The organism is Streptomyces sp. NPDC057137, from assembly GCF_042670825.1.
Taxonomy (GTDB): Bacteria; Actinomycetota; Actinomycetes; order Streptomycetales; family Streptomycetaceae; genus Streptomyces.
The window spans coordinates 1-57,146 of the sequence record NZ_JBHUUW010000042.1; the positions used below are offsets into that span (position 1 = coordinate 1).

Annotated in this window: 52 protein-coding genes and 2 pseudogenes (1 of these 54 running past the window's edge); 35 read left to right on the forward strand and 19 right to left on the reverse strand. The window is 71.7% G+C overall.

Annotation, left to right across the window (positions count from 1 at the left end):
• Positions 1–359: 359 nt before the first annotated feature.
• A complete protein-coding gene (gene ileS, locus ACFT9I_RS27390; protein ID WP_382568490.1) occupies positions 360–3,518 on the reverse strand; it encodes an isoleucine--tRNA ligase in 3,159 nt (1,052 codons plus the stop codon).
• Positions 3,519–4,158: 640 nt separating this feature from the next.
• On the opposite strand from ileS, the gene ACFT9I_RS27395 reads away from it, so the two are divergent.
• The 6 genes from ACFT9I_RS27395 to ACFT9I_RS27420 all read left to right on the forward strand — a co-directional run bounded on the left by ACFT9I_RS27395 (position 4,159) and on the right by ACFT9I_RS27420 (position 10,103).
• Entirely contained in the window at positions 4,159–4,956 is a 798-nt protein-coding gene (locus ACFT9I_RS27395) for a TraR/DksA family transcriptional regulator (protein ID WP_382568492.1), read from the forward strand.
• 58 nt (positions 4,957–5,014) lie between these two features.
• Positions 5,015–5,575 carry a signal peptidase II gene (gene lspA / locus ACFT9I_RS27400; RefSeq protein ID WP_382568494.1) on the forward strand — a complete coding sequence of 187 codons (561 nt, stop codon included), beginning with the start codon at positions 5,015–5,017 and terminating at the stop codon, positions 5,573–5,575.
• A 69-nt stretch (positions 5,576–5,644) separates the two neighbouring features.
• The gene (locus ACFT9I_RS27405) at positions 5,645–6,589 is read left to right on the forward strand and encodes an RluA family pseudouridine synthase (RefSeq protein WP_382568496.1); all 945 of its coding nucleotides are present in this window, start codon (positions 5,645–5,647) and stop codon (positions 6,587–6,589) included.
• Positions 6,586–7,104: a GNAT family N-acetyltransferase gene (locus ACFT9I_RS27410; protein ID WP_382568498.1), complete on the forward strand. Its 519-nt coding sequence runs from the start codon at positions 6,586–6,588 to the stop codon at positions 7,102–7,104. The genes ACFT9I_RS27405 and ACFT9I_RS27410 overlap by 4 nt, the downstream gene beginning before the upstream one ends.
• 200 nt (positions 7,105–7,304) lie before the next feature.
• On the forward strand, positions 7,305–8,375 hold the full coding sequence (locus tag ACFT9I_RS27415) for a glycoside hydrolase family 5 protein (RefSeq protein ID WP_382568500.1): 1,071 nt from the start codon (positions 7,305–7,307) through the stop codon (positions 8,373–8,375).
• Positions 8,376–8,516: 141 nt separating this feature from the next.
• Positions 8,517–10,103, forward strand: a complete 1,587-nt coding sequence (locus ACFT9I_RS27420; protein WP_382568502.1) for a Na+/H+ antiporter — start codon at positions 8,517–8,519, stop codon at positions 10,101–10,103.
• A gap of 78 nt (positions 10,104–10,181) precedes the next feature.
• On the opposite strand, the gene ACFT9I_RS27425 is transcribed toward ACFT9I_RS27420, so the two are convergent.
• Positions 10,182–11,327 carry a mechanosensitive ion channel family protein gene (locus ACFT9I_RS27425; RefSeq protein ID WP_382568504.1) on the reverse strand — a complete coding sequence of 382 codons (1,146 nt, stop codon included), beginning with the start codon at positions 11,325–11,327 and terminating at the stop codon, positions 10,182–10,184.
• A gap of 44 nt (positions 11,328–11,371) precedes the next feature.
• Here ACFT9I_RS27425 and ACFT9I_RS27430 point away from each other — a divergent pair, with 44 nt between their 5' ends.
• Positions 11,372–11,953: a dienelactone hydrolase family protein gene (locus ACFT9I_RS27430; protein ID WP_382568506.1), complete on the forward strand. Its 582-nt coding sequence runs from the start codon at positions 11,372–11,374 to the stop codon at positions 11,951–11,953.
• Positions 11,954–11,971: 18 nt separating this feature from the next.
• Here the strand turns inward: ACFT9I_RS27430 and ACFT9I_RS27435 are convergent, their stop codons facing one another.
• The 4 genes from ACFT9I_RS27435 to ACFT9I_RS27450 form a co-directional block, all read right to left on the reverse strand.
• Positions 11,972–13,546, reverse strand: coding sequence for a protein kinase (locus tag ACFT9I_RS27435; protein ID WP_382568508.1), 1,575 nt, complete (start codon positions 13,544–13,546; stop codon positions 11,972–11,974).
• Positions 13,547–13,623: 77 nt separating this feature from the next.
• Positions 13,624–14,439 (reverse strand): DsbA family protein, encoded by an 816-nt coding sequence (locus tag ACFT9I_RS27440; protein ID WP_382568510.1) that lies wholly within the window; start codon positions 14,437–14,439, stop codon positions 13,624–13,626.
• 103 nt (positions 14,440–14,542) lie between these two features.
• A complete protein-coding gene (locus ACFT9I_RS27445; RefSeq protein ID WP_382568512.1) occupies positions 14,543–15,235 on the reverse strand; it encodes a hypothetical protein in 693 nt (230 codons plus the stop codon).
• Positions 15,236–15,327: 92 nt separating this feature from the next.
• Positions 15,328–16,662, reverse strand: a complete 1,335-nt coding sequence (locus tag ACFT9I_RS27450) for a DUF2252 domain-containing protein (protein ID WP_382568514.1) — start codon at positions 16,660–16,662, stop codon at positions 15,328–15,330.
• 273 nt (positions 16,663–16,935) lie between these two features.
• On the opposite strand from ACFT9I_RS27450, the gene dnaE reads away from it, so the two are divergent.
• A complete protein-coding gene (gene dnaE / locus ACFT9I_RS27455; protein WP_382568516.1) occupies positions 16,936–20,481 on the forward strand; it encodes a DNA polymerase III subunit alpha in 3,546 nt (1,181 codons plus the stop codon).
• Positions 20,482–20,603: 122 nt separating this feature from the next.
• Here dnaE and ACFT9I_RS27460 read toward each other — a convergent pair whose 3' ends face one another.
• Positions 20,604–20,780: a hypothetical protein gene (locus tag ACFT9I_RS27460; protein WP_382568518.1), complete on the reverse strand. Its 177-nt coding sequence runs from the start codon at positions 20,778–20,780 to the stop codon at positions 20,604–20,606.
• Positions 20,781–21,016: 236 nt separating this feature from the next.
• Here ACFT9I_RS27460 and ACFT9I_RS27465 point away from each other — a divergent pair, with 236 nt between their 5' ends.
• From ACFT9I_RS27465 to ACFT9I_RS27480, 4 genes are all read left to right on the forward strand, one after another.
• Positions 21,017–22,339: an NYN domain-containing protein gene (locus ACFT9I_RS27465; RefSeq protein ID WP_382568520.1), complete on the forward strand. Its 1,323-nt coding sequence runs from the start codon at positions 21,017–21,019 to the stop codon at positions 22,337–22,339.
• A gap of 103 nt (positions 22,340–22,442) precedes the next feature.
• Complete coding sequence (locus ACFT9I_RS27470) at positions 22,443–23,414, forward strand: ABC transporter ATP-binding protein (protein ID WP_382568602.1); 972 nt, start codon at positions 22,443–22,445, stop codon at positions 23,412–23,414.
• Between the two features lie 301 nt (positions 23,415–23,715).
• Positions 23,716–24,558 (forward strand): ABC transporter permease, encoded by an 843-nt coding sequence (locus ACFT9I_RS27475; protein ID WP_382568522.1) that lies wholly within the window; start codon positions 23,716–23,718, stop codon positions 24,556–24,558.
• Positions 24,559–24,592: 34 nt separating this feature from the next.
• A complete protein-coding gene (locus ACFT9I_RS27480; RefSeq protein WP_382568524.1) occupies positions 24,593–25,258 on the forward strand; it encodes an ABC transporter permease in 666 nt (221 codons plus the stop codon).
• A 22-nt stretch (positions 25,259–25,280) separates the two neighbouring features.
• On the opposite strand, the gene ybaK is transcribed toward ACFT9I_RS27480, so the two are convergent.
• The 4 genes from ybaK to ACFT9I_RS27500 all read right to left on the reverse strand — a co-directional run bounded on the left by ybaK (position 25,281) and on the right by ACFT9I_RS27500 (position 29,341).
• Positions 25,281–25,781 (reverse strand): Cys-tRNA(Pro) deacylase, encoded by a 501-nt coding sequence (gene ybaK, locus ACFT9I_RS27485; RefSeq protein WP_382568526.1) that lies wholly within the window; start codon positions 25,779–25,781, stop codon positions 25,281–25,283.
• Positions 25,782–25,824: 43 nt separating this feature from the next.
• Positions 25,825–26,565, reverse strand: coding sequence for an LON peptidase substrate-binding domain-containing protein (locus ACFT9I_RS27490; protein ID WP_382568528.1), 741 nt, complete (start codon positions 26,563–26,565; stop codon positions 25,825–25,827).
• A 5-nt stretch (positions 26,566–26,570) separates the two neighbouring features.
• A complete protein-coding gene (locus ACFT9I_RS27495) occupies positions 26,571–27,599 on the reverse strand; it encodes a hypothetical protein (protein WP_382568530.1) in 1,029 nt (342 codons plus the stop codon).
• Between the two features lie 113 nt (positions 27,600–27,712).
• A complete protein-coding gene (locus ACFT9I_RS27500) occupies positions 27,713–29,341 on the reverse strand; it encodes an oxidoreductase (RefSeq protein WP_382568532.1) in 1,629 nt (542 codons plus the stop codon).
• Positions 29,342–29,592: 251 nt separating this feature from the next.
• Between ACFT9I_RS27500 and hisD the strand changes: the two genes are divergently transcribed.
• The 12 genes from hisD to ACFT9I_RS27560 all read left to right on the forward strand — a co-directional run bounded on the left by hisD (position 29,593) and on the right by ACFT9I_RS27560 (position 38,866).
• Positions 29,593–30,948: a histidinol dehydrogenase gene (gene hisD, locus ACFT9I_RS27505; protein ID WP_382568534.1), complete on the forward strand. Its 1,356-nt coding sequence runs from the start codon at positions 29,593–29,595 to the stop codon at positions 30,946–30,948.
• Entirely contained in the window at positions 30,945–32,054 is a 1,110-nt protein-coding gene (locus tag ACFT9I_RS27510; protein ID WP_382568536.1) for a histidinol-phosphate transaminase, read from the forward strand. Before hisD ends, ACFT9I_RS27510 begins: the two co-directional genes overlap by 4 nt.
• Positions 32,051–32,644 (forward strand): imidazoleglycerol-phosphate dehydratase HisB, encoded by a 594-nt coding sequence (gene hisB, locus ACFT9I_RS27515; protein ID WP_382568538.1) that lies wholly within the window; start codon positions 32,051–32,053, stop codon positions 32,642–32,644. The genes ACFT9I_RS27510 and hisB overlap by 4 nt, the downstream gene beginning before the upstream one ends.
• A gap of 4 nt (positions 32,645–32,648) precedes the next feature.
• A complete protein-coding gene (locus ACFT9I_RS27520) occupies positions 32,649–32,816 on the forward strand; it encodes a hypothetical protein (RefSeq protein ID WP_023542407.1) in 168 nt (55 codons plus the stop codon).
• On the forward strand, positions 32,813–33,448 hold the full coding sequence (gene hisH, locus ACFT9I_RS27525; protein ID WP_356585778.1) for an imidazole glycerol phosphate synthase subunit HisH: 636 nt from the start codon (positions 32,813–32,815) through the stop codon (positions 33,446–33,448). Before ACFT9I_RS27520 ends, hisH begins: the two co-directional genes overlap by 4 nt.
• Entirely contained in the window at positions 33,448–34,200 is a 753-nt protein-coding gene (priA, locus tag ACFT9I_RS27530) for a bifunctional 1-(5-phosphoribosyl)-5-((5-phosphoribosylamino)methylideneamino)imidazole-4-carboxamide isomerase/phosphoribosylanthranilate isomerase PriA (protein ID WP_382568541.1), read from the forward strand. Before hisH ends, priA begins: the two co-directional genes overlap by 1 nt.
• Positions 34,197–34,631, forward strand: a complete 435-nt coding sequence (locus ACFT9I_RS27535) for a RidA family protein (protein WP_382568543.1) — start codon at positions 34,197–34,199, stop codon at positions 34,629–34,631. Before priA ends, ACFT9I_RS27535 begins: the two co-directional genes overlap by 4 nt.
• On the forward strand, positions 34,628–35,383 hold the full coding sequence (hisF, locus tag ACFT9I_RS27540) for an imidazole glycerol phosphate synthase subunit HisF (RefSeq protein ID WP_382568545.1): 756 nt from the start codon (positions 34,628–34,630) through the stop codon (positions 35,381–35,383). The genes ACFT9I_RS27535 and hisF overlap by 4 nt, the downstream gene beginning before the upstream one ends.
• Before the next feature lie 297 nt (positions 35,384–35,680).
• Positions 35,681–36,550, forward strand: coding sequence for an alpha/beta hydrolase (locus ACFT9I_RS27545; RefSeq protein WP_382568604.1), 870 nt, complete (start codon positions 35,681–35,683; stop codon positions 36,548–36,550).
• 178 nt (positions 36,551–36,728) lie between these two features.
• The gene (locus ACFT9I_RS27550) at positions 36,729–37,316 is read left to right on the forward strand and encodes an ArsR/SmtB family transcription factor (protein WP_382568547.1); all 588 of its coding nucleotides are present in this window, start codon (positions 36,729–36,731) and stop codon (positions 37,314–37,316) included.
• A gap of 34 nt (positions 37,317–37,350) precedes the next feature.
• Entirely contained in the window at positions 37,351–37,545 is a 195-nt protein-coding gene (locus ACFT9I_RS27555) for a hypothetical protein (RefSeq protein ID WP_382568549.1), read from the forward strand.
• Between the two features lie 19 nt (positions 37,546–37,564).
• A complete protein-coding gene (locus ACFT9I_RS27560; RefSeq protein ID WP_382568551.1) occupies positions 37,565–38,866 on the forward strand; it encodes an MFS transporter in 1,302 nt (433 codons plus the stop codon).
• A 38-nt stretch (positions 38,867–38,904) separates the two neighbouring features.
• On the opposite strand, the gene ACFT9I_RS27565 is transcribed toward ACFT9I_RS27560, so the two are convergent.
• Complete coding sequence (locus tag ACFT9I_RS27565) at positions 38,905–39,537, reverse strand: TIGR03085 family metal-binding protein (protein ID WP_382568553.1); 633 nt, start codon at positions 39,535–39,537, stop codon at positions 38,905–38,907.
• Between the two features lie 84 nt (positions 39,538–39,621).
• On the opposite strand from ACFT9I_RS27565, the gene hisI reads away from it, so the two are divergent.
• The 11 genes and pseudogenes from hisI to lgt all read left to right on the forward strand — a co-directional run bounded on the left by hisI (position 39,622) and on the right by lgt (position 48,761).
• Positions 39,622–40,023 carry a phosphoribosyl-AMP cyclohydrolase gene (hisI, locus tag ACFT9I_RS27570; RefSeq protein ID WP_382568555.1) on the forward strand — a complete coding sequence of 134 codons (402 nt, stop codon included), beginning with the start codon at positions 39,622–39,624 and terminating at the stop codon, positions 40,021–40,023.
• Positions 40,024–40,034: 11 nt separating this feature from the next.
• The gene (locus tag ACFT9I_RS27575) at positions 40,035–41,525 is read left to right on the forward strand and encodes an anthranilate synthase component I (protein WP_382568557.1); all 1,491 of its coding nucleotides are present in this window, start codon (positions 40,035–40,037) and stop codon (positions 41,523–41,525) included.
• A gap of 68 nt (positions 41,526–41,593) precedes the next feature.
• Complete coding sequence (locus ACFT9I_RS27580) at positions 41,594–42,259, forward strand: TIGR02234 family membrane protein (RefSeq protein ID WP_382568559.1); 666 nt, start codon at positions 41,594–41,596, stop codon at positions 42,257–42,259.
• A 151-nt stretch (positions 42,260–42,410) separates the two neighbouring features.
• Positions 42,411–42,650, forward strand: a pseudogene (locus ACFT9I_RS27585) (HGxxPAAW family protein); the annotation flags it as partial.
• Positions 42,651–42,934: 284 nt separating this feature from the next.
• Entirely contained in the window at positions 42,935–43,372 is a 438-nt protein-coding gene (locus ACFT9I_RS27590; RefSeq protein WP_382568606.1) for a DUF2752 domain-containing protein, read from the forward strand.
• A 125-nt stretch (positions 43,373–43,497) separates the two neighbouring features.
• Positions 43,498–44,307 (forward strand): indole-3-glycerol phosphate synthase TrpC, encoded by an 810-nt coding sequence (gene trpC, locus ACFT9I_RS27595; protein WP_382568561.1) that lies wholly within the window; start codon positions 43,498–43,500, stop codon positions 44,305–44,307.
• An 8-nt stretch (positions 44,308–44,315) separates the two neighbouring features.
• Positions 44,316–44,543 carry a tryptophan biosynthesis modulator TrpM gene (gene trpM / locus ACFT9I_RS27600; RefSeq protein WP_382568563.1) on the forward strand — a complete coding sequence of 76 codons (228 nt, stop codon included), beginning with the start codon at positions 44,316–44,318 and terminating at the stop codon, positions 44,541–44,543.
• Between the two features lie 136 nt (positions 44,544–44,679).
• Positions 44,680–45,936 (forward strand): tryptophan synthase subunit beta, encoded by a 1,257-nt coding sequence (gene trpB, locus ACFT9I_RS27605; RefSeq protein ID WP_382568565.1) that lies wholly within the window; start codon positions 44,680–44,682, stop codon positions 45,934–45,936.
• A complete protein-coding gene (trpA, locus tag ACFT9I_RS27610; RefSeq protein WP_382568567.1) occupies positions 45,933–46,745 on the forward strand; it encodes a tryptophan synthase subunit alpha in 813 nt (270 codons plus the stop codon). Before trpB ends, trpA begins: the two co-directional genes overlap by 4 nt.
• Before the next feature lie 75 nt (positions 46,746–46,820).
• On the forward strand, positions 46,821–47,666 hold the full coding sequence (locus ACFT9I_RS27615) for a DsbA family protein (protein WP_382568569.1): 846 nt from the start codon (positions 46,821–46,823) through the stop codon (positions 47,664–47,666).
• A gap of 102 nt (positions 47,667–47,768) precedes the next feature.
• Positions 47,769–48,761, forward strand: a complete 993-nt coding sequence (gene lgt, locus ACFT9I_RS27620; protein ID WP_382568571.1) for a prolipoprotein diacylglyceryl transferase — start codon at positions 47,769–47,771, stop codon at positions 48,759–48,761.
• An 81-nt stretch (positions 48,762–48,842) separates the two neighbouring features.
• Here lgt and ACFT9I_RS27625 read toward each other — a convergent pair whose 3' ends face one another.
• The 7 genes and pseudogenes from ACFT9I_RS27625 to ACFT9I_RS27655 form a co-directional block, all read right to left on the reverse strand.
• The gene (locus ACFT9I_RS27625; protein ID WP_382568573.1) at positions 48,843–49,670 is read right to left on the reverse strand and encodes an HpcH/HpaI aldolase/citrate lyase family protein; all 828 of its coding nucleotides are present in this window, start codon (positions 49,668–49,670) and stop codon (positions 48,843–48,845) included.
• Positions 49,667–50,887, reverse strand: a complete 1,221-nt coding sequence (locus ACFT9I_RS27630; protein ID WP_382568575.1) for a CaiB/BaiF CoA transferase family protein — start codon at positions 50,885–50,887, stop codon at positions 49,667–49,669. The genes ACFT9I_RS27625 and ACFT9I_RS27630 overlap by 4 nt, the downstream gene beginning before the upstream one ends.
• A pseudogene (rbsK, locus tag ACFT9I_RS27635) lies at positions 50,884–51,772 on the reverse strand (ribokinase). Before rbsK ends, ACFT9I_RS27630 begins: the two are co-directional and overlap by 4 nt.
• Positions 51,769–53,187 (reverse strand): ADP-ribosylglycohydrolase family protein, encoded by a 1,419-nt coding sequence (locus ACFT9I_RS27640; protein ID WP_382568577.1) that lies wholly within the window; start codon positions 53,185–53,187, stop codon positions 51,769–51,771. Before ACFT9I_RS27640 ends, rbsK begins: the two are co-directional and overlap by 4 nt.
• Positions 53,184–54,374, reverse strand: a complete 1,191-nt coding sequence (locus ACFT9I_RS27645; protein ID WP_382568579.1) for an ADP-ribosylglycohydrolase family protein — start codon at positions 54,372–54,374, stop codon at positions 53,184–53,186. Before ACFT9I_RS27645 ends, ACFT9I_RS27640 begins: the two co-directional genes overlap by 4 nt.
• Before the next feature lie 56 nt (positions 54,375–54,430).
• A complete protein-coding gene (locus tag ACFT9I_RS27650; protein ID WP_382568581.1) occupies positions 54,431–55,708 on the reverse strand; it encodes an ADP-ribosylglycohydrolase family protein in 1,278 nt (425 codons plus the stop codon).
• 473 nt (positions 55,709–56,181) lie between these two features.
• A protein-coding gene (locus ACFT9I_RS27655; RefSeq protein WP_382568608.1) for an ADP-ribosylglycohydrolase family protein crosses the window boundary here: on the reverse strand, positions 56,182–57,146 show its 3' portion. Its footprint extends 67 nt past the window's final position; only the last 965 of its 1,032 coding nucleotides appear in the window; the start codon falls outside the window, past its right edge — the gene reads right to left on this strand; it ends in the stop codon at positions 56,182–56,184.

Consider the following 57,146-nt stretch of genomic DNA (forward strand, 5'->3'; position numbering starts at 1 on the left):
GGCCCGGGGTACCACACCCCGGGCCCGGCCCTTTTTCCGCTTGCGCGGGCCGTTTCCCCCTCCCCGCCCCTTCCCGAAACCGGGGGCGGGGCCCCCGGGCCCCCTGAGGCCCATGGCCCTGGCGGGCCGGGCCTTGACTCTTTGCCACTGCGCGGCACACGCCGGTACGGGTCTGACCGCCGCATCGCGGCGGGCAGCCGAGGTCACACAGGCCCCGCACCCAACCGGCGTGCGGCGTCGAACAATTGCGCCCCCGGCCCGTCAGGGCCGAGGTCGTCGGGGGTCCGGGGGCTCCGCCCCCGGTTTCGGGAAGGGGCGGGGTTGGGGAGCAGGCACGCGCAGCGGCCCGCCCCCCGCCGTCAGACCTTGCGCAGGTGGAACGTCAGCGACAGGCCCTCGTCCGTGAACGGCGGGCCGAACGTCGCGTCCGGGGGCGACGGGGTGAAGTCCACCGCCAGGACCTCGTCCGAGATCAGTGACGCGTGGGTCGACAGGGCCGAGTGCGTCTCGGGCGTGGAAGAGGACCAGCGCACCGCGATACGGTCCGCGACGTCCAGGCCGCTGTTCTTGCGGGCCTCCTGGATCAGGCGGATCGCGTCGCGGGCCAGGCCCGCGAGGCGCAGTTCCGGGGTGATCTCCAGGTCCAGCGCCACCGTCGCGCCCGAGTCGGACGCGACCGACCAGCCCTCGCGGGGCGTCTCCGTGATGATCACCTCGTCCGGGGCGAGGGAGACCGGTTCGCCGTCGACCGTGACCGACGCCGTTCCGTCCCGCAGCGCCGCGGACAGCGCCGCCGCGTCCGCGTCGGCGACCGCCTTCGCCACCGCCTGGACCCCCTTGCCGAACCGCTTGCCCAGCGCCCGGAAGTTCGCCTTCGCCGTCGTGTCGACCAGCGAGCCGCCACCCGCCGGGGCGACATCTGCGAGCGACGCCAGCGACGAGACGTTCAGCTCCTCGGTGATCTGCGCGCGCAGTTCCGGCGACAGCGTCTCGAAGCCCGTCGCCGCGACCAGCGCGCGGGACAGCGGCTGGCGCGTCTTCACGCCCGACTCGGCCCGCGTCGCGCGGCCCAGCTCCACCAGCCGCCGTACCAGCGCCATTTGGCGGGACAGCGCGGGGTCGATCGCCGACAGGTCCGCCTCGGGCCAGGACGAGAGGTGTACCGACTCCGGCGCGTCGGGCGTGACCGGGACGACCACGTCCTGCCAGACCCGCTCGGTGATGAACGGGGTGAGGGGCGCCATCAGCCGGGTGACCGTCTCGACGACCTCGTGCAGCGTGCGCAGCGCCGCCTTGTCGCCCTGCCAGAAGCGGCGGCGGGAGCGGCGTACGTACCAGTTGGACAGGTCGTCGACGAACGCCGACAGCAGCTTGCCGATCCGCTGGGTGTCGTACGCGTCCATCGCCTTCGTGCTCTGGTCGACCAGCGCGTGCAGCTCGCTCAGCAGCCAGCGGTCGAGCACGGGCCGCTCGGCCGGCGCCGGGTCGGCCGCGGACGGCGCCCAGCCGGACGTGCGCGCGTACAGCGCCTGGAAGGCGACCGTGTTCCAGTACGTCAGCAGCGTCTTGCGGACGACCTCCTGGATCGTCGTGTCACCGACCCGCCGCGCCGCCCACGGCGAGCCGCCCGCCGCCATGAACCACCGCACCGCGTCCGCTCCGTGCTGGTCCATCAGCGGGATCGGCTGGAGGATGTTGCCCAGGTGCTTGGACATCTTCCGGCCGTCCTCGGCGAGGATGTGCCCGAGGCAGACCACGTTCTCGTAAGAGGACTTGTCGAAGACGAGCGTGCCGATGGCCATCAGCGTGTAGAACCAGCCGCGTGTCTGGTCGATGGCCTCCGAGATGAACTGCGCGGGGTAGCGCTTCTCGAAGAGGTCCTTGTTCTTGTACGGATACCCCCACTGCGCGAACGGCATCGAACCGGAGTCGTACCAGGCGTCGATGACCTCGGGGACGCGCGTCGCGGTCTCCCCGCAGGTCGGGCAGGGGAACGTCACCGCGTCGATGAACGGGCGGTGCGGGTCGAGCGACGACTGGTCCTCGCCGCTCAGCTCGGTGAGTTCGGCGCGCGAGCCCACGCATGTGAGGTGCCCGTCCTCGCAGTGCCAGATGGGCAGCGGGGTGCCCCAGTAGCGGTTGCGGGACAGGGACCAGTCGACGTTGTTGTTCAGCCAGTCGCCGTACCGGCCGTGCTTGACCGAGTCCGGGAACCAGTTGGTCTTCTCGTTCTCCTCAAGGAGGCGGTCCTTGACGGCGGTTGTCCGGATGTACCAGGACGGCTGCGCGTAGTAGAGCAGGGCCGTGTGGCAGCGCCAGCAGTGCGGATAGCTGTGCTCGTACGGGACATGACGGAACAGCAGCCCGCGCGCGGCCAGGTCGGCGGTGAGCGCCTCGTCGGCCTTCTTGAAGAAGACGCCGCCGACCAGCGGCACGTCCGCCTCGAACGTGCCGTCGGGGCGGACCGGGTTGACCACCGGGAGGCCGTACGCCTTGCAGACCACCAGGTCGTCCGCGCCGAACGCGGGGGACTGGTGGACCAGACCCGTACCGTCCTCCGTCGTCACGTACTCCGCGTTGACGACGTAGTGCGCCTCCGAGCCCTCGGGGAACTCGATGAGCGAGAACGGGCGCTCGTACGTCCAGCGCTCCATCTCGCGGCCCGTGAACCGCTCGCCGGTCAGCTCCCAGCCGTCCTCGCCGAGTGCCTTCTCCAGCAGCGGCTCGGCGACGACGAGCTTCTCGGTGCCGTTCGTCGCGACGACGTACGTGACGTCGGGGTGCGCGGCCACCGCCGTGTTGGACACCAGGGTCCAGGGCGTGGTCGTCCAGACCAGGAGGGCCGCGTCGCCCGCCAGCGGTCCGGAGGTCAGCGGGAAGCGGACGAAGACGGACGGGTCGACGATCGTCTCGTAGCCCTGCGCCAGTTCGTGGTCGGAGAGGCTCGTCTGGTCACGCGGGCACCAGGGGGCGACGCGGTGGTCCTGGACGAGCAGGCCCTTGTTGAAGATCTCCTTCAGCGACCACCAGACGGACTCGATGTACTCCGGGTTCATCGTCTGGTACGCGTCGTCCAGATCGACCCAGTAGCCCATGCGGGTCGTCAGCTCGGTGAAGGCGTCGGTGTGCCGGGTCACCGACTCGCGGCACTTCTCGTTGAACTCCGCGATGCCGTACTTCTCGATGTCCTGCTTGCCGGCGAAGCCGAGTTCCTTCTCGACGGCGATCTCCACGGGCAGGCCGTGACAGTCCCAGCCGGCCTTGCGCGCGACGTGGTAGCCGCGCATCGTACGGAAGCGCGGGAAGACGTCCTTGAAGACGCGGGCCTCGATGTGATGCGCGCCGGGCATGCCGTTTGCGGTCGGCGGGCCTTCGTAGAAGACCCACTCGGGGCGGCCCTCGGACTGCGCCAGGCTCTTGTCGAAGACCTTGTTCTCGCGCCAGAACCTGAGCACGGCGTGTTCGAGCGCGGGCAGGTCGACCTGGGCGGGCACCTGGCTGTACTGCGGTGGCGTCATGGGCTGAAACTCCTCCAACGGAACTGCGGCATCTCCGTCGGAGGGACGAGAGCCTGCGGCTCCCGCGGTACCACCCTCCTTGGCCCCGGGCGTCGCCGCCCTCGGCCCCCTCATTGGGGTCGCGCTGCCGGGTCTACGGCCCCGCGTACTGCCAGGGCTTTCTTCCGGCGGCTCCGGGGTGATGCTTCGCTCCGCGCCGTGCCCCCGGGCTCGCACCGTCCCCGGGTCGCTCATGGCCGCTCTCGGAGCTACTCGTCCCCATCCACGCCTCTCGCTGGGGCCAGTGTACGGCGCGACGACAGGCGTGGCCGACCGTTTTTCCGGGCCGCGGCGGGGCCGGCGCGGGTCCGGCGCGGGGCCCGCGCGCGCCGCCGGGGCCGTCCGCGGGGCGGGAGCGCGGCCTGTGCGGCGTACGGCCCCGCCGCTGACCCGAATGGTCCGGCGGGCCCCGCGGACTTCCCCGAGCGGCCCCCGCGGCGGATTACCCGGCGGGGAGCTGGGCACAACCGATGGAGGCTCGCCTTGTCACCGGCGGAGGCGGGTCCCACCGGCGGCGTGCCCCGTTGCCGCGTGGCTGGTGTCGATTTATCGTCCCAGCACGACTCGCGTGCAAGATCACAAAATGTGAAGGGGCCGCGGCATGGTGGCGAAGAAGACCGCCGCGAAGAAGACAGCGGCCAAGAAAGCGGCTGTGAAGAAGTCAGCGACCAAGAAGGCCGCTGCCAAGAAGACGTCGGCGACGAACGCACCGGAGCGAGAGACACCGGCGACGCACGCACCGGCCGCGGAGGAGACCGCCGCGGCCGAGCCGGAGCACCAGGCACCTGCGAAGAAGACCGCGGCCAGGAAGACGGCGCCTCCTAAGAAGGCAGCCGCCAAGAAGGCCGCGAAAAAGGCCGCGTCCGCGGCCGTGGGGGCGGCCGAGGCCGCGGAACAGACGGGAGCCAAGACGGTGGCAGCGAAGAAGACAGCGGGTAAGAGGGCGGCGGCCACGGGCGGCACGGCGACCGCGGTGCCCCCGGCGCGCGGCGTCACACAGGCCGGGGAACTGGCCGTACGGCCCGGCGAGGATCCGTGGACGGAGGCGGAGGTCGCCGAGGCGCGGGCCGGCCTGGAGAGTGAGGCGGCCCGGCTGAACGCCGAGATCGCCTCCTCCGAGCAGGCGCTCGTCGGACTGATGCGGGACTCCGGCGACGGCGCGGGCGACGACGACGCCGACACCGGCACCAAGAACATCACCCGCGAACACGAGATGTCCCTCGCCGCGAACGCCCGCGAGATGGTCGAGCAGACGGAGCGGGCGCTGTTGCGCCTCGACGCCGGTACGTACGGCCTCTGCGAGGTCTGCGGCAAGCCGATCGGCAAGGCCAGGATGCAGGCGTTCCCGCGGGCCACGCTGTGTGTCGAGGACAAGCAGAAGCAGGAAAGGCGCGGCTGAGACCGTACGTGTGTGCCGTACCCTCGTCCCTAGTCGGGATCTAACTTGAGGGACTCACGTGGCAGAGGCGGAGCGCGTCATCGGTACGCCAGATGTTGACGACGAGGGCGCGGCTCCCGCCGAGCCGGTCCGGGGAAAGCGCAAGATCGTCGCGCTCTTCTCCGTGGCGCTGGTCGCCTATCTGCTCGACCTCGGCACCAAGATGCTCGTGGTGGCGAAACTGGAGCACCACGAGCCCATCGAGGTCATCGGTGATCTGCTGAAGTTCGAGGCGGTGCGCAACGCGGGCGCGGCCTTCGGTATCGGCGAGGCGTACACCGTCTTCTTCACGTTCGTCGCGGCGGCCGTGATCGTGGTGATCGCGCGACTGGCCCGCAAGCTCTACAGCGGGCCGTGGGCCGTCGCGCTCGGTCTGCTGCTCGGCGGGGCGCTCGGCAATCTCACCGACCGGATCTTCCGTGAGCCGGGCGTGTTCAAGGGCGCCGTCGTGGACTTCATCGCGCCGGCGAACTTCGCGGTGTTCAACCTCGCCGACTCCGCGATCGTCTGCGGCGGCTTCCTGATCGTGATCCTGTCCTTCCGCGGGCTCGACCCCGACGGGACCGTCCACCGCGACTGACGCCCTCCCCAGGGGCCGTGCCCGCTGTCCGTGGGCGGTCAAGCGGTGCGGGCAAGGCATACTCGACGGGTGAGCACCGTTCCCGATATCCGCACCCTGCCCGTTCCCGATGGCCTTGAGGGCGAGCGTGTCGACGCCGCCATCGCCCGCATGTTCGGGTTTTCCCGTACGAAGGCGGCCGAGCTGGCCGCCGCCGGGAAGGTGCAGGTCGACGGCGCTGTGGTCGCCAAGTCCGAACGGGTGCGTGGCGGCGCCTGGCTGGAAGTGGAGATGCCCGAGCCCGCCGCCCCCGTGCGCGTCGTGGCCGAGCCGGTCGAGGGCATGGAGATCGTGTACGACGACGACGACATCGTCGTGGTCGTCAAGCCCGTCGGCGTGGCAGCGCACCCGAGCCCCGGCTGGACGGGCACGACCGTCATCGGCGGTCTCGCCGCCGCCGGCTACCGCGTCTCGACGTCCGGCGCCGCCGAGCGGCAGGGCGTCGTGCACCGGCTGGACGTCGGCACGTCCGGGCTGATGGCCGTGGCCAAGTCGGAGCGCGCGTACACCTCGCTCAAGGCGCAGTTCAAGGAGCGGATCGTCGACAAGCGCTACCACGCGCTGGTGCAGGGCCATCCGGACCCGATGAGCGGCACCATCGACGCCCCGATCGGGCGGCACCCGAATCACGACTACAAGTTCGCCGTGACCGCCGAGGGCAAGCCGTCGGTCACGCACTACGACCTGATCGAGGCCTTCCGCTCCGCCTCGCTGCTGGACATCAAGCTGGAGACGGGTCGCACCCACCAGATCCGGGTGCACATGGCGGCCCACCGCCACCCGTGCGTGGGCGACCTGACGTACGGCGCCGACCCGACGCTGGCCAAGCGGCTGGGGCTGACCCGGCAGTGGCTGCACGCGATGAAGCTGGGGTTCGAGCACCCGTCGGACGGCCGCTGGGTGGAGTTCGAGAGCACCTACCCGGACGATCTGCAGAACGCGCTGGACAAGGTGCGCGCCGAGAGCAACGTATGACCGCCGGCGCGGGGGAGACCCGGGCCGGCGCGGGGCTCGACGGTGTGGCGTACGAGATCCGGTCCGCCACGGGCGCGGCCGACCGTGAGGCCTGCTTCGTGGTCCGCAGGCGGGTGTTCGTCGTGGAGCAACAGGTGCCCGCCGACCTGGAGTTCGACGCCCACGACGCCCTGGACGCGGCCGCCGCGCATGTGCTCGCGGTGCGCGACGACGGGCTGCCGCTCGGTACGTCGAGACTGCTCCACGGGCCGGAGGCGGCGGACCGGACCGACGGCGATCCGACGGTGGGCGCGCTCGGCCGGCTCGCGGTGGTCGAGGAGGCGCGCGGTCTTCGGATCGGTGTCGCGCTGGTGAGGGCCGTCGAGGAGCTGGCGCGGGAGCGCGGGCTGCTCGTGGTGGATCTGCACGCGCAGACGCGGGCGCTGGGGTTCTACGAGCGGCTGGGCTACGAGGCGTACGGCGCGGAGTACGACTCGGTGGGGATCCCGCACCGGGGGATGCGGCGCGTGCTGTAGCGGGGCCGGGGGGAGGCCGGGGATGTGAGGTGGCGGGGGCGGGCGGATGGACATGGGTAGCCTCTGCGGGCGAATCGTTAGGAAACTTTCCCAACACTCTTGACGGTGATTGGAAAGAACCTTAACTTTCACTCACTTGCTGTCATGCCTCTGACAGTCGCTCTCCCGTACCGGACCCCACCCGAAGGGAGCACCACCCCATGTCCAAGTCCCCCGCCTCCCCCGCCCGAGGACGCCGCGGTCGTAAGGCACTCCTCGCCCTTTCCGCGCTCGGCGTCGTCACCGCCATGCTGTCCCCCGTACAAGCGGGCGCGGCCACCGCACCGACAGGCACCGCCGGACCCACCGGCGTCGCCTCCCCGATCAGCGACAACGGCCAGCTCAAGGTCTGCGGCACCAAGCTCTGTAACAGCCAGGGCCAGGCCGTCCAGTTGCGCGGCATGAGCACGCACGGCACCCAGTGGTACTCCCAGTGCGTCACCGACGGCTCGCTCGACGTCCTCGCGAACGAGTGGCAGGCCGACGTGCTGCGCGTCTCCACGTACGTGCAGGAGGGCGGCTACCAGACCGACCCGGCGCGCTTCACCTCGCTCGCCCAGAAGTTCGTGGACGGCGCGAACAAGCGCGGGATGTACGCGGTGATCGACTGGCACATGCTCAGCCCCGGTGACCCCAACTTCAACCTCGAACGGGCGAAGACCTTCTTCACCGCCATGGCGAAGAAGTACAAGGACAGCCCCGGCGTCCTCTACGAGATCGCCAACGAGCCGTCCGACGTGAGCTGGTCGACCGTCAAGTCGTACGCCGAGAAGATCATTCCGGTCATCCGAGCCCAGGACCCCGACGCGGTCGTCCTCGTCGGCACCCGCGCCTGGTCCTCGTTCGGCGTCTCCGACGGCGCCGACGAGAAGGAGGTCGTGAACAACCCCGTCAAGGCCTCCAACATCATGTACACCTTCCACTTCTACGCGGCGTCGCACCGGGACGAATACCTGTCGGCGCTCGACCGGGCGTCGGACAAACTGCCCGTCTTCGTCACGGAGTTCGGCACCCAGAACTACGCGGGCGAGGGCGCCAACGACTTCACCCAGTCGAAGCGCTTCCTCGACCTGATGAAGCGGAAGAACATCTCCTGGACCAACTGGAACTACTCCGACGACAACCGCTCCGGAGCCGTCTTCAAGGAAGGCTCCTGCAACTCCGGGAAGTTCTCGGGCACCGGCGTGCTCAAGGAGGCCGGGGTCTGGATCCGGGACCGGATCCGCGAGTAGTCGCCGGCGCGCACCGGCGAAACGTCTCCTCGCGGTCCGGAAGCGGGCCGCGAGGAGCAGCGCCTCGGGTGGATTCGCCGGTGGCCGTGGCAGGGTTGAGGGGCCTTGATCGTCAGGGCTCACGACTCCGGAGGGCGCCCCGTGGCCCAGTTGGCGCTGCTGCTCGTGCTGTTGCTGGGCGCCGTGGTGACGGTGCCGCTCGGGGAGCGGCTCAACCTGCCGTCGCCCGTGCTGATGACCATCCTCGGGATCGTCCTGGCGCTGCTGCCCTTCGTACCGAACATCGACGTGCCGCCGGACCTGATCCTTCCGCTGCTGCTGCCGCCCCTGCTGTACGCGGCCGTACAGCGCACCTCCTGGCGGCAGTTCACCGCCAATCTGCGGCCGATCTTCCTGCTCGCCGTGGCGCTGGTCTTCGTCACCATGGCGGCGGTGGCGAGCGTGGCCAACTCCGTCGTCCCCGGACTCCCGCTCGCCGCCGCGTTCGTCCTCGGCGCGCTCGTCGCACCGCCCGACCCGGTCGCCGCGACCGCCGTCGCCGGGTCCCTGGGACTGCCCCGCCGGCTCGTCTCCATCCTGGAGGGCGAGGGGCTGTTCAACGACGTCACGGCGATCGTGCTCTACCACGTGGCCATCGCCGCGGTGGTCAGCGGCACCTTCTCCTGGCCGAGCGCGGCCGGGACGCTGGTGCTCTCCGCCGTGGTCGCCGTCATCGTGGGAGTCGCGCTCGCCTGGCTCTCCAACAAGCTCATGGCACTGCTCGGCGACGCGCCCCTCCAGGTCGGCCTGAGCCTGCTGGTGCCGTTCGTCAGCTACGTACTCGCGGAGGAACTGCACGGCTCCGGCGTCCTCGCCGTCCTGACCACCGCGCTCTTCCTCGCCGAACACACCGCCGACGCCGACGACGTGATGGGACGGCTCGCCGGGAACACCTTCTGGGAGATCGTCGACATCCTCATCACCGGCATCGCCTTTGGCCTCATCGGGCTCGAACTGCACAACGCCTTCGGCCGGGCGGAGGGCCACCTGGGGTCCACACTCGGCTGGTCGGCCGCGGTCGTCGGGGTCGTCGTCGGCGTACGGCTGCTCTGGCTGCTCCCCGCCGTGTGGGTCACCAAACGGCTGCACAAAATCCGGGACTACGACGAGGAGATCCCGGTCAGCTGGCGCGAGACCGTCGTCATGTGGTGGGCCGGGATGCGCGGGGTGGCCTCGGTCGCGCTGGCACTGGCCATCCCCCTGGAGACCGACGACGGGACGCCCTTCCCCGGCCGTGACGTGATCATCTTCATCGCCTTCGCCGTCATCATGACGACGCTCGTCTTCCAGGGGCTCACCCTGCCGTGGCTGGTGAAGCGCCTCGGCGTACGCGCCGACACCGAGGCCGAACGCGGCTTCGAGCACGAGCTGGCGGTGCGCGCCGCGAGAGCGGCCAAGCGCCGCCTCAAGGAGATCGAGGAGGTCGAGGACCTGCCCGAGGAGCTGAGCGAGCGGCTGGCGCGCGGTGCGTTCGACATCGGGGCGAGGATCAGCCCGGACGTGGTGGACGACGAGCGGCGCGACTGGTTCGCCAAGCGCAGCCAACGGGTCAAGACCATGCAGCGGATCCAGCGCGAGATGATGTCGGCGGCCCGGCACGAGGTGCTCGCGGCGCGCAGCGAACCGAACGCGAACCCGGAAGTGGTGGACCGGGTGCTCAGATATCTGGACGTACGCAGCATGCGGTGACGTCGGCCGCTTCGGTGCTTCGGTGCTTCGGCGTTTCGGCCTTGCGTCTCTTCGGCCCGGCGTCTCTTCGGCCGCCGGTCAGCCGCGGCCGGTGCGCGGGTCGCCGTCGGCGTTCTCGGTGATCGCCGGATCGGGCGTGTGGTTCGGTGCGACGTACCCCACGGCGCCGTTCGGCCCGCCGGCCGGGAGCACCGCGGCCTGGGTGGTCGCGATGCGCGGCAGCGCGTACGGATGCTCCTCGGCCAGCCACGCGATCAGCTGCTCCCGCACGGCACAGCGCGCCGTCCAGATGTCGTCCGCGTCCTTCGCCGTGACGACGGCCCGCACCTCGATGGTGCTCGGGGTGGTGTCCGTGACGGCCAGACTCCAGTCCCGGCCGTCCCAGGCCGCGCAGTCCCGCAGGATCTCGTGCAGCTTCTCGCGCATCAGCCCCACCGGCGCCGAGTGGTCGAGCTGGAGGAAGACCGTGCCGGTCATCTGGACCCCGCCGCGCGACCAGTTCTCGAACGGCTTGCTCGTGAAGTACGACACCGGCATCGTTATCCGGCGCTCGTCCCACGTGCGTACGGCGAGGAAGGTGAGCGTGACCTCCTCGACCACACCCCATTCGCCGTCCACCACGACCGTGTCGCCGATCCGCACCATGTCGCCGAAGGCGATCTGGAAGCCGGCGAAGAGATTGCCGAGCGTGGACTGCGCGGCGACACCGGCGACGATGCCGATGATGCCCGCGGAGGCGAGCATCGACGTACCGATCGTCTTCATGCTGGGGAAGGTGAGCAGGATCGCGGCGACCGCCACCACGATGACCACCGCCGTCACGATCCGCATGATCAGCGTCACCTGCGTACGGACCCGGCGGACCTTCGCCCGGTCGCGGGCCGATGTCGCGTAGCGGGCGTACGTCGACTCCACGGTGGCCGACACGATGCGTACGACCAGCCAGGCGCCGGCCCCGATCAGGATCAGCGTCAGCGCGCGGCCGATACCGGACCGGTGGTTCTCGACGACCCACCAACCGGTCTCGCGGTAGGTGGCGCGCAGCAGGGCGGTGAGGACGACGACCTGGAGCGGCAGCCGGCAGCGCCGCAGCAGTCCCCACAGCGGGGTTTCCGGGTGCCGGGCGTCCGCGCGGCGCAGCAGCAGGTCGACGACCCAGCCGAGCAGCAGCGTCAGGACGACTGCGCCACCCAGCACGGTCAACGGTCGCAGTACGTTCTCCATGGCTCCGGATTCGGACGAGGGGGCCCACCTGGCAGGATGGGCGGATGGACGTCGTTCTCTTTCATTCCTTCTACGGGCTGCGCCCGGCGGTGCACGCGGGGGCCGAACGGCTGCGCGCTGCCGGACACCACGTGCACGTGCCCGACCTCTTCGAGGGCCAAACCGTCGAAACCTCGGAGGAGGGCAGGGACCTCAAGGACAAGATCGGCTCCGACGAGCTGCTGAGGCGCGCCGTCCTCGCCGTGGCGCCCTACTCGGAGCGCGGTCTGGTGTACGCGGGATTCTCCTTCGGAGGGTCCGTCGCGCAGACGCTGGCGCTGGGGGACTCGAAGGCCCGCGGGCTGCTGCTGATGCACGGCACGTCGGACATCGCCGAGAACGCGTCGGTGGACGACCTGCCCGTACAACTGCATGTCGCCGACCCGGACGTGTCCGAGCCGCACGACTGGCTGAACGCCTGGTATCTGCGGATGCGGGAGGTCGGGGCGGACGTGGAGATCTACCGGTACCGGGGTGTGGGGCACCTGTACACCGACCCGGGCCTGCCGGACTACGACGAGACGGCCGCCGAGCAGACCTGGCGCACGGGGCTGGCCTTCATCGAGTCGCTGGGCGATCAGTCGTAGATCTCTGTCGGCCGTCGTTCAGTCGCGGGTGCAGCGTCCCGTGGTGCCGCCGTCCGGCGTCGGGCTGCAGAGATACTGCCGGTCGTTCGCGTCGTCGCTGATGTAGCGGCCCACACAGGTGTTGTTCGAGTCGAGGCCGCGGGTGCGGCACCAGGCGACGGCGTGCGAGCCGCTGCCGAAGCCGGAGACGTAGAACATCCAGTAGCCCGCTTTCAGCGAGGCGTGGTCGTCGCTGTCCAGGTACCGGGCGTTGGTGATGCCCTTGCCGCGCAGGGCCGCCGCCTGCTTGTCGCGGGCGCCGGCGCCCGCGGACTTCTCCGTGGAGGCCAGCTGCGCGACCCAGTTGCCGGTCAGGTCGTCGCTCGACGGTTCGTCGTCGCCGGTGTCGCCGCCGCTGCCGCTGCCGCTGTTGCCGCTGTCGATATCGGTGTCGTCCGTCTTCGGGGTCGCCGAAGGTGTTGTCGCGTCAGAGCTGGGCGCCTCTGTCGAAGTCCGGGCGGAGGGGTTGCTCGTCCCGCCCTTCCCTTCGGCGGACGGCGAGCCCCCGTCGTCCCGGAGGGCGTAGACCAGCGCGGTCGCCGCCACCAGCGCCACGGCCACGGAGACAGCGGCGACGGCCATCGGCGTACGGCCGCTCCGCGCGGGGGCGGCCGGCTCCCGCCGCGTGGTGGCGGCCCCGTCGTCCGTCACCGGGCGTGCGTCGGCGGGCGGGCCCGGCGGCACGGCGGCGGTGAGGGTCGGCAGCGCCCAGTGCGGTGTGGTGCCCGACTCGACCTGGGCCAGCATCAGGTCCAGCAGGGCGGCGTCGGGCCGCGCGGCCGGGTCGCGTACCAGCAGCGCGTTCAGTACGGGAGCGAGCGGCCCGGACCGTACGGGCGGCGGCACCGGCTCGTCCAGTACGGCGGCGAGCGTCGCCAGGGTCGTCGCGCGGCGCAGCGGACTGACGCCCTCCACGCAGACGTACAGCATCACCCCCAGCGACCACAGGTCGGACACGGGGTCGTCGTCGTGGCCGCGGATGCGCTCCGGGGCGAAGTACTCGGGTGAGCCGACCAGTTCGCCGGTCGCCGTGAGTGACGTCGAGCCCTGGAGGGCCGCGATGCCGAAGTCCGTGAGCACCGCGCCGCCGTCCTCGCGCAGCATGACGTTGGCCGGCTTCACGTCGCGGTGCTGGATGCCGACCGCGTGGGCGGCCCGCAGCCCGGACAGCACCTGACGGCCGATCCTGGCCGCGTCCACGGGACGCAACGCGCCCCGCGCGAGCCGGTCCTGGAGCGTGTCGCCGGGCAGCAGTTCCATGACGATCCACGGATGCGGGTCCACGTCCACGATGTGATGGATCGTCACCACGTGCGGGTGGCTGATGCGCGCCAACGCCCGTGCCTCGCGCAGCACCCGCTCGCGCATCACGTGTGCGGTGTGGGGCGTGGCGGCCGTCAACGCGGGGTCGGGGGACCGTACTTCCTTCAGTGCCACCTCGCGGTGGAGCACGGCGTCGCGTGCCCGCCACACCGTGCCCATGCCGCCGCTGCCGAGCCGCTCCAGCAGCTCGAACCGCCCGTCGATGATCCTGTTCGCGTCGCCCCCGGTCATGCGGGTCAGCGTACGGGCCGAGGTGGGGCGGCCCGCACGCTGTTACCTCTTGGTTGCCCCGCGGTGACGCCGCGCCGTCACCCCGCGAGCGCCTTGGTGATCGCGGCGGTGTACTCCGGGACGGTCTGCGGGGCGTTCTCGCTGCCCGCCGCGGTGACGGTCTTGCCGTCCATCCGGAGCGTCGGGGTGCCCTCCACGCTGCTGTTGTCGAACGTCGCCGACATCTTCATCGCCCAGGCGTCGAACGTGCCGCTCTTGACGTTCTTCTGGAAGGCCGCGTTGCCCTTGAGCTCGTTCACCGAGTCGGCGATCTTGATCAGGGCGCTGTCGTCGGCGAACTTGTCGTCGCTCTCGGAGGGGTGGTTCGCCGCCGAGTAGAGCGCGGTCTTGTACGCCGAGAACGCCTCGGGGCTCACGTCGAGCGCGGCACCCAGCGCGGAGAGCGCGTTCTTCGAGCCCTCGCCGTTGTCCGAGTTGTCGATGAACGTGGCGCCGATGTACTTGATCTTGTACTTGCCCGCGTCGACGTCCTTCTGGATCGTGGCGCCGACCTTCTGCTCGAACGTCGCGCAGATCGGGCAGCGGGAGTCCTCGTACAGCTCCAGGGTCTTCTTCGCCTCGGGCTTGCCGATGACGACGGTCGTGCCGTTCGTGCCGGAGGTGTTCTTCGGGGCGGTGACGCTCTTCGTGTCCTTGGCCGCCTCCCAGTGCGAGGGCTTGTTCGCCTGGACGACGGCGAAGCCGACACCCCCGGCGATCGCCAGGATCGCGACGGTGGATCCGGCGACGACGAGCTGGCGGCGGGCCCGGTCCTTCTTCGCCTGCCGCTCGCGCTCCTCGCGCAGCCGCTCGCGGGCGGCTGCCTTGTTGGCGTTGCTGTTGCGTGCGCTCATGGTGGGTCACTCCGTGTGGGGTCGAACGAGACGCGCGGGCGCGGAGGGGTGTGCGCTTACGCGGGGGACCGACGGCGGCCGGAAGTGGCTGCCGGCGTGGTGCTCAGGCCGGGAGAAGGGCCGAGCGAGGTGGTCCCCGTCGTCCGACGGAGTGCGCGAACAGGCGTGCGCGGGAGGCGCGCGGGTGGGTGGCGGGGCGCGGGAAGCGCCGTACCGTACGGCGGACCGTGCCGGCCACGGCGACCGCGACCAGCAGCGGCCGGAAGGCGAAGCCGGCGATCGCCCGCACCAGGCCCGCCAGGGCGGCCTCGCCCCGGCGCAGCCAGAGCGCGGCGAGCAGACCGATCGCGACGTGCGTGGCGAGCAGCAGCCACGGGAGCGCGGGATCGGGGGAGCCGAGCAGGGTGGCCGCCGCGTTCTCGGGCGAGGCGACCGACGAGACGCCGGGCAGCGGGGAGCCGAAGCTGCCGCCGCACAGGACGTCGAAGCCGACGGAGCGCAGCGATCCGGCGACGGGTCCGCCCGCGGGGCCGTAACAGACGTTCTGGCCGGTGGTGAAGATGGTGTCCGCGGCCAGCTCCAGCGGGACGAGCAGGGCCGCGATGCGCCAGAAGCCCCGCTCGCGGCCCGCGAGGGCGTACGAGACGGGGAACACGACGGCGCACAGGACGGCGACGACGGACAGCGGGAGCGGGGCCTGCGACAGCAGCACGTGCGAACCGGCGGACAGCGTCACGGCCAGTGCCGTGAACAATGCCGCCCGCAGCGCTCTGAGCCGTGCCGCCGATATGTCCATCGTCGCCGAGTGTGCCACGAGAGCCTGTAAGGGGTCCTTAAGGTCCCCGGGGCACGGGTCCGATCAGGCCGGAGCGGGGCCGCTGGTCCGGCTCAGCTGCCGCCGAGCTGTCCGTTGCGGAAGAGGTCCACGAAGATCTGGTGGTCCGCGCGGGCCCGCGCTCCGTAGCCGTGGGCGAACTCCACCAGCAGCTCGGAGAAGCCCTCCTCGTCGGCGGCGATCGCCGCGTCGATGGCCCGCTCCGTGGAGAAGGGCACCAGCGAGTGGCCGCTCTCGTCGTCCGCCGCTCCGTGCATCGTGGCCGTCGCCCGGCCGAGGTCGGCGACGACGACGGCGATCTCGGCGGGGTCGTCCAGGTCCGACCAGTCCAGATCGACCGCGTACGGGGAGACCTCGGCGACCAGCTGGCCCGCGCCGTCCAGCTCGGTCCAGCCGAGCCACGGGTCGGCGTGCGCCTGGAGCGCGCGCTGCGAGATCACCGTGCGGTGGCCCTCGTGCTGGAAGTAGCCGCGCACCTGCTCGTCGGTGATGTGCCGGGAGACGGCGGGGGTCTGCGCCTGCTTGAGGTAGATCACGACGTCGTTCTCCAGGGCGTCGCTGTTGCCCTCCAGAAGGATGTTGTACGAGGGCAGGCCCGCCGAACCGATACCGATGCCGCGCCGCCCCACCACGTCCTTCACCCGGTACGAGTCGGGGCGGGTCAGGCTGGACTCCGGCAGGGTCTCCAGATAGCCGTCGAAGGCCGCCAGGACCTTGTAGCGGGTGGCGGCGTCCAGCTCGATGGAGCCGCCGCCCGGCGCGAAGCGGCGCTCGAAGTCACGGATCTCGGTCATCGAGTCGAGCAGCGCGAAGCGGGTCAGCGAACGGGCGTCCCGCAGGGCGTCCAGCAGCGGGCCGGTCGCCGTGTCCAGCGTGAAGGGCGGCACCTCGTCGTTCTTCGCGCCCGTGGCCAGCGCGTGGATCCGCTCGCGGTAGGCGGCGGCGTAGATCCGGACCAGCTCGCTGATCTGGTCGTCGCTGAGGGCCTTCGTGTAGCCGATCAGCGCCAGGGAGGCGGCCAGCCGCTTGAGGTCCCAGGTGAACGGTCCTACATAGGCCTCGTCGAAGTCGTTGACGTTGAAGATCAGCCGGCCGTTCGCGTCCATGTACGTGCCGAAGTTCTCGGCGTGCAGATCGCCGTGGATCCAGACCCGGCCGGTGCGCTCGTCCACGTAAGGACCGGCGTGCTGCTCCCGCGCCAGGTCGTTGTAGAACAGGCACGCCGTGCCTCGGTAGAAGGCGAAGGCGGAGGCGGCCATCTTGCGGAACTTGACCTGGAAGGCCGCCGGATCCGCGGCGAGCAGGGCACCGAAGGCGGTGCCGAACACGTCGAGGATCTCCTCCCCTCGCTGCTGGTCAACGGCTTCGACCGGGCGCGGGACCGACATCGGTGGTGCCTCCTGGAACATGACGAACTGGGCGGATGAACTGACACGCCACCCGCCTCGGGCGACGGCGCCGTCAGTGACTTGCAACGCACGAAGGTACCGGTGCGTGCCCGTCCGGCGCTCGCCGACCGGGAGGTTCGTGGCCCCGGTTCGATGTCGCCCCGGGACGGACGTGGACGTCGCTCGGATTGTCAGTGGGCGGTCGTAGACTTCGACGCTGTCCCCCCCAGGGCAGCCCTCGCTCGTCCGCTCGTTTCGCTGGAGGCCTCAGCCGTGACCAAGCCGCCGTTCACGCATCTGCATGTCCACACTCAGTACTCGCTGCTGGACGGTGCGGCGCGGTTGGGGGACATGTTCAAGGCGTGCAATGAGATGGGGATGTCTCATATCGCGATGACGGACCATGGGAATCTTCATGGTGCGTACGACTTCTTCCATCAGGCGAAGAAGGCGGATGTGACGCCGATCATCGGTATCGAGGCGTATGTGGCTCCTGAGTCGCGGCGGAACAAGCGGAAGGTGCAGTGGGGGCAGCCGCATCAGAAGCGTGACGATGTTTCCGGTTCGGGTGGTTACACCCACAAGACCATCTGGGCGGCCGACAAGACGGGGTTGCACAATCTGTTCCGGTTGTCGTCGGACGCGTATGCGGAGGGGTGGCTGACGAAGTGGCCGCGGATGGACCGGGAGACGATCGCGAAGTGGTCGGAGGGTCTGATCGCGTCGACGGGGTGTCCGTCGGGTGAGTTGCAGACGCGGCTCAGGCTCGGGCAGTTCGACGAGGCGGTGCAGGCGGCTTCGGATTACCAGGACATCTTCGGCAAGGACCGGTATTTCCTGGAGTTGATGGATCACGGCATCGAGATCGAGCGCCGGGTGCGGGACGGTTTGCTGGAGGTGGGGAAGAAGCTGGGGATTCCGCCGCTGGTGACGAACGACTCGCATTACACGTATGCGAACGAGGCGACGGCGCATGATGCGTTGCTGTGTATTCAGACGGGTAAGAATCTGTCGGATCCGGACCGGTTCCGGTTCGACGGGACGGGTTATTACCTGAAGTCGACGGATGAGATGTATGCGGTCGATTCGTCGGACGCGTGGCAGGAGGGGTGTGCGAACACGCTTCTGGTGGCGCAGCAGATCGACACGGAGGGCTGGTTCCAGGAGCGGAACCTGATGCCGAAGTTCGACATCCCCGACGGCTTCACCGAGGTCACCTGGTTCCGCGAGGAGACCATGCGGGGGATGGCCAGGCGCTTCCCGGGCGGCATCCCGGAGGACCGCCAGAAGCAGGTCGAGTACGAGATGGGCATCATCATCGAGATGGGGTTCCCGGGGTACTTCCTGGTCGTCGCGGACTTCATCATGTGGGCCAAGAACAACGGCATCGCGGTCGGCCCCGGCCGAGGCTCCGCGGCCGGCTCGATCGTCTCGTACGCGATGGGCATCACCGACCTCGACCCGATCGAACACGGCCTGATCTTCGAGCGGTTCCTCAATCCCGAGCGCATCTCCATGCCGGATGTCGACATCGACTTCGACGAGCGTCGGCGCGGTGAGGTCATCCGGTACGTGACCGAGAAGTACGGCGCCGACAAGGTCGCCATGATCGGGACGTACGGCAAGATCAAGGCGAAGAACGCCATCAAGGACTCGGCGCGTGTGCTGGGTTACCCGTACGCGATGGGTGACCGGCTCACGAAGGCGATGCCGGCGGACGTTCTCGGCAAGGGCATCGACCTCAACGGCATCACCGACCCCAAGCACCCGCGCTACAGCGAGGCGGGCGAGATCCGGGGGATGTACGAGAACGAGCCGGACGTCAAGAAGGTGATCGACACCGCGAAGGGTGTCGAGGGTCTGGTGCGGCAGATGGGTGTGCACGCGGCGGGCGTGATCATGTCCAGCGAGACGATCACCGACCATGTGCCGGTCTGGGTCAGGCACAGCGACGGTGTCACGATCACGCAGTGGGACTATCCGCAGTGCGAGTCGCTCGGCCTGCTGAAGATGGACTTCCTGGGTCTGCGAAATCTGACCATCATGGACGACGCCGTCAAGATGGTGAAGGCCAACAAGGACATCGATCTCGACCTGCTGTCACTGCCGTTGGACGACCCCAAGACGTACGAACTGCTGTGCCGGGGTGACACGCTCGGTGTCTTCCAGTTCGACGGCGGCCCGATGCGCTCGCTGCTGCGGCTGATGAAGCCCGACAACTTCGAGGACATTTCCGCCGTCTCGGCCCTGTACCGACCGGGCCCGATGGGCATGAACTCGCACACGAACTACGCGCTGCGCAAGAACGGGCAGCAGGAGATCACCCCGATCCACCCGGAGTTGGAGGAGCCTCTCAAGGAGGTCCTCGGCCTGACCCACGGCCTGATCGTGTATCAGGAGCAGGTGCAGAAGGCCGCGCAGATCATCGCCGGTTACTCACTCGGCGAGGCGGACATCCTCCGCCGAGTGATGGGCAAGAAGAAGGCCGACGAACTGGCGAAGAATTTCGTTCTGTTCCAGGCCGGTGCCAAGAAGAACAACTTCTCGGACGAGGCCATCAAGGCGCTCTGGGACGTGCTGGTCCCGTTCGCGGGATACGCGTTCAACAAGGCGCACTCCTCCGCGTACGGGCTCGTCACCTACTGGACCGCGTATCTCAAGGCGAATTACCCCGCCGAATACATGGCAGCGCTGCTGACCTCGGTGAAGGACGACAAGGACAAGTCGGCGGTCTATCTCAACGAGTGCCGCCGGATGGGCATCAAGGTGCTGCCGCCGAATGTGAACGAGTCGGTCGCGAACTTCGCCGCGCAGGGCGACGACGTGATTCTCTTCGGACTGACGGCGGTCCGGAACGTCGGCACGAACGTGGTCGATTCGATCATCCGCTCGCGCAAGGCGAAGGGGAAGTACGCCACGTTCCCCGACTTCCTCGACAAGGTCGAGGCGGTCGTCTGCAACAAGCGCACCGTCGAATCCCTCATCAAGGCGGGCGCCTTCGACGAGATGGGCCACACCCGCAAGGGGCTGGTCGCGCACCACGAGCCGATGATCGACAACGTCGTACAGGTCAAGCGCAAGGAGGCGGAGGGGCAGTTCGACCTCTTCGGCGGCATGGGCGACAGCGACGACGACTCCTCCGAGCCGGGCTTCGGCCTGGACGTCGAATTCTCCGACATCGAGTGGGACAAGTCGTATCTGCTCGCGCAGGAGCGGGAGATGCTCGGCCTGTACGTCTCCGACCACCCGCTCTTCGGTATCGAGCATGTGCTGTCCGACAAGTCCGACGCGGCGATCTCGCAGCTCACCGGCGGCGAGCACTCCGACGGCGCGGTGGTCACGATCGGCGGCATCATCTCCGGCCTCCAGCGGAAGATGACCAAGCAGGGCAACGCGTGGGCGATCGCCACCGTCGAGGACCTGGCGGGCTCGATCGAGTGCATGTTCTTCCCCGCGACGTATCAGCTCGTCTCCACCCAACTGGTCGAGGACACCGTCGTCTTCGTCAAGGGCCGCCTCGACAAGCGCGAGGACATCCCGCGCCTCGTCGCGATGGAGCTCCAGGTCCCCGACCTGTCGTCCGCCGGAACCAACGCGCCGGTCACCATCACCATCCCCACCGTGAAGCTCACCCCGCCCATGGTCAGCAGGCTCGGCGAGATCCTCAGCCACCACCGGGGCAACTCCGAGGTGCGGATCAAACTTCAGGGCGCGCGCAAGACCACCGTCCTGCGGCTCGACCGGCACCGGGTGCAGCCCGACCCGGCGCTGTTCGGCGACTTGAAGGTGCTGCTCGGACCGGCCTGCCTGGCGGGATAGCCGCCGGCGTACGCATCGCAGGCGTACCTGTCGAAGGCGTACGCGCCGCAGGCGTACACATACGCAGAGGGGCACGCCCGGGAATCCGGGCGTGCCCCTCTCGTCATGTGCGGCCGGCCGCGTCAGTTGTGGCCGAAACGCTTCTCACGGCCCTTGTGGGGGACGTCGGACGGCGTGACGCGCTCCTGTATCTGCTCGGCCCTGGCCTCCGTCGAGGAGGACGAGGACTGCTCGTTGCCACGCTCGGCGGCCGAACGGTCCTGGTGCTTGCCGCGGTCACGATTCTTGTTCTTGGCCATGGTGCTGCCTCCTGAAGGATGTTGGGGCCAGGGCCGCGACCAGATTCACATATGCCGTGAACCACCGCATTTTGGATCATTGCTGAGCGTAACGGGCGGAAGTTCCGGTGCCCGTAGGGGTAGCCGAAAGGGATACGCCACGCCGATGATCCAGTTCCGGCCGTTAAGCCAGTTGCGGTCGGGCAGACTCGAAGGAAACCCGTAGTAACTTCCGATCCCGACGTTCCCGAAAGAGGGTGGAACACGTGGACCGCTGCGTCGTCCTGGTGGACGCCGGTTACCTGCTGGGCGCCGCCGCGAGCCTCCTCGCCGGAGAACCGGCCCGCTCCCGCATCACCGTCGACCACGCCGCCCTCATCCAGGGTCTGCGCGAGCGCGCCGAGGCCGATACGGAGCAGCCGCTGCTCCGTATCTACTGGTTCGACGGCGCCCCCGACCGCGTACCGCAGCCCGAACACCGGCGACTGCGCGTCATGTCACGTGTCACCGTCCGGCTGGGCGCCCTGACCCGCAGCGACGGCCGCTGGGCGCAGAAGGGCGTCGACGCGGCGATGCACGCCGAGCTGACGGAGTTGGCCAGAAATCGCGCCTGCTCGGACGTGGTCCTGGTGACCGGCGACGGTGATCTGCTGCCCGGCCTGATGTCCGCCAAGGAACACGGTGTCGCCGTGCACCTCTGGGCGGTACAGGCGGCGGACGGCGACTACAACCAGTCCGAGGACCTGGTGGCCGAGGCGGACGAACGCCGGGTGCTCGACCGGGCCTGGATCACCAAGGCCGTACGCGCCAAGGACTTCGGCGGCATCTGCGCCCCGCCGCCGGTGCCCCGCCCCGAGATCGCCGCCATCCTCTCCGCGCCGCTGCCCGAGTCGGCGCTCGCCGCGTCCGCCGAACGGGCGGCCGAGGCGCGGGCCACGTCCCCGCGCAACGGCACGGCGCCGCCCCCGACGGAGCACGCGCCGGGCCACGCGCCGGGGCACGACCCCGAGACCGCGCATCCGGCGCCCCCGGGCGGCAAGGGCGTCCCCACCCCCAAGGACCTGGCCGCGCTGCGTACGCCCGGACCGCATCCCGCGCCGCCCCCGCCGGCCAACGCGACGCTGCGCTGGTCGTCCGACCGCGGCTGGGTCGAGCGCCCGGGGGCCGGAGGCCAGCTCGGGGAGTCGCCCGAGACCGCGTCGCTGCCCACGCTCGCGCAGCTCACCAGCGCCGAGCAGCGCTGGGCCGACCGCGAGGAGGACATCACGACGGTCGGCGGCGACCCGTTCGAGGTGGGACAGGTGTTCGCCCGCCGGTGGATGGAGCGGCTGCCGGAGGCCGGCCATGTGCAGAAGCTGTCCACGATGTACCCGCGGATCCCGCACCGTATCGACGGCGAAGTACTGAGATACGCGGCGCGCTTCGGGCTGCTGGCGCACAAGGACGACCAGATCGACGAGCACGACCGGTATGCGATCAGGGCCGGTTTCTGGCGCGAGATCGACGTACGGGCGGCGGCGGAGCACCCGCCCACGAAGACGGAGCAGCCGCCCACGAAGACCGACGGAGCGGCGGAGTAGCGCCTGTCCGCGGGCACCTGAGGGACAGGCCCCAAGGGCCACCGGGCGCCCCCGGACGTCTTCGGGGCGGCCGGACCCCGTAGGCTCGACCCTTGTGAGTACGGTGTGCGCGGTACGGGAGCTGGTCAAGACGTACCCCGCCGCGCGCGGCAGACGTGGGGCCCCGGCGACACCCGAGGTGCGCGCCACCGACGGCATCTCGCTGGACGTGCGGCGCGGTGAGATCTTCGGACTGCTCGGCCCCAACGGTGCGGGTAAGTCCACCCTCGTACGCCAGCTCACCGGACTCATGCGGCCCGACTCCGGCAGCGTCGACGTCCTCGGACACGATCTGGTCCGCCACCCCGAACGCGCCTCCCGCCTCATCGGCTATCTCGGCCAGGAGTCCACCGCACTCGACGAGTTGACCGTCGGGCTCGCCGCCGAGACCACGGGACGGCTGCGCGGGCTCAGCCTGAGTGAGGCGCGTGCCGAACGCGACGCCGTGCTCGCCGAACTCGGGCTCACCGAACTCGCCGGCCGCCCCCTGAAGAAGCTCTCCGGCGGCCAGCGGCGGATGGCCTGCTTCGCCGCCACGCTGGTGGGGGAGCGGCCCGTGCTCGTCCTGGACGAGCCCACCACCGGCATGGACCCGGTCGCCAGGCGCGCCGTCTGGGCGGCGGTCGACCGCCGCCGGTCCGAGCGCGGCGCGACCGTACTGCTCGTCACCCACAACGTCATCGAGGCCGAGACGGTCCTCGACCGGGTCGCCGTGCTCGACCGGGGCAAGGTCATCGCCTGCGACACCCCGTCCGGACTCAAGGAGCAGGTCGCAGGCGAGGTACGGCTCGAACTCGTCTGGCGCGAGCGCGCCCCGCTCGACGTTCCCGAGGTCGCCGCGCTGCGCGGATCCGCGCAGGAGTCGGGCCGCCGCTGGGTGCTGCGGCTCGCCCCCGACGAGGCGCGCGCGGCCGTCGCGGCGGTGACCGGCGGCGCCGCCTTCGCGGCGCTGGACGACTTCACGCTGGCGACGCCGAGCCTGGAGGACGTGTATCTGGCGCTCGGCGGCCAGGTGCCGGGGCTGGTGAAGGCGTGAGGGACGGCTACGGCGTGAGCGGCGGCGTGCGGGCCGAGGGCTTTGGATTTACGGCTCCGAGGCCCGGCCCGGTCGCCACCGGGGGCCGCGCCGCCGTCCTCGCGCGGGCGGTGGCTCCGTCGCGCCCGGCCCCCGCCGCCGGGGCCGTTGTGCCGGCTCGCGCCGCCGCCACCCGCACGAGGCCCGCCCGTACGGGGCGTTCGGCCCCTTCCGGCCGTATGACACGCTGGTCCCTGTCGGCGCCGTACCCGACGTGCCGTGCCCGCACCCGTCCGTCCGCACCGAACAGGAGCAGCGCCAGGTGAGCATCGTGCCCGCGGAGGCCGTCGCCGGGAAGAGCCGGACAGCCCCGGACACCCGTGCCGCAACCGACGGAGCCGACGGGGCGCCGGCGCCACTGGCTCCCCGCGCGCGGCTGCTGCCCTCGATGGCCGCCGTGTACCGCGCGCAGCTCTCGCGGGCCCGCGTCGCCCGTATCCCGCTTCTCTTCGTCGCGACCTTCCAGTCCGTCGGGATCATGATCCTGATGCGAGGTGTCGTCGACGGCGGCGCCGAGGCGCGCGCCGTGGTGGCCGGGTCGAGCGTGCTCGTCGTGGCCTTCGTGGCGCTCAATCTGCTCGCCCAGTACTTCGGGCAGCTGCGGGCGACCGGCGGCCTCGACCACTACGCGACGCTGCCCGTGCCGCCCGCCGCCGTGGTGCTGGGCGCGGCCGGCGCGTATGCCTCGTTCACCGTGCCGGGCACCGCCGTGACGGCCGTGACGGGCAGTCTGCTCTTCGATCTGCCGCTCACCCATCTCTGGGTGCTGGTCGCCGTCATCCCGCTCTCCGGCGCCGCGCTCGCCGGTCTCGGCGCGGCGCTGGGCCTCCTCGCGCCCCGCCAGGAGCTGGCCACACTGCTCGGGCAGCTCGGTATGTCCGCCGCGCTGCTGCTCGGTGTGCTGCCCGCCGACCGGCTGCCGGGGCCGATCACGTACGCCCGCGATCTGCTGCCGTCCACGTACGGCGTGGAGGCCCTGGCCCGCAGCTTCGACCGGCATCCCGACTGGCCCACCGTCGCGCTCGATCTGGCGGTCTGCGCGGCCGTCGGCGTCGTGTCGCTGGCCGTGGCGACCTGGGCGTACAGGCGTGCGGCGGTCCGATGAGGCACGGCCGGGCCATGCCTGGCACGATGGCGGGGTGACAGCACCCCTGACGCCGCCCCACCAGCCCCCGAACGACGATCCCTGGCAGAAGCCGCAGGGCGCGGGCGCCCACGCCTATGTCGCCGAGGCGGCGGACGAGCCGGACACGAGGACCGAGCTGAAGCAGGCCGCCGTCGTGACGCTCGCCGTGGCTGTCTCGGGTGTCCTGTTCGGATTTCTCTGGCTCTGGCTGTCGCCCCGGGTGCCGCTGATCGCCGGTGACTCGGCCGTCTTCCTGAAGGACACGGAGGGCGAGGAGGCGATCGGCGCGGACGGCACGTTCGTGCTGCTGGCCCTGGGATTCGGCGTGGTCAGTGCCGCCCTGGTCTTCTGGTTCCGCCGGCGCGGCGGCATCCCGCTGGTCGTGGGACTGGCGCTGGGCGGGCTGCTCGCGTCGGGACTGGCCTGGCTGATCGGCTGGGGGCTGGGCCCGGACGACGTGGTGACGCAGGCGCGCGCGGCGGGGCAGGGCGCGACGTTCGACGCCCCGCTGGAGCTGAACGCGCGCGGCGCGCTGCTCGCCTGGCCGGTGGCGGCGATGGTCGTACACCTGGCGCTGACGGCCCTGTTCGGGCCGCGCGACCCGGATCCGGAGTGGGTGCCGTTCGGGGCGCCGTACCTCCCCGGAGGCCCCGAGGACGAGCCGGGCGCGGGGCGCTAGAGCGAACTCGTCGCGCGGGCCGTCAGGCCCTGGCGATCGGCGCCAGCGTCGCCGACGTCAGGGAGGTCAGGTCCGACGGGGACAGCTCCACCTCCAGGCCGCGGCGGCCCGCCGAGACGCAGACCGTCGGGTGGTCCTCCGCCGAGGAGTCGACCACCGTACGGAGCCGCTTGCGCTGGCCCAGCGGCGAGATGCCGCCGCGTACATAGCCCGTGGTGCGCTCCGCCGCCGAGGGGTCCGCCATCGTCGCCCGCTTGCCGCCCACGGCGGCGGCCAGTGCCTTCAGGTCCAGCGAGCCGGAGACCGGGACCACCGCGACGGTCAGTTCGCCGTCGACGTCGGCGACCAGCGTCTTGAACACCCGGTCCGCCGACACCCCCAGCGCCTCCGCGGCCTCCTCGCCGTACGAGGGCGCCGCCGGGTCGTGCTCGTACGCGTGCAGGGTGAACTCGGCCTTCGCCGCCGTCAGCGCGACCGTCGCCGGGGTGCCGCCCGCGGCCTTCTTCGCCTGCTTCTTCGCCAAGGGGCTTGTTCCTCGCGTGGGTCGAACAGCCGGAAAAAGGGGGTCAGTTGGGGCTGGTCGGGCCCCGGGTGAGGTCCACGGCCGGCAGCGACGGCAGATGCCGGATCACCGCCGTCTCGGCCCGCAGGAGCTTCAGCTCCTCCCGCAGCCGCGTCACGGTGTCCGGCGCCTGGAGCAGCCGCTGCTTCGCCGGGGTGTCCAGGACGGCCGCCGCGGCCACCAGATACGAGACCACGGACGGTTCGTCGGGCAGTTCGTTGCCGGTCGACAGCGACCGTTCACGCGCGCCGGCCAGCCGTTTCTGGTAGCTGCGGAACGCCCGCAGCACGCCTTCGGCGAGCGCTCCCGCGCCCTCGCCCGAGTCCTCCGCGATGTCCTCGACCTCGGCGCTCAGATAGGGCCCGCCGGTGTCGACGGAGAGGAGCCGGACCCGGCTGGTGCCGGTGGCCAGGACCTCGAAACTGCCGTCCGGGCGTTCGCGGATGGTGGTCGCGTCGGCGACGCAGCCCACCTGGTGGAAGGAGTTCAGCGGCTCGGCGCCGAAGCCGGCCGCGGGCCCGCGTTCCGGTACGGAGGTGGGGTCGGGCAGGCCGGAGGCCGTCGGCGCGACCTCGTGCCCATCGCGGATGGCGACCACGACGAAGCGTCGCGGTTCGGACTCGTCGGTCTTGAGCAGCTCGCGCATCATGGCGCGATACCGCTCCTCGAAGATGTTCAGGGGCATGACGAGGCCCGGGAACAACACCGCGTTCAGCGGGAAGAGAGGGAGATGTGCGGTGGTCACAACGCTCAAGCGTAATGGCCCCGGGGACGCCCTCTGTCTGTCCGGTTCCACAAGGGCATCCCGGAGGCCACCTGGAGGCGTACGCCGTCGCGTGTCTCCAGGAACTGGCCCAGCGGATCGTCGGTCAGCGACGTCCACGGAAACGACGTCGCGTACGGGCCGATCAGCCGGAACTGCTCCAGCGCCTCGTCCCACCGATGCCGTCCGACCAGCACGTACGCCAGCAGATTGCGTACCTCCGCCGGCCAGGGGTCGCCCACCGCGTACAGGGAGGAGAGCAGGATCGCCTCGTCGCAGGCCGCGTCGATCCGGTCCGTCGTCACGGAGGTGAGATCGCCGCTCACCAGCCGACTGAAGGCGGCCCGCATCGGAAGCGCCTTCACGAGCGAGCCCGGCAGCGCGTCCTCGGCGGCCTGTTCGGCGAAGTCGAAGCACTCCTCGTGCGAGCCGTGCCACCGGGCGGAGAGGTACTGCAGCGCCGCGACATGGCACCCGTAGTGGTGCGAGGAGCGGCGCACCGCCTCGCCCCACAGCGACTCGAAGGCATCGTGGCCCGCGTGCGTGCCGCGCGCGTGGTCCAGGGCGATCCGCCACGGCACCGGGTCGCGCGGGTCGCCCTCGGCCGCCGAGCCGATCAGCGGGCTCAGCTCGCGCAGCAGCTCGGCGCGGGCCGGGGACTCCCAGGCCCTGCGCACGCCCAGCTCGGCCTTGACGACCAGCGCGTCCGGGTCGTTCGAAGAGGCGGCGAGCCAGTGGCCCAGCCATTCGTCACGGTTGTGGGCGAAGGCGGCGAGCCGCATCACATAGCGGTCGCGGTTCTCCCACTCGGCTGATTCGCGCGTGGTCGCCAGCAGCTTCGCCGCCTGCTCGTACTCGCCGAGTGCGGCCGAGACGAGCGCCGGGGCGAGCCGGTGGTCGGGGGCGTCGAGCAGTACCGCATCGTCCGGCGGAAGCCCGTCGGCGAGCCGCGGGGTGTGCCGGAGCATGCGCGCGGTACTGATCAGTGCGCGAATCAATGACATGGTGCGGACCATTGAAAACCGCAGGTCGCAGGGGCGCCAGAGGGCATATGTGAAGTTTTGGTGGTGGGTGAAAGGTTGTCTTCCGGGGGGTCAAGGGACGGCAAAGAAAGAGGCCGGACGCTGGGTCAGCCGCGGCGCAGGAGACGTGAGGCACCCGCTGCGACAGTTGTGGCGAGGATCCAGCCGAGCAGGACCATCGCCGCCGACAGCCACTGCCAGCCGCCCTCCGTCCGCCAGTGCCCGTCCTGGCCGAGATTGATCACCGGCACCAGCAGATCCAGCACATACAGGGCCGGATTCCACGCCGGGTGCTCCTCGCCCTTCAACGGCTCCGGCGCGTTCCGCGCGAAGGCGAACGTGCCCGCCGCCCACAGCATCGCCATCCACAGCGCGGCCCGGCCCGGCCGGTAGCCGTACGCCACCGTCCAGTCCTGGATGTACCCCCAGGTCTTCGCCGCCAGCGGCAGCGTCTCGCGCCGTCTGCGCTGCTTGGCCAGCAGCACCTCGCGGGCGTCGGCGTCCTCGCCGCTGTTGCGCATCACCTGCGCCAGGCGTTCGTACGGCTCCGGCGAGTACTCCGGGGTCGCCGAGTCCAGCCACTCCAGCCGCCGGTTCAGCGGGAAATGGCCGGACGGCACCACGTTCTCGTAGGCGAAACCGCCCATCGCCAGACCGCCGGGGCCCGGCCAGCTCGTGGACAGGTCCATCAGCGTCGTGATCTTCGCGCCGTTCAGCACGACCCGGCCCTCCAGCGGGCGCTCGCACTGGAAGCGCAGCTCGGTGGCGGTGATCCGGCGCAGCGACAGCTCCTCACCGGCCGCCATCAGGAAACGCGCCTGGTGGAAGTCGATCGAGTCGCCGACCCGCCCGTCGTCCAGACGGACTCCGCCGTAGCACTCGAAGCGCCGGATCTCGGTGCCCGGCGGCAGCGTCGCGGTGTTGCCCGTGCCACCGGTGCTGCCCGTGTAGACCGTGCCGTACGGCGGTGTGGAGTTGGCGTGGCCCGTCGCGCTGCTCACCACGGCGCCCGTCATGTAGAGCGAGCGCTCCACGGTCAGCTGCGGCGCGTTGAGCGCGCGCCGCTGGCCCGCCGCGCGCAGTCGGCTGCCGCGCAGCATCAGCGAGCCCCCGACCGTCGAACCGCGCAGACTGAACTCGCCGTGCGTCTCCATCTGTTCGGCCTGGAGATCCTGCCCCACCGACATCCCGTCGGCGGCTATCGACCGGCTGTTGCTGTCGGGACGCACGGATATCTGGCTGATCAGCAGGTCCGTGCCGATGTGCGCGTCGGTCAGCCGGATACCGCGCGCGACCTGGCAGCGCGGCAGATGCAGATCGCCCTCCGTGCGCAGCCGGGCGGCCTCCAGGCGCGGGATCACGCAGCCCACCAGCCGCAGGGTGGTGAAGTGGCACTCCGGCAGCACCACTTCCCGCTCGAAGCGGCAGAAGGTCAGCTCCACATACGGCTCGACATTGCCGCCCGCGAGATCCAGCGACCCGCTGATGTACGCCCCGCGCAGCTTGAGGGCGGCGACCCGGCCCGGGCGCGCCGAGGGGCCGCTGAGCAGCAGCAGCGCGACCACCCGGGCGCGCACACTGCGGTGCTCGCCCCAGGGGCCGGCCGCGGCCGGGTCGTTGAGCAATGGACTCGGCACGCTCAGGTCGTAGGTGCTGCCGTTCCGGAAGGCCTGCCACATGCCGAGTTCTGTGGCGGAGAGCCATTCCGGAGCTTCGTCGTCCTGCGGCTCGGACACTGCCGCGCCTCGCTTCCCCGTTCGCCGTGCCTGTCGCTGTGCGTTGTCGTCGTGTGCCTGTCGTCGTGTGACGCCCGGGCAGTCGTCGCCGGGCGGGGCTGCTGTTGTGAAGTCGTACGAATGTTCTTCCCTCTGAGTGACCGAATGAACGCCGATCGTCAACATTAGTAGCCGTGAGTGACATTCAGGGCTCATATCAGCCAGTGATACGGGCGACCGGCGGCGATATCCGGTCTGCGAGAATTGACCGTGTGATCTCACGAATCGATCTGCGCGGCGACGCCCTCCCCGAGGGCGGCGCACTGCGCGGCCTGCTGCCCCGTGCCGACTTCGACGTGTCGGCCGCCCTGGAGAAGGTGCGGCCCATCTGCGAGGACGTACGCCATCGCGGCACGGCGGCGCTGATCGAGTACGCGCGGAAGTTCGACGGTGTGACGCTCGACCGGGTACGGGTCCCCGCCGAAGCCCTCACCCGGGCCCTTCAGGCCCTGGATCCCGCCCTGCGGGCCGCGCTGGAGGAGTCGGTACGGCGGGCCCGCACCGTCCACCGCGCCCAGCGACGCGCGGAACACACCACACAGGTCGTGCCCGGCGGCACGGTGACCGAGAAGTGGGTGCCGGTCGGCCGCGTCGGGCTGTACGCGCCCGGCGGACGCTCCGTGTACCCGTCCTCCGTGCTCATGAACGTGGTCCCGGCGCAGGAGGCGGGCGTCGGCTCGATCGCGCTCGCCTCACCTCCCCAGAAGGAGTTCGGCGGCCTGCCGCACCCGACGATCCTCGCCGCCTGCGCGCTGCTCGGTGTCGACGAGGTGTACGCGGTCGGCGGCGCCCAGGCCGTCGCGATGTTCGCGTACGGCACGACCGGCCCCGACGGCTGCCCGCCCGCCGACATGGTCACCGGCCCCGGCAACATCTGGGTCACCGCCGCCAAGCGCTACTTCGCGGGCCGTATCGGCATCGACACCGAGGCCGGTCCGACCGAGATCGCCGTCCTCGCCGACGCGACCGCCGACCCGGCGCACGTCGCCGCCGACCTGATCAGCCAGGCCGAGCACGACCCGCTCGCCGCCGCCGTCCTCGTCACCGACTCCGTCGAACTGGCCGACGCGGTCGAGAAGGAACTGGTGCCGCAGACCGCCGCCACCAAGCACGTCGAGGACCGCATCGCGCCCGCCCTGGCGGGCAAGCAGTCCGCGATCGTCCTGGTCGACGGAGTCGAGGAGGGCCTGCGGGTGGTCGACGCGTACGGCGCCGAGCACCTGGAGGTGCAGACCGCCGACGCCGCCGCCGTCGCCGCCCGGGTCCGCAACGCGGGCGCGATCTTCGTGGGGCCGTACGCGCCCGTCTCGCTCGGCGACTACTGCGCCGGCTCCAACCACGTTTTGCCGACCGGCGGTTGCGCCTGTCACTCCTCCGGCCTGTCCGTCCAGTCCTTCCTGCGCGGCATCCACATCGTGGACTACACGCGTGACGCGCTCGCCGACGTCGCGCACCACGTCGTGACCCTCGCCGAGGCCGAGGACCTGCCCGCGCACGGCGCCGCAGTCAAGGCGCGTTTCGGCTGGAAACTGCCCCAGGTGCGGCAGCCCGCCGGGGAGGGCGCGTGACCGGCATCGACGACCTTCCCGTACGCGACGAACTGCGCGGCAAGTCCCCCTACGGGGCGCCCCAGTTGGACGTCCCCGTGCACCTCAACACCAACGAGAACCCGTACCCGCTGCCCGAACCGCTCGTCGAGCGGATCACCGAGCGGGTCCGCGAGGCCGCGCGCGGCCTCAACCGCTACCCCGACCGGGACGCGGTGGAACTCCGCACCGAGCTGGCCGCCTATCTGCGCCGCACCGCCGGCGACCTCCCGCTGACCGCCGCCAACGTCTGGGCGGCCAACGGCTCCAACGAGGTCATCCAGCAGCTGCTCCAGACCTTCGGCGGCCCCGGCCGCACCGCGATCGGCTTCGAGCCCTCGTACTCGATGCACCACCTCATCGCGCGCGGCACCAGCACCGGCTGGGTGTCCGGCCCCCGCAACGAGGACTTCACCATCGACGTGGCCGCCGCCGAGCGGGCCATCACCGAGCACCGGCCCCACGTCGTCTTCATCACCACCCCCAACAACCCCACCGGCAGCGCCGTCGACGCCGCGACCGTCCTGCGGCTGTACGACGCGGCGCAGGCCGCCCGGCCGTCGCTGGTCGTCGTGGACGAGGCGTACGTCGAGTTCAGCCACCACCCCACGCTGCTGCCGCTGCTCGCGGGCCGGCCGAACCTCGTCGTGTCCCGCACGATGTCCAAGGCCTTCGGCGCCGCCGGACTGCGCCTCGGCTATCTCGCCGCCGACCCCGCCGTGGTCGACGCGGTGCAGCTGGTACGCCTGCCGTACCACCTGTCCGCCGTCACCCAGGCCACCGCGCTCGCCGCGCTGGAGCACACCGATACGCTGCTCGGATATGTCGAACAGCTCAAGACCGAGCGGGACCGGCTGGTCACCGAACTGCGGGCGATGGGCTTCGAGGTCACCGAGTCGGACGCCAACTTCGTCCAGTTCGGCCGCTTCGACGACGCGCACCGGGCCTGGCGGACGATCCTCGACCAGGGCGTGCTGGTACGCGACAACGGCGTCCCCGGCCGGCTGCGGGTCACGGCGGGCACCCCGTCCGAGAACGACGCGTTCCTCGACGCGGTACGTAAATTGACGAAGGAGCAGAGCGCATGAGCCGTATCGGCCGCGTGGAACGAACGACCAAGGAGACCTCGGTCGTTGTCGAGCTCGACCTCGACGGCACGGGCAAGGTGGAGGTGTCGACGGGCGTCGGCTTCTACGACCACATGCTCGACCAGCTCGGCAGGCACGGCCTGTTCGACCTGACGGTCAAGACCGAGGGCGATCTGCACATCGACTCGCACCACACCATCGAGGACACCGCCCTCGCCCTCGGCGCCGCCTTCAAGCAGGCGCTCGGCGACAAGGTCGGCATCTACCGCTTCGGCAACTGCACCGTCCCGCTGGACGAATCGCTCGCCCAGGTCACCGTGGACCTCTCCGGCCGCCCGTACCTGGTGCACACCGAACCGGAGACGATGGCGCCGATGATCGGCAGCTACGACACGACGATGACCCGGCACATCCTGGAGTCGTTCGTCGCCCAGGCACAGATCGCGCTGCACGTGCACGTCCCGTACGGGCGCAACGCGCACCACATCGTCGAGTGCCAGTTCAAGGCCCTCGCCCGCGCGCTGCGGTACGCGAGCGAACGCGACCCCCGCGCCGTCGGCATCCTCCCGTCCACGAAGGGCGCCCTCTAACCCCATGACCGGTCTCAACACCATCCTCATCGTCCTCGGCCTGTTCCTGGCCGGTGGCGTCTACTCCTTCGCGAAGCAGAAGCAGCCCACGGGCGTCATCGTCCTGCTCGGCATCTGCTCCGCCCTCTGCCTCGTCGCCGGCATCCTTCGTATCCAAGGACTCTGGGAATGACCAAGAACGTCGTCGTCCTCGACTACGGCTTCGGCAACGTCCGCTCCGCCGAACGCGCCGTCGCCCGTGCCGGGGCGGAGGTCGAGATCACCCGTGACTTCGACAAGGCCATGAACGCCGACGGCCTGATCGTGCCCGGCGTCGGCGCCTTCTCCGCCTGCATGGAAGGGCTCCGCGCGGCGCGCGGCGACTGGATCGTCGGCCGCCGGCTGGCGGGCGGACGCCCCGTACTCGGCATCTGCGTCGGTATGCAGATCCTCTTCGAGCGCGGCATCGAGCACGGCGTGGAGACCGAAGGTCTCGACGAGTGGCCGGGCACGGTGGGGCCGCTCACCGCCCCGACCGTCCCCCACATGGGCTGGAACACCGTCGAGGCACCCGCGGACAGCCTGCTCTTCGCCGGGCTCGACGCCGGCGAGCGCTACTACTTCGTGCACTCGTACGCCGTCCACGACTGGTCCCTCGAAGTCACCAACCCCAAGATCCGCGCCCCGAAGGTCACCTGGTCCCGGCACGGCGAGCCGTTCGTGGCCGCCGTGGAGAACGGTGCACTGTGGGCCACGCAGTTCCACCCCGAGAAGTCCGGCGACGCCGGAGCCCAGCTGCTGTCCAACTGGATCGGAACCTTCTGATGTCCGGCACACCCCCCTCGTCCTCCGTGACGAGCCTCGAACTCCTTCCCGCCGTCGACGTACGCGACGGCCAGGCCGTGCGGCTCGTCCACGGCGAATCGGGATCCGAGACCTCCTACGGCTCACCGCTGGAAGCCGCACTCGCCTGGCAGCGGGCGGGTGCCGAGTGGCTGCATCTCGTGGACCTCGACGCGGCGTTCGGCACCGGTGACAACAGGGACCTCGTCGCCGGCATCACCGACGCCATGGACATCAAGGTCGAGCTGTCCGGCGGCATCCGCGACGACGCCTCGCTCGCCGCCGCGCTCGCCACCGGCTGCACACGCGTCAACCTCGGTACGGCGGCCCTGGAGACCCCCGAGTGGGCGGCCAAGGCCATCGCCGAGTACGGCGACCGGATCGCGATCGGCCTCGACGTACGCGGTACGACCCTGCGCGGGCGCGGCTGGACCAGCGAGGGCGGCGACCTCTGGGAGACGCTGGCGCGCCTCGACGCGGAGGGCTGCGCGCGGTACGTCGTCACCGACATCGCCAAGGACGGCACGCTCCAGGGGCCCAATCTGGAGCTGCTGAAGAGTGTGTGCGCGGCCACCGACCGGCCGGTCGTCGCCTCCGGCGGCGTCTCCTCGCTCGCCGACCTGCGTGCCATCGCCTCGCTGGTGCCCGAGGGCGTCGAGGGCGCGATCGTCGGCAAGGCCCTGTACGCGAAGGCGTTCACCCTGGAAGAGGCGCTCGTGGAGGTGGCCCGATGAGCGACGCGCCGAAGCACACGAACGAGTCGGACGGCGTACGCCGCATCGCCTCGGACGGTCTCTGGGAGGACACCTACGGCTACTCCCGCGCCGTCCAACTGCCCACCGGCGTCGTCCTCGTCTCCGGCTGCACCTCGGTCGTCGACGGCCGGATCGCGGAGGGCGGCCCGTACGAGCAGGCCGTCACCGCCTTCGGTGTCGGCGTCAAGGCGCTGAACGACCTCGGCCTCGGCGCCGAACACGTCGTACGCACCCGGATGTACGTCACGCACGCCGGGGACGCGGACGACGTCGGCCGCGCCCACAAGGAGGTGTTCGGCGCCGTACGGCCCGCCGCCACGATGGTCGTCGTCGCCGGCCTCATCGACCCGAGCCTGGTCGTCGAGATCGAACTCGAAGCCTTCCGCGCGCCCTCCGGAGGCCCGGCATGAGCCTCGCCGTCCGAGTCATCCCCTGCCTCGACGTGGACAACGGCCGGGTCGTCAAGGGCGTCAACTTCCAGAATCTGCGCGACGCCGGTGACCCCGTCGAGATGGCCAGGCTGTACGACGCCGAGGGCGCCGACGAGCTGACCTTCCTCGACATCACCGCCTCGTCGGGGGACCGCGAGACGACGTACGACGTGGTGCGCCGCACCGCCGAGCAGGTCTTCATCCCGCTCACGGTCGGCGGCGGTGTCCGTACCCCCGAGGACGTCGACAAGCTGCTGCGGGCGGGCGCCGACAAGGTCGGCGTCAACACGGCCGCCATCGAACGCCCCGACCTCATCCGGGAGATCGCCGAGCGCTTCGGCCGCCAGGTGCTCGTCCTGTCGGTCGACGCGCGGCGTACGCCCGAGGGCACCTTCGAGGTCACCACGCACGGCGGTCGCCGGGGCACCGGCATCGACGCCGTGGAGTGGGCGCACCGCGCGGCCGAACTGGGCGCCGGGGAGATCCTGCTCAACTCGATGGACGCGGACGGCACCAAGGACGGCTACGACACGGAGATGATCGCGGCCGTGCGCCGGCACGTCACCGTTCCGGTCATCGCCTCGGGCGGCGCGGGCAGCCTCGCGCACTTCCCGCCGGCCGTCGAGGCGGGCGCGGACGCCGTACTCGCCGCTTCCGTCTTCCACTTCGGCGATCTGCGGATCTCCCAGGTGAAGAAGGCGCTGCGGGAGGCGGGTCACCCGGTGCGCTGAGCCGCCTCGTGCACAGGCCCACTGCCCCGGAACGGCTCCGTTCCGGGGCAGTTCGCCGTCAATACCGGCGAACCCTCCGATGCGCGAAGGGGGTTCGCGAGGGGAAGGTTCCTTATCTCAGCCAGTACGGCGGTCGCCATCCGGCGGGGGCCGTGGCCCAGGACGACGGGCCCGGTCCTCGCGCGGGGGCGCGCCGCCTCCACCGAGAGGACCCCCCTCGTGCAGCAACTCTCCACCGGCGACAGCTCGGCGGGCCGCAACCGCGTTCACTCCCGTCCGCGCTTCTGGAGCGTCGCCCTGGCCGCCGGCGCCGCGACCGCGGCCCTGTTCGGCGGGCTCGTCCCCGGAGCCCAGGCGGCCCCCGCCGCCCCCGAGGCAGCCGCCGCCAACCCCTACGAGCGCGGCCCCGCCCCGACCGTCTCCAGCATCGAGGCGGCACGCGGCTCGTACGCCGTCTCGCAGACCACCGTCTCCACGTCCGCCGCCGACGGCTTCGGCGGCGGCACCATCTACTACCCGACGTCCACGGCCGACGGCACCTTCGGCGCCGTGGCGATCTCCCCCGGATTCACCGCCACGCAGTCCAGCGTGGCGTGGCTCGGCCCGAGACTCGCCTCGCAGGGCTTCGTCGTCATCACCATCAACACGCTCACCACCCTCGACCAGCCGGCCAGCAGGGGGCGTCAACTCCTCGCCGCCCTGGACCACTTGAAGCAGAACAGCACCGTCAGCGGCCGGATCGACGCGGCCCGGCTCGGCGTCATGGGCCACTCGATGGGCGGCGGTGGCTCGCTGGAGGCGGCCAAGAGCCGTACGACGCTGAAGGCCGCGATCCCGCTCACCGGCTGGAACACCGACAAGACCTGGCCCGAACTGCGCACGCCCACCCTGCTCGTCGGGGCCGACGGCGACACGGTCGCCCCCGTCGCCACCCACTCGGAACCGTTCTACGAGTCGCTGCCCGGCTCACTCGACAAGGCGTATCTGGAACTGAACGGCGCCACCCACTCCGCGCCCACCTCGGCGAACACCACGATCGCCAAGTACAGCATTTCCTGGCTGAAGCGGTTCATCGACGACGACACCCGCTTCGAACAGTTCCTGTGCCCGCTGCCCGGACCGAGCCCCACCATCGAGGAGTACCGGGGGAGTTGCCCGCTCGGCTGACCCCGCTGTCGTTCCGGTACGCCGGCCCGAACCCCGTACGTGATCGCGGCCCCCGCACTGTGCCCGTGCACAGTGCGGGGGCCGCCCACCGCGCCGCCGCCCAGCGCCGGGGGAATCTGCAAGATTTATTGCGCAATCTATATTGCGCAACTTTCCTTGTGTATCTACGCTGGTGGGTATGGCAGCCAACGACTCCCGCAGAATCGACGACCTGGCGACGCTGAAGGCGTTCGGTCATCCCTTGCGGATGAAGCTCTACCGCGCGCTCTTCGTCTCCCGTACGGCCACCGCGTCGCAGCTCGCCGAGCAGGTGGACGAGGCCGTCTCGCTCGTCAGCTACCACCTGCGCAAGCTCGCCGACCACGGTCTGATCGAGGAGGCGCCGCAGCAGGGCAAGGACGGGCGTGAACGCTGGTGGCGGACGGCGTCCGAAGGACTGAGCTTCCGGGACGAGGACTTCCGCGACGCACCCGAGAAGGTCGCCACGCACGCCGCCATCGGCCGGATGTCGTTCGAGCAGCGCGGGGAGCTGTACCGCGCCTACATGGACAGCCAGTCGGCCTGGGCGCCGGAGTGGCGCAGCGCCGCCTTCAGCAGCGAGTTCCTCGGTCCGTTCACGCACGAGGAGCTGGCCCGGCTGAGCCAGGAGATGCACGAGCTGATCAAGCGGCACACGGACGCCGCGCGGGCCGAGCAGGACGCCGGCGACACCGAAGGGCGCGAGAACGTCGCGCTGCACATCTACGGATTCCCGTTCCGCCAGTAGCCCCCACCCCTCCACTCCGGAAGGAGCCCACGCCATGCACACCGACGTACACCTCCAGCTGCATGCCCTGCGCGCCGCCGAACTCCGTACGGAGGCGGACCGGTTCCGGCGGTCCCGCGTGGGGGCGCGCACCCACGGTCACCTCCGCCGCCTGCTGGGCTGGTTCCTGGTCGATCTGGGCCTGCGCCTCGTACACCGCCCGCACGTACGTCCCGCCCGAATCGCCTGACGGAAGGTCCACGCCGCTCATGACCGCGCTCCCGACCGCCGCCACCTCAGCCTCGGCCTCAGCCACTGTTACGCCGGCGCCCGAGCGGCCCGCCCACCGCGACGCCAACGTCCTGCGCTGGCTCGCCGCGTACACCATGTCGATGGTCGGCGACAGCGTGTACTACATGGCGCTGGCCTGGGCCGCCGCCCGTTCCGGCAGCCCCACCCAGACCGGCCTCGTGCTGGCCGTCGGCGCCGTGCCACGGGCACTCCTGATGCTGGGCGGGGGAGTCCTCGCCGACCGGTGGGGCCCGCGCCGCGTGGTCATCGGCAGCGACGCCGCGCGCTGCGTGGTGATCCTGGGCATCGCCGCCGTCCTCGTCCTCACCGCGCCCGGCCTCTGGCTGCTGATCGCGGTGGCCCTGGTCTTCGGCGTCGTGGACGCCCTGTTCCTGCCCGCGGTCGGCGCCCTGCCACCACGGATCACCGGCCCCGGCCAGCTCGCCAGGGTCCAGGGACTGCGCGGCCTCGCGGCGCGCGCCGCCAATGTCACCGGGGCACCGCTCGGCGGGCTCCTGGTCGCGCTCGGCGGCTCGGCGGCGGCGTTCGCCGCGGCGGGCGCGCTCTTCGCGGTGTCGCTGGTGCTGCTCATCGCCGTACGGATGACGCCCCTGCCCCGCGACAAAGCGGCATCAGTAGAAGACGGTGCGGAGGGCACCGCGAGCGGCAGCGCCTGGCACGAACTCACCGACGGGCTGCGCTACATCCGCCGCCACCGCGTCCTGGGCCCGCTGATGCTCGTCATCGCCCTCAGTGAGCTGGGCTTCGTCGGCCCGCTCAACGTCGGCCTCGTCCTGCTCGCCCAGGACCGGGGCTGGGGCGCCGGCGGCATGGGCTGGATCGTGGCCGTCTTCGGCGTCGGCGCCGGGGCCGCCTCACTGCTGCTGGCGGTGCGCGGACGCCTCCCGCGCGCGGGCCTCGTCCTGTGTCTGTCCGTCGTCGCCGGCGCCTTCGCGATCGGCGCCATGGCCTTCGTGCCCACCGTCGGCCTCGCCGCCGTGGCGGGCCTCTTCGTCGGACTGCTGGCCGGGCTCGGCGGCGGACTGTGCGGGGCGCTGACCCAGACGGTCACGGAGCCCGGGTACCTCGGCCGGGTGACATCCGTGTCCACCCTCTTCACCCTCGGCATCGCGCCGCTCAGCTACCCGGTGACCGGCGCCGCCGTCGGACTCTGGGGCACCGGCCCGGTCTTCGTCGTCAGCGCCGTGGTCTGCGCGGCGGGCGGCGCGCTGGGCCTGGCGTTCACCCAGCTGCGCCGCGCCGAACTGCCCGGCGGCTGAACGAACCGACCAGCTGACCAAACCGGCCGGCGGGCCCGCTACATCCCGAGCTTCGCCTGCTGCAACCTGTCGACCGCTTCCTTGTCGCCTTCCACGTCCACCCGCGCCGCGTCCTGCCGCCCGAAGACGAAGAGCAGCAGCTCGCTCGGCTCCCCGGTCACCGTCACCACCGGAGAGCCCTTGTGCGCCACCGCCGTCTGACCGTCCGGACGCCGCAGCACCAGACCCACCGGCGACTTGCGGCCCATCATCCGGGCGCCCTTCTCCAGCCGCGCCCACAGGGCGTTCGAGAAGACCTTGTCCACCTCGCGGGGCGTCCAGTCGGGCTGTGCCCGCCGTACGTCCTCGGCGTGGATGTAGTACTCGACGGTGTTCGCGGCCTCGTCGAGCTGCTTGATCCCGAAGGGCGACATCCGCGGCGGCCCCGTACGGATGAGCTGGATCAGCTCCTCGTACGGCTTCGCCACATACTCGCCCTGCACCCGCTCCAGCCGGTTCCTGAGCGGGCCGATGAGCTGTCCGCCCGCCGCGTCGGGGCGGCGCTCGCGCACCACCACATGTGCCGCGAGATCCCGGGCGGTCCAGCCTTCGCACAAGGTCGGGGCGTCGGGTCCCGACGACTCCAACAGGTCGGCGAGCAGAAGTCGTTCACGCTTTGCATGGGTCGACATACCTGCCAGCGTACGACTGCCGCGCGCCGTCCGCCCAGTGGACGTCCGAGGCCCGGGGCGGGACGGGCGCGGCACAATGGGCCCATGACCAGCGCGACCGAGGGCTCAGGCCCCACCAGTGGCCTCGACCCCGCCATCGCCGCCCGGCTCAGGCGCGGCACCGACGGGCTGATTCCGGCCGTCGTCCAGCAGTACGACACCGGCGAGGTGCTGATGCTCGGCTGGATGGACGACGAGGCCCTGCACCGCACCCTCACCACCGGACGCGGCACCTACTGGTCCCGCAGCCGCCGTGAGTACTGGGTCAAGGGCGACACCTCCGGCCATGTCCAGCACGTCAGGTCCGTCGCGCTCGACTGCGACGCCGACACGGTCCTGGTCAAGGTCGACCAGGTGGGCGCCGCCTGCCACACCGGCGACCGGACCTGCTTCGACGCCGACGTGATCCTGCCGCCGACGTCCGGGACCGGCCCCGCCGCCGACTAGGCTCCGCTGCCATGGATCTCGACACCTTCCGCAAGCTGGCGGTCGACCGCCGCGTCATCCCGGTCGGCCGCAGGCTCCTCGCGGACGGCGACACCCCGGTCGGTCTCTACCGCAAACTCGCCGCCGAACGCCCGGGGACCTTCCTCCTCGAGTCCGCCGAGAACGGCCGCTCCTGGTCGCGCTACTCCTTCATCGGCGTACGGTCCGCCGCCACGCTCACCGAGCGCGACGGGCACACCCACTGGCTCGGCACCCCGCCCGTCGGCGTCCCCGTCGACGGCGACCCGCTCGCCGCCCTGCGCGCCACGGTGGAGGCCCTGCACACCCCGCACGACCGCGAGGGCGACCTGCCGCCCTTCACCGGCGGCATGGTCGGCTACCTCGGCTTCGACGTCGTCCGCAGGCTGGAGAAGAAGATCGGCGACCACGCCCGCGACGATCTCCACCTGCCCGAGCTGACGATGCTGCTCACCTCCGACCTCGCCGTCCTGGACCACCGCTCCGGCACCGTCCTGCTCATCGCCAACGCGATCAACCACAACGACCTCGACACGGGCGTCGACGAGGCGTACGCGGACGCCGTCGGCCGGCTCGACGCCATGGAGCGCGACCTGACGCGCCCCGTGGACAGCGTGCCCACCGCCCTGCCGCCGTCCGAACTGCCGCCGTACACCGCGCTGTGGGGCGGCGTGGCCTACCAGGAGGCCGTCGAGGACATCAAGGAGCGCATCAGGGCGGGCGAGGCCTTCCAGGTCGTCCCCTCGCAACGCTTCGAGACCCCCTGCGAGGCGAGCGCGCTCGACGTCTACCGGGTGCTGCGGGCCACGAACCCCAGCCCGTACATGTACCTCTTCCGCTTCGACGGCTTCGACGTCGTCGGCTCCAGCCCCGAGGCCCTGGTCAAGGTCGAGGACGGGCACGCGATGGTCCACCCCATCGCCGGTACCCGCCCGCGCGGCGCGACCCCGCACGACGACCAGGCCCTCGCCGACGAACTGCTCGCCGACCCCAAGGAGCGCGCCGAGCATCTGATGCTCGTCGACCTCGGCCGCAACGACCTGGGACGGGTCTGCGAACCCGGCACCGTCGAGGTCGTCGACTTCATGTCCGTCGAGCGCTACTCGCACGTCATGCACATCGTCTCGACCGTCACCGGCCGCGTCGCCGAAGGCCGTACCGCCTTCGACGTCCTGACCGCCTGCTTCCCCGCCGGCACGCTCTCCGGCGCCCCGAAGCCGCGCGCCCTGCAGATCATCGACGAACTGGAGCCCTCGCGGCGGGGTCTGTACGGAGGCTGCGTCGGGTACCTCGACTTCGCGGGCGACTCCGACACCGCCATCGCCATCCGTACGGCCCTGCTCCGGGACGGCACCGCGTACGTCCAGGCGGGCGCGGGCGTCGTCGCCGACTCCGACCCCGTCGCCGAGGACACCGAGTGCCGCAACAAGGCGGCCGCGGTACTGCGCGCGGTGCACACCGCGAACCGGCTGTCCGCGTCCTGAAGGCTGTCCGGCTCCTGAGGCAGCCCGCAGGGAGGCCCGTCCGAGGTGGCCCGGACCGGTAGGGGATAGTGGGGCGGGTGACAGCCGTACCCATTCCCCAGCCCCGCGCCGAGACCGCGGCGGACGCCACGAGAAGGCGTGCCGGACGAAGTCTCGGCGTCGCCCTCCTCCTCGGCGCCGCCGGCTCCGCCGTGGTGCTGATCGCCTCCGGCCAGACCTGGGCCGAGGGCAGCGCCGTGGTGGCGGGCGGCAGCGTGTCGCTCGACGCCGGAGGCCGTGACGTCACCGGCGTCCCCGCCGCGCTCGCCGTCGTCGGCCTCGCCGCCCTCGTCGCCGTCTTCGCCGTCCGTACGGCCGGCCGGCTGCTGGTCTCCGCGCTGCTCGCCCTCAGCGGCGCGGGCGCGACCGTCGCCGCGCTCGTCGGCGCGACCGACAGCGCGGCGCTCGACGACAAGGCCGCACGTACGACGGGCGACACCGCCGCGACCATCGACGCCCTCACCCATACCGCCTGGCCCTACGTGACGGCGGCCGGCGGCCTGCTGATCCTGCTCGCCGGGCTGCTGGCCCTGCGATACGGATCACACTGGCCGACCATGTCGGGCCGCTACGAGCGTGACGGCACCCCGCGGCCCGCCCGCGTCCGAAAGCCGGCCGCCGGGCCCGCCGTGGATCCCGACCGCCCCGAGGACCTCTGGAAGGCCCTGGACCGGGGCGAGGATCCGACGAGGTAGGGCCTGTCGTTCGGATCAGGCCGGTGACCGCGGTCGTGACCCCGTGGAGGGGAACGCCGACCGGTGCGGGACAATGAACGGTGAGCGTCCGACTCACCCGGCGCGCGATGCCGGCGCCACAGCAGCACATGAGCAAACGAGGAGCGAATTCATGGCGGGCAGCAGCCACGGACACACCCCGGCCGCCTGGACCGGTGTCACCATCTCTGTCATCGGCTTCTGCATCGCAGGCGTCTTCATGGTGGCGGCCGACCCCCTCGGGTTCGTCGCCGGTCTGGCGGTCATCCCCCTCGGTGGCATCGTCGGCCTCGCCATGCGGGCCGCGGGCCTCGGCGCGGTCAAGGAGTCCGAAGCGGCGAAGCAGGCCCGCGCGGAGGCCGCGCGGGCGTCCCTGGACCGCGCGGAGCGCGAGGCCCGCGAGCGTGGCGAGGGCCACCCCACCGGACAGCCGCACGTCCAGGCGGAGCCCCAGCCGGTGAGCCAGACCGCGTAACCGGCCGCGTGACCGGATCGTCGCGACACCGCCCGCCGGCGGAACGCGGACCCGGTCCCGCACCGTGACATGAGGCGCAGCCCCGCCACGCCGGGCTGCGCCTCATCGCATGGCGACGACGCGTGTACGGGGCCCGGCTGCGCTTTGCCGCCCCCACGGGGGACAATCACCCGGTGGACGCCATGCCAGTACCCGCCGCGCCGCCCCCGGCCCCCGCCCCGGCGACCCGCGCCCGGCGGCTCCTCGCCCCGCTGGGCACACTCACCGGCGTCGTCGCCGCCTTCACCTACGTCGGCCTGGTCGACCCCAACGAGAGCGGCCACTACCCCGTCTGCCCGCTGCTCAGCATGACCGGCCTCTACTGCCCCGGCTGCGGCGGACTGCGCAGCGCCCACGCCGTCGCGCACGGTGACCTCGCCGCCGCCCTCGGTGCCAACGCGCTCGCCGTCATCGGTTACGGCGTCTTCGCCGTGGTCTGGCTCATGTGGCTGATTCGCGTCGCTCGCGGCACACCGGTCCGGGTCTCGGTGCCACCCTTCTTGGGATGGGCCGTCGGCGCGGTGATCCTGGCCTTCACCGTGGTGCGGAACCTGCCTTTCGGCTCGTCGCTCGCCCCATGAAGTCCCAGGTGATGGGATGCTCGACCGGCGGATGCGGGCCCTCGGCCCTCCTCCGGATACCATCGACATGGCTGATCCTGATCCATGGCTGAATCCGACACCGTTCCCGGAAGGGGGCCGCTCGCGTGAGTGTGCTCGACGAGATCATCGAAGGCGTACGCGCCGACCTCGCGGAGCGGCAGACGCGCGTCAGCCTCGACGAGCTCAAGGAGCGCGCGGGCAAGGCGCGGCCGGCCAAGGACGGCGTCGCCGCACTGCGCGGCGAGGGCGTCACGGTGATCTGCGAGGTCAAGCGCTCCAGCCCCTCCAAGGGCGCGCTGGCCGCGATCGCCGACCCCGCCGGACTGGCCGCCGACTACGAGGCGGGCGGCGCGGCCGCCATCTCCGTACTGACCGAGCAGCGCCGCTTCGGCGGGTCGCTGGCCGACCTCGAAGCCGTCCGGGCCAAGGTCGACATCCCCGTCCTGCGCAAGGACTTCATCGTCACGGCGTACCAGCTGTGGGAGGCGCGCGCGTACGGCGCGGATCTCGCCCTGCTGATCGTCGCCGCCCTGGAGCAGCCCGCGCTCGTCTCGCTCATCGAGCGCGCCGAGTCCATCGGACTCACCCCGATCGTCGAGGTGCACGACGAGGACGAGGTGGAGCGCGCGGTCGACGCCGGGGCGAAGATCATCGGGGTCAACGCGCGTGACCTGAAGACGCTGAAGGTCGACCGCGGCACGTTCGAGCGGCTCGCCCCCGAGATCCCGGACGGCATCGTCAAGATCGCCGAGTCCGGTGTGCGCGGACCGCACGACCTCATCGCGTACGCCAACGCGGGCGCCGACTCGGTGCTCGTCGGCGAGTCCCTGGTCACCGGGCGCGACCCCAAGTCGGCGGTGGCCGATCTGGTCGCCGCGGGCGCCCACCCGGCGCTGCGGCACGGTCGGAGCTGACCCGCCGCATGCCCGTCCCGTCCGCCTCCGGAACCCTGGCCGCCGTGCGCGTGCCCCACGCGCCACTGGCGCGCGGGTGCCGTCCGCGCGGCTGCCGGGCCCCGGCCAGGCGCGTGCACGGACGACGGGTGCGGTACGTGATCGGTGACGAACCCGGTCAGGTCAACGGGATGCGATGGCGCGGGGCCGCGCTCCGGCGAGGCCCTTCCGAACGCGACCACCGCGCGACCGCATAGCCGCGTCGCGACGACCCACGTCCGGAAGAACCCGGTCACCACGACCCGCGCCCTCCCCCGCCCACGCGGGGTGCGGGGCGGCCTCGCCCATGGCGCATACGGTGCACCCACCCGTTGCTTCACGAGGAGATCATCCGTGACGACCCCTTCCTCCGATTCCTCCGAGTTCTTCATTCCCGACCCCGTGGGACTGAGCCCCGACGCCGAGGGCTACTTCGGCGCGTTCGGCGGCAAGTTCATCCCCGAGGCGCTCGTCGCCGCCGTCGACGAGGTCGCCGTCGAGTACGAGAAGGCCAAGGGCGACCCCGCCTTCACCGCCGAGCTGAACGACCTCATGGTCAACTACACCGGCCGCCCCAGCGCCCTCACCGAGGTCCCGCGGTTCGCCGCCGAGGCCGGCGGCGCCCGGGTGTTCCTCAAGCGGGAGGACCTGAACCACACCGGGTCCCACAAGATCAACAACGTGCTCGGCCAGGCGCTGCTCACCAGGCGCATGGGCAAGACCCGGGTCATCGCCGAGACCGGCGCCGGACAGCACGGCGTCGCCACCGCGACCGCCTGCGCGCTCTTCGGGCTCGAATGCACCATCTACATGGGCGAGATCGACACCGAGCGCCAGGCGCTCAACGTCGCCCGTATGCGGATGCTCGGCGCCGAGGTCGTGCCGGTGAAATCCGGCAGCCGCACCCTGAAGGACGCCATCAACGAGGCGTTCCGCGACTGGGTCGCCAACGTGGACCGTACGCACTACCTCTTCGGCACCGTCGCCGGACCGCACCCCTTCCCCGCGATGGTGCGCGACTTCCACCGCGTGATCGGCGTCGAGGCGCGGCGGCAGATCCTGGAGCGGGCGGGCCGGCTGCCCGACGCGGCCGTCGCCTGTGTAGGAGGCGGGTCCAACGCGATCGGTCTCTTCCACGCGTTCCTCGCCGACGAGGCCGTACGGCTGGTGGGCTGCGAGCCCGCGGGCCACGGCATCGAGACCGGCGAGCACGCGGCGACGCTGAGCGCGGGCGAGCCCGGCATCCTGCACGGTTCGCGGTCGTACGTCCTTCAGGACGAGGAGGGCCAGATCACCGAGCCGTACTCGATCTCCGCCGGACTCGACTACCCGGGCATCGGCCCCGAGCACGCGTACCTCAAGGACAGCGGCCGCGGCGAGTACCGGGCCGTGACCGACGACGAAGCCATGCAGGCGCTGCTGCTGCTGTCCCGCACCGAGGGCATCATCCCGGCCATCGAGAGCGCGCACGCGCTCGCGGGGGCGCTGGAGGTCGGCCGTGAGCTGGGGGAGGACGGTCTGATCGTCGTCAACCTCTCCGGGCGCGGCGACAAGGACATGGACACCGCCGCCCGCTACTTCGGGCTGTACGACGGGGAGAGCGCCAAGTGAGCGGGAACATCCAGCTGTTGAGCGACACCCTCGCCGCCGCGAGGAGCGAGGGACGCGCCGCGCTCATCGCCTATCTGCCCGCCGGATTCCCGACGGTCGACGGCGGCATCGACGCCGTGAAGGCCGTCTTCGACGGCGGAGCCGACGTCGTCGAGGTCGGGCTGCCGCACAGCGACCCGGTGCTCGACGGGCCCGTCATCCAGACCGCCGACGACATCGCCCTCAAGGGCGGCGTGAAGATCGCGGACGTGATGCGTACGGTCCGCGAGGCGTACGAGGCCACCGGAAAGCCGGTGCTGGTCATGACGTACTGGAACCCGATCGACCGGTACGGCATCGAGCGGTTCACCGCCGAGCTGGCCGAGGCGGGCGGCGCCGGGTGCATCCTGCCCGACCTGCCCGTACAGGAGTCCGACGTGTGGCGGCAGCACGCCGACAAGCACGGCCTCGCCACCGTCTTCGTCGTCGCGCCCAGCAGCAAGGACGACCGGCTCGCGAAGATCACGGCCGTGGGCTCCGGATTCGTCTACGCCGCCTCCCTGATGGGCGTCACCGGCACCCGCCGGTCGGTGGGCGCACAGGCCCAGGACCTGGTGCGACGGACCCGCGCCACCACCGATCTGCCGGTGTGCGTCGGGCTCGGGGTGTCCGACGCGGCGCAGGCCGCCGAGGTCGCCTCCTTCGCCGACGGGGTCATCGTCGGCTCGGCCTTCGTCAAGCTGATGCTGGACGCTTCCGACCGCGAGGCGGGGCTGGTGGCGGTCCGCGCGCTCGCCGCCGACCTGGCCGAAGGCGTTCGCAAGCGCTGACGGGTGAGGTAGCTCGTACGGGTGGACCTGGGACCGGGGAGGTGCGTACGCGCCTCCCCGGTTCGTTGCTGTGGCGTGAGCGAGAAGAACCGTGAGGCAAAGAGGAGCGCCCGAGAGCGGCTCCAGGAGCAGCGTGAGCAGGAGAAGAGGCAGGAGCGGCGCAAGCGCACCCTGATCGTCTCGGCGGCGGTGGTGGGCGTGCTGGGCGTGGCGGCGGCGATCGGACTCGTCGCCACCAACGCGAACAAGGACAAGGGCGGCAGCGCCGCCGCGGGCCCCGTGCTCGCCCCGTCGGGTGCGCAGGGCAAGGACGAGCTGTCGATCCCCGTGGGCAGGGCCGACGCGCCGTCGACCCTCACCGTGTGGGAGGACTTCCGCTGCCCGGCCTGCGGCCAGTTCGAGAACGCGTTCCGGGACACGATCAAGGAGCTGGAGAACGCGGGCCGGCTCAAGGTCGACTACCACCTCGCCACGATCATCGACGGCAACATGGGCGGCAGCGGCTCGCTGCGCGCGGCCAACGCGGCGGCGTGCGCCCAGGACGTGGGCAAGTTCGCGCCGTACCACGACACGCTCTTCAAGAATCAGCCGCCGGAGCCCGACGACGCCTTCGCCGACAACGCCAAGCTGCTGGAGCTCGCGGGCAAGGTCGACGGCCTGGAGTCGGCCCCCGGCTTCAAGCAGTGCGTCGAGGACGGCAAGCACGACAAATGGGTGGTGAATTCGAACACGGCGTTCCAGAACGGCGGCTTCAGCGGCACGCCGACCGTCCTGCTCAACGGTGAATCCGTCTTCCCCAAGAAGGGCGGCGAGGACATCACCCCGGCCAACTTCAAGAAGTGGGTCACCGAGGCCAACAAGGGCAAGCAGCCCGGCACCGCACCGGCGACCCCGCCCCCCACCGGGGCCTCCCCCTCCTGAATCGACGGCCCGCGCGGGACCGGATTCGCGCGGGCTCGTTATCCAGACGTTGCCGGGCGGGTTGCCGTAGGCCCCGCCCGGCACGGTAGCGTCGGAACCGCCATGGACATTGCCTATATCCCCAGTCCGTCGAGCGGCGTGATCCATCTCGGACCACTTCCGCTGCGCGGCTACGCGTTCTGCATCATTCTCGGTGTCTTCGTCGCCGTCTGGTACGGCAACAAGCGCTGGATCGCCCGCGGCGGCAAGGCCGGCACCGTGGCGGACATCTCCGTCTGGGCCGTGCCCTTCGGACTCGTCGGCGGCCGGCTCTACCACGTGATCACGGACTACCAGCTGTATTTCAGCGACGGTAAGGACTGGGTCGACGCCTTCAAGATCTGGGAGGGCGGCCTCGGAATCTGGGGCGCCATCGCCTTCGGCGCCGTCGGCGCCTGGATCGGCTGCCGCCGCCGGGGCATCCCGCTCCCCGCGTACGCGGACGCCATCGCACCCGCGATCGTGCTCGCCCAGGCCATCGGCCGCTGGGGCAACTGGTTCAACCAGGAGCTGTACGGCAAGTCCACCGATCTGCCGTGGGCCGTGAAGATCAGCGAAGGTGTGAACCGCGAGGCGGGCACCTACCACCCGACATTCCTCTACGAGTCGCTGTGGTGCGTCGGTGTCGCGCTGCTCGTGGTCTGGGCCGACCGCCGCTTCAAGCTCGGCCACGGACGGGCGTTCGCGCTGTACGTCGCCGCGTACTGCGTAGGCCGGTCCTGGATCGAGTACATGCGCGTCGACGAGGCCCACCACGTGCTGGGGCTGCGCCTCAACGTGTGGACCGCGATCGTCGTCTTCGTGCTGGCGGTCGTGTACATCGTGATCTCGGCGCGGACCAGGCCGGGGCGCGAGGAGATCGTCGAGCCGGACCGGGAGACGCTGGCCAAGGGCGGCAAGTCCAAGGACAGCGAGTCCACGGACGGCAAGGACGGCGACGCCGCCGACGACAAGGTCACGATCAAGAAGGCGGACGCGGACGCCGAAGCCGATGCCGATGCCGCCAAGGTCGACGCCGAGGGCAGTGCCGACACCGCGGCGGCCAAGAACGTCTGACCCGCACACCGCACACCGCACCACGAAAAGGCCGCCGGGCCTCCTCAGGGGTCCGGCGGCCCTTTCGCGTGCTGCTGGCGGTCAGGCCCGCGTGGTCGCCCGTCCGGCCAGGAACAGCGTGCGGTGCGCCGCCGCCACGATCGCCGCGTCCACGAACCGCCCGTCCGGCAGCGCCAGCGCCCCCGTGCCCGTGGCCGCCGCCTCGACGATCTCGGCGGCCGACTCCACCTCCCGCGCCGTGGGCAGATACGCGCGCTCGATCACCGGCAACTGGCGCGGATGGATCGCCGACCGCCCGAAGAAGCCGAGCGAGCGCCCGTGCGCGCACGAGGCGGCCAGCCCTTCCAGGTCCCGCACGTCCGGGTAGACGGACTGGACGGGCGCCGGCAGACCGGCGGCCCGCGCCGCCACCACGACGCGGCTGCGCGGCCAGTCGAGCCCGGCATCGTTCCGTACCCCGAGATCGGCGCGGAGGTCGGCCTCGCCGAGCGCGATACCCCGCACGGCGGGATGGGCCGCGGCGATGGCGTGGGCGTTCTCGACGGCCAGGGCGCATTCGAGGAGCGCGTACAGCGGGGTGTCCGGGGCGGTTGCGGCGACCCGGCGGATGTCCGAGGCCCGGGTGACCTTCGGCAGCCGCAGGCCGGCCAGGCCGGGGAGCCCGGCCAGGGCGGGGATGTCGTCCTCGTCGGCGATACGGACATGGACGGGCGTGGGGTCGGACGATGCCAGCAGTTCGGCCGTCGCGGCGCGCGCGTAATCCCTGCGGTCGGGGGCCACCGCGTCCTCCAGGTCGACGATCACCGCGTCGGCCCCGGAGACGAGCGCCTTCTGTACGACGTCGGGCCGGTCCCCGGGCACGTACAGCCAGGTGAGCGGGGCGTGCCCGGGCCCCGCTTCGCCGGTCACAGCGCGCCCTCCGTACGGAGGGCGGAGATCTCCGGTGCCGACAGACCCAGCTCGGCGAGGACCGCGTCCGTGTCGGCGCCGTGCGGGCGGCCCGCCCACCGGATGGAGCCGGGGGTCTCGGAGAGCCGGAAGAGGACGTTCTGCATACGAATGGGGCCCAGCTCCGGGTCGGGGACCTCGGTGACGCTGTCCAGCGCCCGGTACTGCGGGTCGTCCATGACGTCGCGGATGTCGTAGACGGGCGCGATCGCCGCCTCCGCCTTCTCGAACGCGGCCATCGCGTCCTCCCGCGAATGCCGGGCGATCCAGTCGCCGACCGCCTCGTCGAGCACATCGGCGTGCTCGGCCCGCCCGCTGCCGCTGCCGAACCACGGCTCGGCTGCCAGCTCCTCCCTGCCCACCAGCCGCATCACGCGCTCGGCGATCGACTGGGCGGAGGTGGAGACCGCGAGCCAGGAGCCGTCGGCGGTGCGGTAGGTGTTGCGGGGGGCGTTGTTACGGGAGCGGTTGCCGGTACGGGGCTGTACGTAGCCGAGCTGGTCGTACCAGAGCGGCTGCGGCCCCAGCACCGTCAGGATCGGCTCGATGATCGCCAGGTCGACCACCTGGCCCCGCCCCGTCGTCGCCCGGCCGTTGAGCGCGGTCATCACGGCGTACGCGGTGGCCAGCGCGGCGATCGAGTCGGCCAGACCGAACGGGGGCAGCGTCGGCGGCCCCTCGGGCTCGCCGGTCATGGCGGCGAACCCGCTCATGGCCTCGGCGAGCGTGCCGAACCCGGGGCGGTGGGAGTACGGGCCGAACTGCCCGAAGCCGGTGACCCGGGCGAGGACCAACCGGGGGTTGACGGCGGCGAGTTCGGCCCAGCCGAGGCCCCATCTCTCCAGTGTGCCGGGGCGGAAGTTCTCGACGATCACGTCCGCGTCGGCGGCCAGCCGCAGCAGGACGTCGCGGCCGCGCGGGGAGGCGAGGTCGAGGGTGATGGTGCGCTTGTTGCGGCCCAGGATCTTCCACCAGAGGCCGACACCGTCCTTCGCGGGGCCGTGCCCGCGCGACGGGTCGGGGCGGGTGGGGTGCTCGACCTTGATGACCTCGGCGCCGAAGTCGCCCAGCATGGTGGCGGCGAGGGGACCGGCGAAGAGGGTGGCGAGGTCGAGGACGCGCAGGCCGTGCAGCGGGGGAGCGGCTTCGGCGGGAGCGGGAGTGGCTTCGGCGGTCATGAGGCGGCCTCGTCGATCTCGGAGCGGTACGGCATGGACGTGGACGCCCCATGGCGTTGCACGCAGAGCGCGGCGGCGGCCGACGCCCAGCGCGTCGCCGCGGCCATCGGACGGCCCTCGCCGATCGCCACGGCGAGCGCGCCGACGAACGTGTCGCCGGCGCCGGTCGTGTCCACGGCGGTGACCCTGGGCGCGGGGACGGCGACGGGCTCGGCGCCGTGCGCCGCGTACAGACAGCCCGCCGCGCCCAGGGTGATCACGACCTCGGGGACCTGACGGAGCAGCACCTCGGCCGCGGCGTACGGGTCGGCGACGCCCGAGCGCGGCGGCCTCGTGTTCGTTGGGCACCAACAGATCGGTGGCGGTGAGGAGTTCGGGCGGCAGCGGTTGGACGGGGGCGGGGGTGAGGATCGTCCGTACCCCGTGCCGCCGGGCCGCCCGCGCGCCGTCGAGCACTGCGCTCAGCGGGAGTTCGAGCTGGAGGAGCAGGGAGCCGGCGGTGCCGATGAGGGTCTCCTCGCCGGGGCCGAGCGCGGTGAGGGTGCCGTTCGCGCCGGGGACGACGACGATCGCGTTGCCGCCGTCGTCGTCCACGACGATGTGCGCGGTGCCGGAGGGGCCTTCGGCGGTGTGGAGGAGGTCGGTGTCCACGCCCGACGAGGTGAGCGTGTGCCGGAGCCGTACGCCGAACTCGTCGGCGCCGACCGCGCCGATCATCGCCACGTCGCCACCGGCGCGGGCGGCGGCGACGGCCTGGTTGGCGCCCTTGCCGCCGGGGACCGTACGGAACTCACGCCCCGTGACGGTCTCCCCCTGCTTCGGGGCCCGCGCGACGTACGCGACGAGGTCCATGTTGGTGCTGCCGAGCACCACGATGCCGGTCATGGGCGGAGTGCCTCCTGGGTGAGTCGGGCGAGTTCGTCGAAACCGACGCCGTCGAATCCGACGACGGAGGTGGCGAGCCGGTTCTTGAGCGGCGCCGTCCACCGCTCGGGCAGCCGGTCCGGGTGCCCGGCGAGCAGACCGGCGACGGAACCGGCGGTCGCCCCGTTCGAGTCGGTGTCCCAACCGCCGGACACGGCACGGCAGATGGAGCCGGTGAAGTCGCCGTCGGCGTGGGTGAGGGCGGCGGCGAGGAGCGCGGCGTTGGGGACGGCGTGGACCCAGTGGTAGTGGCCGTGGTCGGCGTGCAGCCGGTCGACGACGGTGTCGAAGTCCTGGTGTGCGCGGGCCGTCTCGATCGCCTTTTCCACGGCTTCCGCGAGGCGCGAGTGCGGGGGTACGACGGCGAGGCCCTGCCGGAGGGAGGCGTGCACGTCCGCGCCGCCGCCCGCCGCGGCGATGGTGCCCGCGACGAACATCGCGCCGTACACGCCGTTGGCGGTGTGCGTCAGCGCCGCGTCCCGGTGCGCCTGGGCGGCGGCCGAGGCGGGGTCGCCGGGGTGCGCCCAGCCGTGCACGTCGGCGCGGATCGCCGCGCCGATCCACTCCCGGAACGGGTTGTGGTGCCGGGCGGTGTCCGGCGGCTCGATCCCGGAGAGCAGATTGCGGTACGCGACGCGCTCGGCGGTGAACGTACGCCCGGCGGGCAACTCGTCGAGCCAGAGGCGGGCCACGTCGGAGGTACGGAAGCCGCGGCCGTACCGCTGGATCAACAGCACGTTGAGAAGCGGGTAGTTGAGGTCGTCGTCCTCGGGCATGCCGTCGATGTTCTCGGCGAGGGAGTTGCCGGCGGAGCGCCGGTTCCAGGGGTGTGCGGCGGCGAGGTCCGGAGGGACGCCCTTGGCGGTGAACCAGGTGGTGAGGGGCCAGTTGCCGGTGGCGCGGGCGAGGGCGCGGATGGCGGGGAGGGGGAGCTTCTCGACGGGCTTCCCGAGGAGGCATCCGGCGGCGCGGCCGAGCCAGGCAGCGTGCAACTGGTGCGTGCTGAGGGCTTCCCCTGTCCCGCCCCTTCCCGAAACCGGGAGCGGGCCCCCGGACCCCTGTGGGGTGGTTGTGGCCGCCGGCCACCTGTCGCCGCACGCTCGCACGATCCCCGGCAGCGCCGTTGGTTCCTTCGCCGCCAACGGCGTTGGCAGTTGGGCCAGTTCGTCCAGCAGCGTCAGGGCCAGCGCGCGCAGTTCCGCGGGTGCCGGCGGGGTGGACGCGCCCGCGCGGGGCGGGGACGGCGGGCCGCCCGACGTGTGCCAGGTGGTGGCCGGCGCCGCCGCGTCGCGGCCGTCCTCGGACGCCTGGCGGAGTTCGTGGCCCAGCAGGTCCTCCGGCTGGACCCAGGTCACCCGCAACGGCGGCTCCGTCATCGCGCCACCGTCAGCGCGCCGAAGGCCGACTCATGGGCGCGGCGGCGTGCCGAGTCGCGTTCGTAGACCTCGTACGCGACCTCCGTCAACGTCCGCCCCGGGCCGCGCAGGTCGAGGCGGCTCGCCTCCGAGACCTGCTCCGACCACTCCGGCGGGACCGTCGCCTCGCCGGACAGCGCCCCGGCCACCGCCCCGCTCATCGTGGCGATCGAGTCGCAGTCGCGGCCGTAGTTGACCGAACCCAGCACCGTACGGCGGTAGTCGCCGTCGCCGACGAGCAACATGCCCAGCGCGACGGGCAGTTCCTCGATGGAGTGCAGCCGTGAGGGCCGGCGCGCGCCGAGGGACGGGGCGCGGTAGTCGGGGCCCACGGTGTCGAACGGTGCGACGGCCTCCCGCAGGGGACGCAGCGCGGGCTCGAAGTCCTCGTAGGCGGCGGCCACTTCGCACACCGCCTCGATCGCGGCGCGCGTCCCGTCCTTGGCGAGCGCCAGGCACGCGTCGACGACACTCGTCGGCGTCGCACCCGGCACGCACGCCGCCGCGACCGCCGCCGCGAGGACTCCGGCCGCCTCCCTGCCGTACGAGGACTGGTGCGCGCCGGCGACATCGACGGCCTCCGCGTACGCCGCCGCCGGATTGGCCGCGTTGACGAGCCCGACCGGTGCCATGTACATCGCCGCACCGCAGTTGACGATGTTCCCGGCGCCCGCCTCGCGGGGGTCGACGTGCCCGTAGTGGATACGGGCGACGAGCCACTTCTCGGCCAGGAAGATCCGCTGGAGCGGCAGCGCCTCCGCCTCCAACTCCGGGATCCAGCGCGGTGTGGAGATCAGATCGGGGACGAGATGGTCGGCGACGGCGTACGCGTCGAGGTGGTCGCGGACCCTGTCGTACACCCGGACCAGCGCGTGCGTCAGCAAGGTGTCGTCGGTGACGTGGCCGTCGCCCTTGTGGTACGGGGCGATGGGCCGCGCCGTACGCCAGTCCTCGTGCCACGGACCGACGACGCCGGACACCCGGCCGCCGTGCCGCTCCATGATCTGCTCGGGGGTGTAGCCCTCGACGGGGCCGCCGAGGGCGTCGCCGACGGCCGCGCCGACGAGACTGCCGGTGATCCGGTCTTGGAGTGTCGGTGTGGGGGAGGGCGTGGGGGTGGGCGTCGCGGATGGTGTGAGCGTCGTCATGCCGGAATTGTCCACCCGGGTGCGTCCCGTCGTGGTGAAGCTCGCCGCCCGTGGCGCTACGGGGAGTTGTGGTCCGCCGCAGCGAGTGTGCGCGTCAACAGCCCGGCGAGTTCGACCAGGTCCGTCCCCGCGAGGCGGGGCAGCGCGCAGCCCGCCAGGGTGCGGCAGGCGTCGCGCCAGGTCGGGGGTACGGCCGCGCCGCCGCCGAGTGCCCCGGTCAGCGCGCCGGCGAGCGCGGGCGCGGAGTCCGCGACGCGCGAGAGGCAGGCGGCGGCGGGTACGGCGGCGGAGACGCTGCCGCCGGAGGCGACGGTCAGGGCGAGGGCGACGGGCACGGTTTCCGCCGCCGCGATGCCGTAGCTGTAGACGTGGTCGACGATCTGATGCTCCAGCAGCGGGACGAGCGCGAACGCACCGGCCGGCTCGTGTGCGAAGTCCCGTGCCAGCTTGACCGCGTGCTGGGCGTTGCGGCCGATCTCCGTGCTGTCCGGGAGCTGTTCGAGCGCGGCGGCGACCGCCGTCTCCGTGTCGGCCCCGCCGAGCGCCGCGGCGACGGCGGCGGCCATCGCGCGGGCGCCGTGCACCCCGTCGCCGTCCTGCGTGTAGCGGGCGTCGAACTCGGCGAGTTCGGCGGCGGCGTGCGGCCGTCCCGGATGGACGACCGCCAGCACCACGGCCCGTACGCAGGCCGCGTCGTCGAAGTAGTGCGGGTTGTCGTGACCGGTCGCGGGCGGGCGCAGTCCGGTGGCGAGATTGCCGAGCCCGGCGCGTACGGAGATCCGGGCGCGCAGCGGCAGCACGGCGGACTCCACCTCGGGCGCCCGGTCCGCCGCCGCGGCGACCTCGCTGGCGAGGGTGTTCCAGGCGAGGTCGACGGCGGCGCGCGTCCTGCGGTCGGCGGGGAGGCCGACGAAGAGATCACCGAAGGCGGTGAGCACGGTCTCGGCGGCGAAGGCGGCCCACTCGGCGTCGTCGGACGGCCCGAGGCGCAGGGGCTCGGGGGGCTGGTTGAGGGCGATGGGCACGGGGAGGGTGGTGGTCGCGTTCTGCTCGGCGAAGGTGTCGAGCTCGCGGGTGAGCCGCCGGGTCCACTCAGGCATCCGCGCGGCCCGATGCCGCGCGGCGGGCCACCCGGCGGCATCCCCGGCGGCCAGCCCGAGCAGCAGCCCTTCGACCCGGTCACGCTCGGGGACGGAGCCTGTGCCGGTTCGCGTGCGGGCCACCTGCCGGTCGCCGTCGGCGAGATGCCCGCAACGGGGCGCGGCGGCGACAGGGCTCCGCCCGGCGAGGATGTGGTCCGCAGTCTGTGGGCGGGCCGCCGGTTGGTCGGCCATCGCCGGACGGACCCGCCCGGCGGTCGGTTCGTCGATAGTCCCTGGGCCGGTCGGGCTCCGTCCGGCGGTGCGGCCGGTCACCGGGAGGACTGGGGTTTGTCCGGCGGTGAGTCGGCCGTCGGCCGACGGCCGGGCTGGGAGCGGTTCAGCGACGGCTTCGTCCGCAGCTCCCGCGCGGGCCGGGCTCCTCCCGGTGGCCGGTCGGTCGTCGGTCGCCGGATGGGGCGGGACTCGTCCGGCGGCGGGTCGGTCGTCGGTCGACGGCCGGGCCGACATGAGTCTGCGGTTCGGTTCGTCTGCGGTCTCCGGTCGGGCCGGCCGCCGTTCGGTGACCGCTTCGTCCGCACTCCCCGCGCGGGCCGCAGGCCGTCCGCCGGCCCCCGCCCCCAGCCCGTCCGGCGCTTGAGGACACCGCTGGGCCGAAGCCCGCAGTTCCCCGCCGTCGCCCACGTGCGCAGCCTCCGACCCGCTCATCACACCGCCCCCGGCCCGTCGTCGTCCGGTGTCAGCAGGTCCGCGATGTCCAGGACGTGGTAGCCGCGCATCGACGGCAGGCAACTGCCGCGGACGGGGCCGATCGCCGAGGACCACTCCTCGGGGATCGCCGCGGCTCCGGACACCGCCCCCGACAGCGCGCCCGCGACCGCCGCCGTGGTGTCGGCGTCGCGGCCCATGTTGACCGCCGTCAGGACCGACGTACGGAAGTCTCCGCGGGCCGCCGCGAACGCGCCGAACGCCAGGCCCACCGCCTCCGGCGCCAGGTCCGTCCACGGGTAGCCGCCGATGACGACCGCCGAGCGTACCGCCCGCTCCATGGTCAGCGTGTCGGGGTACTCGCGGCCCGCCGCGACCACCGCGCGGCGCAGGGAGCGGGCCGTCCAGGAGTCCATCGGGATCGCGGAGAGCGCCGCCGCGACCACGGAGGCCGGGCCCGCGCCCGTCATCGCGGCGGCGACACCGGCCGCCACCGCCTGGCCGCCGTAGATGCCCTCGCCGTCGTGGCTGACCGTGCCGTCGACCGCGACGAGGCGGGCCGCCTCGGCCGGGCGGCCGGCGGCGAAGACGCCGAACGGGGCCGCCCGCATCGCGAGACCGTCGCTCCAGGCGTGCCGGTGCTGGGCGGTGATCGGGGCGGCGAGGCCCCGGCGCAGATTCTCCAGCGTGCCGCGTTCGCTGAAGCCGGCTCCCCGGAACGGGCCCTCGTCGAGGTCGGCCAGCCAGTGGTGCCAGGCGTTCTCGACATGGGTGACGGTCAGGGCCGAACCGTGTCTGGCCAACAGGAGACCGGAGAAGATCGCGTACTCGGTGTCGTCGGTGCCCGCCGGGCTGTCGGTGACGAAGCCTTCGATACGGCCCCAGCGGCGGCGGATCTCCGAGGGGCGCATGTTCTCGGCGGGCGCACCCAGCGCGTCGCCGACGGCGAGGCCGAGCAGCGCGC

Bases quoted from the DNA above. Each gene is read 5' to 3' on its own strand.
- ileS (WP_382568490.1), bottom strand. From the start codon at position 3,518: ATGACGCCACCGCAGTACAGCCAGGTGCCCGCCCAGGTCGACCTGCCC.
- ACFT9I_RS27395 (WP_382568492.1), top strand. From the start codon at position 4,159: ATGGTGGCGAAGAAGACCGCCGCGAAGAAGACAGCGGCCAAGAAAGCG.
- ACFT9I_RS27410 (WP_382568498.1), top strand. From the start codon at position 6,586: ATGACCGCCGGCGCGGGGGAGACCCGGGCCGGCGCGGGGCTCGACGGT.
- ACFT9I_RS27415 (WP_382568500.1), top strand. From the start codon at position 7,305: ATGTCCAAGTCCCCCGCCTCCCCCGCCCGAGGACGCCGCGGTCGTAAG.
- ACFT9I_RS27425 (WP_382568504.1), bottom strand. From the start codon at position 11,327: ATGGAGAACGTACTGCGACCGTTGACCGTGCTGGGTGGCGCAGTCGTC.
- ACFT9I_RS27430 (WP_382568506.1), top strand. From the start codon at position 11,372: ATGGACGTCGTTCTCTTTCATTCCTTCTACGGGCTGCGCCCGGCGGTG.
- ACFT9I_RS27435 (WP_382568508.1), bottom strand. From the start codon at position 13,546: ATGACCGGGGGCGACGCGAACAGGATCATCGACGGGCGGTTCGAGCTG.
- ACFT9I_RS27440 (WP_382568510.1), bottom strand. From the start codon at position 14,439: ATGAGCGCACGCAACAGCAACGCCAACAAGGCAGCCGCCCGCGAGCGG.
- ACFT9I_RS27445 (WP_382568512.1), bottom strand. From the start codon at position 15,235: ATGGACATATCGGCGGCACGGCTCAGAGCGCTGCGGGCGGCATTGTTC.
- ACFT9I_RS27450 (WP_382568514.1), bottom strand. From the start codon at position 16,662: ATGTCGGTCCCGCGCCCGGTCGAAGCCGTTGACCAGCAGCGAGGGGAG.
- ACFT9I_RS27460 (WP_382568518.1), bottom strand. From the start codon at position 20,780: ATGGCCAAGAACAAGAATCGTGACCGCGGCAAGCACCAGGACCGTTCG.
- ACFT9I_RS27495 (WP_382568530.1), bottom strand. From the start codon at position 27,599: ATGGTCCGCACCATGTCATTGATTCGCGCACTGATCAGTACCGCGCGC.
- hisB (WP_382568538.1), top strand. From the start codon at position 32,051: ATGAGCCGTATCGGCCGCGTGGAACGAACGACCAAGGAGACCTCGGTC.
- ACFT9I_RS27520 (WP_023542407.1), top strand. From the start codon at position 32,649: ATGACCGGTCTCAACACCATCCTCATCGTCCTCGGCCTGTTCCTGGCC.
- hisH (WP_356585778.1), top strand. From the start codon at position 32,813: ATGACCAAGAACGTCGTCGTCCTCGACTACGGCTTCGGCAACGTCCGC.
- priA (WP_382568541.1), top strand. From the start codon at position 33,448: ATGTCCGGCACACCCCCCTCGTCCTCCGTGACGAGCCTCGAACTCCTT.
- ACFT9I_RS27535 (WP_382568543.1), top strand. From the start codon at position 34,197: ATGAGCGACGCGCCGAAGCACACGAACGAGTCGGACGGCGTACGCCGC.
- hisF (WP_382568545.1), top strand. From the start codon at position 34,628: ATGAGCCTCGCCGTCCGAGTCATCCCCTGCCTCGACGTGGACAACGGC.
- ACFT9I_RS27550 (WP_382568547.1), top strand. From the start codon at position 36,729: ATGGCAGCCAACGACTCCCGCAGAATCGACGACCTGGCGACGCTGAAG.
- ACFT9I_RS27555 (WP_382568549.1), top strand. From the start codon at position 37,351: ATGCACACCGACGTACACCTCCAGCTGCATGCCCTGCGCGCCGCCGAA.
- ACFT9I_RS27560 (WP_382568551.1), top strand. From the start codon at position 37,565: ATGACCGCGCTCCCGACCGCCGCCACCTCAGCCTCGGCCTCAGCCACT.
- ACFT9I_RS27565 (WP_382568553.1), bottom strand. From the start codon at position 39,537: ATGTCGACCCATGCAAAGCGTGAACGACTTCTGCTCGCCGACCTGTTG.
- hisI (WP_382568555.1), top strand. From the start codon at position 39,622: ATGACCAGCGCGACCGAGGGCTCAGGCCCCACCAGTGGCCTCGACCCC.
- ACFT9I_RS27575 (WP_382568557.1), top strand. From the start codon at position 40,035: ATGGATCTCGACACCTTCCGCAAGCTGGCGGTCGACCGCCGCGTCATC.
- ACFT9I_RS27590 (WP_382568606.1), top strand. From the start codon at position 42,935: ATGCCAGTACCCGCCGCGCCGCCCCCGGCCCCCGCCCCGGCGACCCGC.
- trpM (WP_382568563.1), top strand. From the start codon at position 44,316: ATGCCCGTCCCGTCCGCCTCCGGAACCCTGGCCGCCGTGCGCGTGCCC.
- lgt (WP_382568571.1), top strand. From the start codon at position 47,769: ATGGACATTGCCTATATCCCCAGTCCGTCGAGCGGCGTGATCCATCTC.
- ACFT9I_RS27630 (WP_382568575.1), bottom strand. From the start codon at position 50,887: ATGACCGCCGAAGCCACTCCCGCTCCCGCCGAAGCCGCTCCCCCGCTG.
- ACFT9I_RS27640 (WP_382568577.1), bottom strand. From the start codon at position 53,187: ATGACGGAGCCGCCGTTGCGGGTGACCTGGGTCCAGCCGGAGGACCTG.
- ACFT9I_RS27645 (WP_382568579.1), bottom strand. From the start codon at position 54,374: ATGACGACGCTCACACCATCCGCGACGCCCACCCCCACGCCCTCCCCC.
- ACFT9I_RS27650 (WP_382568581.1), bottom strand. From the start codon at position 55,708: ATGGCCGACCAACCGGCGGCCCGCCCACAGACTGCGGACCACATCCTC.